A 55,145-nucleotide genomic window follows, 5' to 3' on the forward strand; every position below is an offset into this window, starting at 1 on the left:
ACAGTGTAGATGGAGTTGGTCCCGTTCGACAGATTGCCGCCTTGCCGTACCGCGCCACGGGCGAAGGCCGTAACGGGCCGGTCGAAGTCCTGCTGGTCACCTCGCGCCGTACCGGGCGCTGGGTGATTCCGAAGGGTAATCGCCGCAAGACCGAGCAGCCGCACGTCGCGGCCGCGCGCGAAGCGGCAGAGGAGGCCGGCGTCACCGGCGCGATCTGTCCTGCCTCGCTGGGGTCATACGAGTACTGCAAGACGCTGCGCACCGGCGGCGAGGCGATGGCCCAGGTCCGGGTCTACCCGCTGGCCGTCACCGAGGAGCACAGCGATTGGCCCGAGGCGGGCCAGCGTACGCGTCGATGGTTTTCTCTTGCCGCTGCCGCCGAGGCAGTGGCCGAGCCTGATCTCCAGGCTCTGATTCGCAGTTTCCAGGCTTCGGATTTCCGCAGCCGTTCGACCACCACACCGTTTGCCCGCCACGTGGGCACCGTGAAAGAGAGATTGGGCATGTTCCACTGGTTCCAGAATCTGCTGCCGCGTCAGGGCAACTTCTTCGAACTGTTCGAAGCGCACGGCCAGACGCTCATCGCCGGCAGCACGGCCCTGTCGCGCCTTCTCGAAGGCGGTCCCACAATGGCCGAGCACATCCGCGAGGTTTCGGATCGCGAGCATGACGCGGACGACATCACCCGCGAGGTGCTGGTCACGGTGCGCCGCACGTTCCTGACGCCGTTCGATCGCGGCGCGATCACTTCGCTGATCACCGCAATGGACGATGCCATTGACCAGATGCACCAGACCGCGCGCGTCATCTCGCTCTACGAGGTGACCGAGCTCGAGCAGGAAATGCGCGACATGGCGGCGATCATCGTCGACTGCGCGCGCCTCGTCGCCGAGGCCCTGCCGCTGCTGCGCTCGATCCACGCCAATGCCGGCCGCCTGCACGAGTTGACCGAACGCCTCGTCCGGCTCGAAGGCAAGGCCGACGACGTGCACGATGCCGGCCTGGCCCGCACCTTCAAGACGCACGGCGAAAGCTCGCCGCTGCGTTTCGTGGTGGAGCGCGAGATCTACAGCCATCTCGAACGCGTCGTCGATCGGTTCGAGGACGTCGCCAACGAAATCGACGGCCTGGTCATCGACCACGCCTGAGGAGCAGGTTCCATGAACCACGTGGCCGTAGCCCTGCCGTTCATCATCGCTCTGGTGATCATGGCGCTGGCTTTCGACTTCATCAACGGTCTCCACGACGCGGCGAATTCCATCGCCACGGTGGTGACCACGCGCCTGCTCAGCCCGGTCCAGGCCGTGCTGTTCGCCGCCTTCTTCAACTTCGCGGCCTATTTCACCTTCGGCCTCAAGGTCGCCGAGACGGTGGGCAAGGGGATCGTCGACAAGGACGTCATCACCCCGCACGTGATCTTCGGTGCACTCGTCGGCGCGATGACCTGGAACGTCATCACCTGGTGGCGTGGCATCCCGTCCTCGTCGAGCCACGCGCTGATCGGCGGGCTGCTCGGCGCAGGCACGGCCCATGCCGGCACCGGCGCGATCGTGTGGAAGGGCGTGACCTCGACCACCTCGGCCATCGTGCTGTCACCGGTCATCGGTCTCGTGATCTCGATGCTGTTCATGCTGCTGAGCTCGTGGGCCTTCTCGCGCACTTCGGCCAAGAGCGCGGAAGGCGTGTTCAAGAAGCTGCACCTCGTGTCGGCCGCCGCCTATTCGATTGGCCACGGCGCCAACGACGCGCAGAAGACCATGGGGATCATCGCCGTGCTGCTCTATTCGCAGGGCATGCTCGGCGGCACGTTCCACGTCCCCGGCTGGGTCGTGCTGTCGTGCTACATCGCCATGGGCCTCGGCACGCTGTCGGGCGGGTGGAAGATCATCGAGACGATGGGCAGCCGCATCACCAAGCTGTCGCACCACCAGGGCTTCTGCGCCTCGGCGGGCGGTTCGGTCATGCTGTTCGCTGCCAGCGCTTTCGGCATCCCGGTTTCGACCACGCACACCATCACCGGTTGCGTGGTCGGCGTCGGCGCCGCACGCCGCGCCTCGGCCGTGCGCTGGAGCGTCGCGCAGCGTGTCTGCGTCGCCTGGCTGATCACGATCCCCGCCTCGGCGGCGGTGGGTGCGCTGTTCTATTGGATTGCCCGCCTGCTGTGATGTGCGCGGCGCGCAAGTGCCGTATAGGGAAAGCAGAGTGAAAAGGGGCGGTGCCGCGGCATCGCCCCTTTTTCGTTGACGGTCTTCGGACGCATAAGGCGCGCACAAAAAAAGGGCCGATCTTGCGACCGGCCCCGGAAAGTTTGGGAGAGGATGCCTGAAAGGCCCGTCCTAAATGCCGTTCGAATCGTCAATTTGCAAATGCGAACGCCGGCATTGCAATTGCGTTTCATGCAATTGACAATCAAGCCGCCAGATTGACAGAGGCTAAAAATTCGATATTTCGATAATTATCGAATCATGGAGCTGGTATTGGACGCATCGCAGGTCGTACGCGCGCTTGGCGCGCTCGCGCAGGAACATCGCTTGGCCGCGTATCGGCTCCTCATCCAGGCCGGTGCGAACGGCATGGCGGCCGGGGCAATTGCCGGCGATCTTGGTGTGGCGCCGTCTTCTATGAGCTTCCACCTCGCCACATTGGCCCATGCCGGGCTCGTCCGGCAGAACCGGCAGGGCCGGTCTATCCGCTACTTTGCCGATTATCCGGCGATGGCCGGGGTGATGGGCTATCTGACCGAGAACTGCTGTGGCGGCGTGCCGTGCATGACCCCGCCTGTTTGCGTCGAGGCGGACGATGACGATCGGCCGGGCTGCGCGGGCGGATCGGTCGCGTGACTGGCAGCACGCAAGCGCGGCATACCTTGGTGCGCGCCATCGCCGCCGAAGCGTTGGGCAGCCTGATGTTGTTCGCCACGGTCATCGGCTCGGGGATCATGGCCGAGACACTCGCGGGCGGGAACCGGGCCGTGGCGCTGCTGGGCAACACCCTGTCGACCGGCGCCATGCTCTATGTCCTCGTCACGCTATTCGCCCCGGTGTCGGGCGCACTTTTCAACCCGGCGGTCACCTTGGTGTTTCGCGCGCTGCGGGTGATCGGGACGCGGGCCGCGCTGTGGCACGTCGCAGCCCAGCTTGCCGGTGGCATCGCCGGGGTGTGGGTCGCCCACCTCATGTTCGGCCAGGACCTTCTACAGGTCTCGACCCGGGTTCGCGCTGGCGGCGGCCAATGGGCGGGCGAATTCGTCGCCACGTTCGGTCTGGTCCTGACGATCCTCGGCACCTTGCGCCATCGGCCTTCGGCCGTGCCTGCGACCGTCGCGCTTTATATAACCGGTGCATACTGGTTCACATCGTCGACCAGTTTCGCCAACCCCGCGATCACCATCGCGCGGGCCTTCTCGAACACCTTTGCGGGGATCGCCCCGCGCTACGTGCCCGGCTTCATCGCCGCCCAACTTGCCGGCGCCATGGCGGCCGTGCTTGCGGCGCGGCTGCTGTTCCCGCCTTCCGATTCCAACGAGGAGTTTGCCTCATGACCCCCGACATCATCATCTATCACAACCCTGCCTGCGGCACCTCGCGCAACACGCTGGCGATGATCCGCAATGCCGGAATCGAGCCGCATGTCATCGAATATCTCAAGACGCCGCCGTCGCGCGCCATGCTCGAAGGGCTGCTGGCCCGGGCAGGCATGCGGCCACGCGACCTGTTGCGGGCGAAAGGCACGCTGTTCGAGGAACTGGGCCTTGCGGACGAGAGCCTGGCCGATGATGCGCTGCTCGATGCGATGATGGCGCATCCGGCCCTGATTAACCGGCCGCTCGTCGTCTCACCGCTTGGCGTGAAGCTGTGTCGGCCGTCGGAGGCGGTGCTCGACCTCCTCCCGCAGCCGCAGCAGGGCGCCTTCACCAAGGAAGACGGTGAGGTGGTGATCGACGCCGCCGGGCAGCGCATCGGATGAGCGCGGTGACGCCCGACCGGCTCCGCGTCCTTGCCGACCCGGATCATTTGCCGGCGCTGCGGCCCGACGTCGCCTATCGCAGCCCGGCCCTGGGGCTGGGGCCGCTCGATCCCGCGCCGCGCATCCTGCTGCTCTATGGCAGCCTGCGCGAGCGGTCCTATTCGCGGCTCGTGGTCGAGGAAGCGGCGCGTCTGCTACGCTTTTTTGGCTGCGAGACGCGCATCTTCGACCCTGCGGACCTGCCGTTGCCCGACCAGGTCGCAGGGGACGACCACCCGGCGGTCCATGCCTTGCGCGAACATGCGCTGTGGTCCGAAGGCCAGGTCTGGTGCAGCCCCGAGCGGCATGGCCAGATAACCGGGATCATGAAGATGCAGGTCGATCACCTGCCGCTCGCGTACAAGGGCCTGCGCCCGACGCAGGGCCGGACTCTGGCGGTCATGCAGGTCAGCGCCGGGTCGCAGTCGTTCAATTCGATCAACACGCTGCGCGTGCTGGGGCGGTGGATGCGTATGTTCACCATCCCCAATCAGTCCAGCGTCGCCAAGGCCTATGCCGAATTCGACGAGGCGGGGCGGATGAAGCCCTCGGCCTACTATGACCGCATCGTCGACGTGATGGAGGAACTGGTCCGCTTCACCGTCCTGCTGCGCCCCCACGCCGCGCAACTGGTCGATCGCTATTCCGAACGGCTGGAGAAAATCGAGGGGGTCGACGGACAGGCGGTGGCCAAGGCCTGACGCGCTCTTTCCAAGGACGCGGCGATGGCGCACACTATAGCCATGCATCGCACGCTCTATCCCCCGATCGAACCCTATGAAACCGGCATGCTCGATACCGGCGAGGGCCATGTCATCTATTACGAGCGCTGCGGGACGCCCGGCGCCAAGCCGGCCGTGTTCCTGCATGGCGGGCCAGGCGGCGGCATCGGGCCAGCGCATCGGCAACTGTTCGACCCGGCGCGCTACGACGTGCTGCTGTTCGACCAGCGCGGCTGTGGTCGCTCGACCCCGCATGCCGGGCTGGAGAACAACACCCCCTGGCACCTCGTGGCGGACATCGAGCGGCTGCGCGCGCTGGCCGGTGTCGATCAATGGCTGGTGTTCGGCGGATCGTGGGGCTCGACGCTCTCGCTCGCTTATGCCCAGCGCCATCCCGAGGCGGTCAGCGAGCTGGTGTTGCGCGGGATCTACCTCTGTTCACCGGCGGAACTGGCCTGGTTCTACCAGTTCGGCGTGTCGCAGATGTTCCCCGACAAGTACGCCCGGTTCGTCGCGCCGATTCCCGAGGCGGAGCGGGGCGACATGCTGCGCGCCTATCACCGGCGGCTGACCACTGGAGCCAGGGAAGAGCAGATCGAGGCCGCGCGGGCCTGGTCGATCTGGGAGGGCGAGACGATCACCCTGCTGCCAGATCCCGCGCACACCGCGCAGCACGACGATGGCCACTTCGCCTTGGCCTTCGCGCGGCTGGAGACGCATTACTTCGTGCATGATTGCTGGCTGGAGCCCGGCCAGCTGCTCGCGGGCGTCGACCGTTTGCGCCATATCCCGGCGACGATCGTGCACGGCCGCTATGACATGCCGTGTCCGGCGCACTATGCCTGGGCGCTGCACGAGGCCTGGCCTGAGGCCGACTTCCACCTCGTCGAGGGGGCGGGCCATGCCTTTTCGGAGCCCGGCATTCTCGATCGACTGATCCGCGCGACCGACCGCTACGCCGGCAAGTAAGACCTGATCCGGCCCCTTTCACACAGGAAGGGGCCGGCGGGCCGGATCACATGGCGCGGCGCAGGTGCTTCCCGCCATAGCGCTGGCCGAGATAGGCCGACAGGCGGCGCAGGTAGCCCGAAGCCTCGGCCGCGCTGTCGTTGCGGCAGGGCAGGGGGTTGATGCTCGTGCCCGTGGCGCGGCGTTCCACCTTTTCGCAAAGAAGCTCGATGTCGCTGCGCGACAGGAGGTTCTTCTCGCGCATCAGGCACAGCAGCGATTCGAGGATGATCAGGCTTTCCTCGCCCGCATCCGCGCCGTCCAGGCCGAGCCGCGATTCGCTGTTACAGCTGTCCATGTTCGAAGACCTCTCACCAATATCGTTTGCATAGCATACTATGCCGCCAACGACGTTTGGCAAGATCAATCGATGAGGCCGCCTCCCAGCGTGCGGTAGAGCGTCACCAGGTTGCTGCTGCGGGCCAGCCGGGTGCCAATCAGCTGCTGCTCGGCGGCATAGGCGGTGCGCTGCGTATCCAGTGCGGTGAGGAAGGATTCGACGCCGGCGCGATAGCGGGCGTTCGACAGGTACGCCGCCTGCTGGGCCGCGGCGACGCGGGCGGTCTGTGCCGCCAGCTGCTCGTCGATCGTCCCGCGCTGGGCCAGCGCGTCGGACACTTCGCGAAACGCGGTCTGGATCGCCTTCTGGTATGTCGCCACCGCGGCATCGCGCGATGCCTTGGCGTAATCCAGGTTCGCCTTGTTGCGCCCGAAGTCGAACAGCGGGACGCTGGCGGATGGCCCGACGCTGTAGGTGCCGCTGCCCGATGAAAAGAGGTTGCCGAGCGTCGCGCTGATCGTGCCGATCGAGGCCGTCAGCGAGATACGCGGGAAGAACGCCGCGCGCGCCGCGCCGATATTGGCGTTCTGCGCGATCAGCTGATGTTCGGCCTGAAGCAGGTCGGGGCGGCGCAGCAGGACCTCGGACGAGAGGTCGCCGGGCATGGCATCGCGCGTCGGCGCGGTCTTGCCGAGGCTATCGGGCTGCAGCGCGGCGGGCACGGGGGCGCCGGTCAGCAGTTGCAGCGCGTTGAGATCCTGCGCGATCTGGGTCTTTGCCACGGCGATGTCGTTACGAGCCGACTGATAGCTGCTCTCGGCCTGCTGCATCTCGAGCGCGGACGTCACGCCGATGCGGAACTGCGCGCGGGTCAGCTCGAGCGACTGTTCGAAGGCTTTGAACGTCGCCTCTGCGGTGGCGAGCTGGTCGCGATCGGCGGCCAGCGTGAGCCAGGCGTTGGCGATCTCGCCGATCAGGCTGACGCGCGTTGCCCGGCGGCCTTCCTCGGTGGCGAGGTATTGCTCGAGCGCGGCCTTGGACAAGTTGCGCACCCGGCCGAACAGGTCGATCTCGAAGGCCGAGAGACCGACGCCAGCGGTGAAATACTGGATGTCGGTCGGCCCGCCGCCACCCGCGCTACCCGCGCCGCCGGCGCTCGCGGCGAACGAGGCGGTATTGGTGTAGGTGCCCGCGCCGGTGGCACTGACCGAGGGCAACTGGTCGGCGCGCTGCACGCGGTATTGCGCCCGCGCCTGGAGCACGTTGGCCGCCGCAAGGCGCAAGTCCTGGTTGTTGGCCAACCCCAGTTCGATGACCTGGCGCAGGCGCTCGTCCTGGAAGAAGTCGCGCCAGCCGATGCGGGCGAGGTCTTCGGTCGCGGCGACGGGGGCGGCGGGATAGACGCCCTCGCCCTGCGGAAGGGCGGGGGGCACTGCGGGCGCAGGGCGAACATAGCGCGGGGCCATGTTGCATCCTGCGAGCAGCAGGGCCGGGGTGAGCAGCGAAAGGCGGATGGCTGTGGTCACGGAAGTCATGCTCCCTCGCGCGCGGGCGCGCCGTTGGTGTCGTCGGGGGCAGAGGGATGCACGGCGGCAGCCTGCTTGCGCTTGCGGCGATGGAACAGGTCGTAGACGACGATGAAGAACATCGGCACCAGGAAGATCGCCAAGACCGTCGCCGAGAGCATGCCGCCGACCACGGCGCGGCCGATCGCGTTCTGGCCACCGGCACCCGCACCCGAGGCGACCGCGAGCGGCATGACCCCGAAGACGAAGGCAAAGCTGGTCATCAGGATCGGGCGCAGGCGCAGTCGTGCGGCCTCAAGCGCCGCATCGAAGGCACCCATGCCGTCGCGCATCCGCTCCTCGGCAAACTCGACGATGAGGATCGCGTTCTTGGCCGAGACGCCGATCGTGGTGATGAGGCCGACCTGCAGGTAGATGTCGTTGTTGAGGCCGGTGAGCGTGGCGGCCAGCACTGCCCCCACGACGCCGAGCGGCACGACCAGCAGCACCGACAGCGGCACCGACCAGCTTTCGTACAGTGCCGCGAGGCACAGGAACACGATCAGCAGCGACAGCCCGTAGAGCGCCGGGGCCTGCCCGCCGGAAAGGCGTTCTTCATACGACAGGCCGGTCCATTCGAGCGCGGTTCCCGGCGGCAGCTTGGCGTGGATCGCCTCCATCGCGGCCATCGCCTCACCGGTCGACACGCCGGGGGCGGGCGCGCCGAGCAGTTCCATCGCCGGCTGGCCGTTGTAGCGGGTCAGCGCCGAGGGGCCGAGCTTCCAGTCGATGGTCGAGAAGGCGGTGAAGGGCGCCATCGTGCCGGTGGACGAGCGCACGAAGAGCTTGGACAGGTCTTCGGGTGCCATGCGGAACGGGGCATCGGCCTGGAGGAACACGCGCTTGACGCGGCCACGGTCGATGAAGTCGTTGACGTAGGAGCCGCCCCAGGCGGTGGAGATCGTGCGGTTGACGGTCGCGAGATCGAGGCCGAGCGCGCCGGCGCGATCCTGGTCGATGTCGACCTTGAGCTGCGGGGCATCGTCGAGCGAGTTGGGACGCACCCCGACGAGGCGCTTGTCCTGCATCGCCATGCCCAGCATCATGTTGCGCGTCTTGACCAGCGCCTCGTGGCCAAGGCCGGCGCGGTCGACGAGTTGCAGGTCGAAGCCCGTCGCATTGCCCAGTTCCTGCACGGCCGGCGGCGTGACCGCGAAGATCAGCCCGTCGCGATAGGCCGCGAACGTGCCCATGCCGCGTCCGGCGATCGCCTGCGCCTTGTTGGCGGCGCCCGCACGATCCGCCCACGGCTTGAGTGGGATGAAGGCCAGGCCGCTGTTCTGGCCCGAGCCGGCAAAGCTGAAGCCGTTGACGGTGAACACGCCCTCGATGTTGGCGCTTTCGTTCTTGAGGAAGTGATCGCGGATCGTCGTCAGGCCGCGTTCGGTGCGCGCGCTGGTCGAGCCGGCCGGCCCCTGGACCAGCGCGATGATCGCGCCCTGGTCTTCGTCGGGGAGGAAGCCGCCGGGCAGGCGCCAGAACAGCAGGACCATGCCGCCCACGATCAGCGCATAGATCACCATCGAGCGCTTCCAGTGGCGCATCGTGCCGCGCACCGCACGGTCGTAGCGTGCCTGGCCCTGGTCGAACGTGCGGTTGAACCAGCGGAAGAAGCGCGCGAGCGGGCCGTTGCTCTCCTTGTCCTGCGGCTTGTGGGGCTTGAGGATGGTGGCGCAGAGTGCAGGCGTCAGCACCAGCGCGACCAGCACCGAGAGCACCATGGCCGAGACGATCGTGATCGAGAACTGGCGGTAGATGACGCCGGTGGAACCGCCGAAGAAGGCCATCGGCAGGAACACCGCGGCCAGCACCATGGCGATGCCGATCAGCGCGCCCGAGATCTCGTTCATCGACTTGCGCGCGGCGTCGATCGGGCTGAGATGCTCGGTCACGATCAGGCGCTCGACGTTCTCGACCACGACGATCGCGTCGTCGACGAGCAGGCCGATGGCCAGGACCATGCCGAACAGCGTCAGCGTGTTGATCGAGAAGTCGGCGATGGCCATGACCGCGAACGTGCCGAGCAGGACCACCGGCACGGCGATCGTCGGGATCAGCGTGGCGCGCCAGTTCTGCAGGAACAGGAACATCACGAGGAAGACGAGTACGACCGCCTCGATCAGGGTGTGGACCACCTGCTCGACCGACAGCTTGACGAACGGTGTCGAGTCGTAGGGGTAGATGACCTTGATGTCCGACGGGAACTGCTTGGACAGTTCGGCCACGCGCGCCTTGACGAGGTCGACCGTCGCGAGCGCGTTGGCGCCCGGCGCCAGCTTGATCGCCAGGCCCGCCGCGGGCTTGCCGTTCCACTTGGAATCGAAGCCGTAGCTTTCCGAGCCGATCGCGACGCGCGCCACGTCGCGCAGGCGCACGACCGCGCCGTCGCCGGCCGACTTGAGGCGGATGGCGCCGAATTCCTCGGGCGTGGTCAGCCGCGAGCGGACCGAAACGGTGGCGTTGAGCATCTGCTCGGCGGTCGAGGGCAGGCCGCCGATCTGGCCGGCTGAGACCTGCGCATTCTGGGCGGTGATGGCCGCCGTGATGTCGTCGATCGTCAGGGCATATTGGTTGAGCTTGAGCGGGTCGATCCAGATCCGCATGGCGTATTGCGCGCCGAACAGCTCGGTATCGCCGACGCCGTTCACGCGCGACAGCGGGTCCTGCAGCTTGGACACGATGTAGTCCGACAGGTCCGCACCCGAATGCGAGGCGTTGTCGGAATAGAGCCCGATCACGACGAGGAAGTTCTGTGTCGCCTTGGCGACCTGGACGCCCTGCTGCTGGACCTCCTGCGGCAGGAGCGGCGTCGCCGCCTGCAGCTTGTTCTGCACCTGCACCTGCGCGATGTCAGGGTTCGTGCCCTGCTCGAAGGTGAGGGTGATCGAGACCGTGCCTGCTGCGGAGGACGAGGAGGAGAAGTAGCGGAGGTGATCCAGCCCCTTCATCTGCTGCTCGATCACCTGGGTGACGGTCTTCTCCAGCGTCTCGGCATCGGCGCCCGGATACGTCGCGATGATTGAGACGGCAGGCGGCGCGATCGCCGGGAACTGCGAGATCGGCAGGCTGCGGATGGCGAGCGCACCGGCCAGCATGAGAACGATGGCGATGACCCATGCAAAGATGGGTCTGTCGATGAAAAAGCGGGCCATGGCGAGTTACTTCGCTTTCGCGCCGGGCGCCGCGGCAGGTGCGGCTGCGGCAGGCGCGTTCGGGTTCCACGGCTGCGCGGTGACCGGCATGCCGGGCTGGAGCATCATGCCGCCCTCGACGATGACGCGGTCGCCATTGCGCAGTCCGCTGGTGACGATCCAGTTGGCACCGGACGTGCCGCTGGTCTTGACCGGGCGCGGCGCCACCTTCTTGTCGGCGCCGATGACCATGACCACGGGATCGCCACGCTCGTCGCGGCTGACGGCCTGCTGGGGCACGAGGATCGCGTTCTGGACGGTGCCCTGGACCAGCTTGGCGCGCACGAACATGCCCGGGAGGAGAAGGCCGTCCGGGTTGGGAAACACGGCGCGAAGGACCTGCGATCCGGTGGTCTGGTCGACGGTCACGTCGGTGAACAGCAGCGTGCCCTCGAGCTTGTAGGTGCTGCCGTCTTCGAGGATCAGCTGGACGCGGGCCTTGCCATCGCGGGTCAGCTGGCCGGCGGCGATCTGCTGGCGCAGCTTGAGCACGTCGGCGCTGGACTGCGGAATGTCGACATAGACCGGGTCGATCCGCTGGATCGTCGTAAGCGCGGTCGTCTGGCCGGCGGCAACGAGCCCGCCGGTGGTCGTCAGCGAGCGGCCGATGCGGCCCGAGATCGGCGCGCGGATCACGGTGCGCGCAAGGTCGATCTGCGCGGCTTGCAGCGCGGCACGCTGCGCGGCGATGTCGGCGCGCGCCTGCCCGGCGCTGCTGATCGCGTTGTCGTAGTCCTGGCGGGCGATCGCGTTGATCTTGACCAGCTCGCCATAGCGGCGGGCCAGCGCCTCGCTGGCACCGATCGTCGCCTGCGCCTTGGACAGTGCGGCCCGCGCGCTGGCAACCGCCGCACGATAGGGGGCGGCGTCGATGCGATAGAGCGGCTGGCCGGCGCGGACGGTATCACCTTCGGCGAACAGGCGTTCCTCGATCAGGCCGTTGACCTGCGGGCGGACGTCCGAGGTCTCGTACGCGACGGTGCGGCCCGGCAGTTCGGTGCTGATCGACAGCGGCTGCTCGCGCACAGCAAGGACCGAGACCGTCGGCGGCGGCGGTGCTTTGGTTTCCTGGCCGCCGCCGCAGGCCGAGAGGGCAAGGGCGAGGGCCAGCGGCGCCGCGAGCGCGGACACTGGCAGGACAGGTTGCGAGGACCGCGCGGGGCCGAAAGTCCGAGCCGGGGCTAGCTGCCGCAAAAATGTCATGCAATATCCTGCCGATTGGTCTATGAGAGTGAACGATCACTCACATCGCCGCTAACGTACCGGAGGGGCCACGGTCAAGCGCGAACTTGGAGAGGAAGCGGTAAAGTCATGGGTCTGGTTGACGCAGAAGGGCCGTACGGCCTCGGCGGTAAGGCTATCGAACGGCGCGAACGAATCGTCGCAGCCGCCCGCGCGCTGTTCATCGAACATGGGTTCCATGCAACGGGCGTGGCACAGATCGCCAAAGCCTCGGGCGTCGCCGTGGGCCAGCTCTATCGCGACTTTGCCTCGAAGGAGGCGATCATCGCCGCCATCGCCGAGGCCGATGCCAGCGATTACCTCGCGTGCGATGGCTATGCCTGCGCCGCCTTCGGCATCGATCCGGTGGCCGACGAGGCCGCAGCCTGGACCTGGCTGCGCGGTTTTCTCGATCCCGATCCCGACTGCTCGAGCATCCTGATGACCGACATCCTCGCCGAATCGGCGCGCAATCCCAAGGTCGCGGCGATCTTCGAGACCATCCATCACCGCGTGCGCGACGCGATCCTGCGCGTCGTGTCGATGCTGGTTCCCGCCACCCCGGCGCTCGAGCCTGATTGCGCCGGCGAACGCGCCCTGATCGCCGACCTGGTGATGACCCTGTCGCTGGGGCTGATGCAGCAAGACATGCTTCACGGCGAAGCGCAGTCGCGCCGGCTGGCCGATGCCGGGTTCGAGATGGTGCGCATGCGCATCATGGCGCTGCGCGATACCTGCGCCGGCCGGGCGCGGGCCGAGGCGTCGTTTCCGGCATGGGCCATGGCGGACCACGCCTGAATCGGCGAAGGGGCCCCGCCTGCGTCAGGACACCGGGTCGGCGAGGTCCCGGCCCGAGCGCATCGCGGCGTTCCTGAACTGCTGCCGCAGCCAGCCCAGCCCCGGATCGTTGGCGCGGGCGGAGTGATACTGCATCATCTCGTTCATCGGCGGCAACACAATCGGGCATTCGGCGATACGCAGCGCAAAGGGCCCGACCAGCAGGTTGGCCAGCCGCTCGTGCATCAGCGCCAGGCGATCGGTATCGCGCAGCAGCCACGGCACCTGCAGGAACGACGGTGCCACTACCTCGATCCGCCGCTGATAGCCCCTTTGCCGCAGGACTTCCTCGATGAAGGTCTGGCGGTTCTGGATCTCGACCGCGACATGCCCGCACGCGGCAAAGGCTTCCGGCGTCAACGCTTGCTCGAACACAGCGTTGCGGGCGCAGCCGATGACAACGTGGCGCTCGGTGAACAGCAGCTCGCGCGGATGGTGCGGCGAGACATACTGCTCCGGCGTCATCATCAGGTCGAGGCCGCCGTCCTCCATCGCCTTGGCGCTGGCGCTTTCGGGCAGGCGGATCTCGAACTCGATCCCCGGCGCTTCCCGGTTGAGGCGGGCGATCAGCGGCGCGATCAGGACCGTGCCGATGTAGTCCGAGGCGGCGATGCGGAAGCGGCGGCGCGACGTGGCCGGATCGAAATCCGACGAGGAGGCCAGCAGGTTGCGCATGTCCTCGATGGCCGATGCGATCGCCGGTGCCAGTTCCATTGCCCGCGCCGTCGGGATCATCTTCTTGCCGTGCTGCACGAGGATCTCGTCACCCAGCGATTCGCGCAGCCGCTTGAGGGCCGCGCTCATCGCCGGCTGCGTCATGTTGAGGCGCTGCGCCGCCCGCGTGACGCTGCGCTCGCGCATCAGCATGTCGAAGGCGACGAAAAGATTGAGATCGAACTGGTCCAGCCGCATCGCGCATCCTTGCCGGGCCATCGTCGTCTGGCCGCCCCGGCGCGGCCTTGGCGTCATGTATCCATCATCACCGTCGATGATAAGCACTTCCGTGTAGATACGTTTTTGATGGCGGGCCCGCTTCATGACCGCGGCTTGACGCCCCCGGCACCGGAACCTTACCCATCAACCCTGAGGTAAATACGGGGGAGGGGAACCCATGCTGGATATTGCGGCGACGATCGCGCTGCATTTTGCCGTCGTCCTGGCCATTGCTGCCATCGCGCAGGTCTGGCGTGGCCATGGCATCGCGCCGGCTGGGGCCAGGACAAATCCGGCAATGCAGCGAGTGCGCTTCCGGCCCATCATGATCGGGCTGGGCTGCACCGCGGTCTACTGGCTGGCCCTGGTGCTGAGCGGCGACCTGCAGAACCAGATCCCGTTCACCGCAGGCCTCAACTGGAACTGGGCCGGGAAGGTCGTGGCCATCGCCACGTCCCTGGCGCTCGTCGCCGCGCTGCCGATGCTTTCTGCGCGTGGGGTCGGGCTGACGTGGCGCCAGCGTCCTGGATCGCTGCGCCCGGCCTTGCTGGTCGTTGCTGCGATCTGCGCGCTTTCTTGGGGTGCCGAGGCCCTGGTTCATGACGGGACCGATACCTCGCTCGAGCGGCTGCTCTATCAGGCGACGATGCCCGGGATCGACGAGGAGCTCTTCATGCGCGGCATCCTGCTCGCGCTCATGGTGCAGGGCTTCGGGCCGAGCCGCGCGCGCGCCGATGCGCCGTTCGGCTGGGCCGAGTGGGCCGTGACGTTCCTGTTCGCGGCAGGCCACGGCCTTCGCGTTGCCGATGGCGCGCTGGCGTTCGATCCGCTCGTCTTCGCGCTCACCGGCACGATCGGGGCAGGGCTTGCCTGGTTGCGCCAGCGGACCGGGTCGCTGGTGGTGCCGATCCTGGCCCATAACCTGGTGAACCTGGGCAACTCGTTCTTCTGAACCCGGCCGCGGCGTTCAGCGCCAGCGCGGCGCGGCCTTGGCGAGGTCGTTGCGGATCGTCGTTGCCGCGACGCCACCTTCGCCCATGGCGTGGCTGATCTGGTCGAGCCCGAGCACCACGTCGCCGGCGGCGTAGAGGCCGGGCACGTCGCACCGCTGGTGATCGTCGACGAGAAGGCAGCCCTCGTCGGTGCGTTGCGCGCCGACGCCGCCGGCCAGCTCGGATCGGATGTCGGAGCCCAAGGCGGGATAGAGCGTGTCGAACCGATGTGGCCCGTCTTCGAGGAATACGGTGATCGCACCATCGCCCGGCATCACGCCGCGGCAGGGTCCAGTCAGCGCTACCCCGGCTTCGGCCAGGGTGGCGCGCTGGTCCGGGTCGAACTGGTGGGGCCCTTCCGGGGCGATCAGCGTGATGTCGGCCGAATAGCTGCGCAGGAACATCGCCTCGTTGAAACCGCGGGTGCCTGTTCCCAGCACTGCGATGCGCTGGTCGGTTACTTCGAATCCGTCGCAGACCGGGCAATATCGCAACTGCCCCGCCGCCAGCGCTCGCGCGTGGTCGCGATCGTCCATGCCCGCCGGCCGGTGATTGACGACGCCCGTCGCCAGAAGGACCGTGCGCGCCGCGACTACGCTGCCATCGGCGCAGGTCGCCTCGAACAGGCTTCCGGTCATGTCCTCTTCGCGTCGGCGCAAGCCGTCGACCCGGCCAAGCCGCAGCCCGGCATCATAGCGCATGGCTTGCGCGCGCATGCGGTCGAGCAGATCCGGCCCGGTGATCCCGTCGGGAAATCCCGCGTGGTTGCGTGTGCGCGGGATGAGCCCGGCGCGGCTGTGCCCGGCATCGATCACCGTCACTTGGCAATGGAAACGGGCAAGATAGATGGCGGCGGTCAATCCTGCCGGGCCCGCGCCGATGATCAGGCAATCGAGCGGGGCGTCGTGGTCGTCGACGTGCATCGTGGTTCCGGTCTGCAAGAGGAGGCGCCCCGCCAGAACCATGGGGGAACCCGGCGGTTCCGCGCTTCCGTCCCGGTCCGTCCGTTCAGCCGGCCGATCCGCGCGGGCCGTCCATGCCGGCGCAGGCGGGGCGCAGCAGGCCGGCGAAGCCCACCCACAGGCCGACGCTGACGATCGCGAAGCCGCCCAGCACGAAGAACGCCACGTGATAGCCGAGCAATTGCGCCAGCCACCCGCCGAGGGCTGGCGACAGGCTGGCGCCCAGGCCCTGCACCGTCATCACCGCGCCTTGTCCGACGTTGACCCGGCCCGTGCCGCGCAGCAGGCAGGCGACCAGACCCGGCACCGCCACGCTTTGCAGGCCGGCCCCGATCCCGTCGAGCGCCTGGACAGGCCAGACGCCCCAGTGCTCGATCACGGTGCCCGCGATCAATCCGCGCAGCGGCAGCGCGACGAACGAGATGAGCAGTACCAGCCAGTAGCCGCGCGCCGAGACCAGCTTCATCGCCGCGATGCTGGCGAGGATCATGACGGCCTGCGCCACCATCACGGTGGTGGCGGTAAACATGGCCGCGTCGCCCTTGCCGGCTCCCACGACAGCCAGCCCGTAAAGCGGCAGCATGGCGCCGTTACCGAGGTGAAAGAACGCCAGCGCCAGGGCGAGCACGCCCATCGGACGATTGCGCAACAACTCGCGCAGGCCTTCGGCCTGGCCGCCCTCACCATGGTCGGGCGCGTCGTCTGCCTCCAGCCCGCGTGCCGCGCGGTGATCGATCGCACGTTCGGGAATGGACAGCACCGAGGCGATCGCCAGGACACCGAACGCGGCGGCGAGGAAGAAGATCGCCGGCATGCCGAAGCGCCAGCCCAGCCATCCTGACAGCCCCGCACCCACCAGATTGCCTGCATGGTTCCAGGCCTGGTTGCGCCCGTTCTGCGCATTGAAGCCGCGCTGGCGTACCACGCCAAGCGTCATGCCCGCCACCGCCGGGCCGATCGCGGCGCCGGCGATCGCGGTGGCGATCTGGCTGGCGGTGACCACGAGGCCCGATTGCGACCACAGGATGAGGAACGAGGCCAGCACGGTGCAAATGCCGGTGATCACCACCACCCAGCGCTTTTTCTGCGTGTGATCGATGAAGGCCCCGGCGGGGGCGGTCATGACCATCCCGGCAACCCCGCCGACCGTCATGACCGTGCCGATCGGTCCGGTCTGCCAGCCCCGCTGTTGCAGGAACACGCCGAGAAACGGGCCGATACCGGCCTGCATATCGGCCATGAAGAAGTTCAGCGCCTCGAGAGAGCGCGTGGCACGGCGGCGATCGCCATCGGATGCGCCGATGGCGTCGTGCGCATGGCCTGGAGTGGCGGGCGAGGCGGCGGACATGGATGCGGGTCTCCGTCGGGTCGTTCTTGCTCAACCCTCGGATTTGCCCAAATATCCGGGTGCAGCATCGAACATCCCGATGGTGCACCCATTCCTTCGCTCCGCAGGATGATCAGGCGTCACTCGTGGCAAGGGTTTGCAAAGGCACCGGGACATCGCGTGTTTGGCGCCGCGCCAGCACGCCCGGGATCGGGCGGAGGCTGGCAAGTCTGGCCAAGGCGAACGCCTTTTGCGGTACCGTCACGGGCATAGGCGTCGCAGCGCCATCCGGCTCGGGCAAGACCCGCTTGCTTAACCAGATGCCGGAAAGGGCCACGATCGTGCCCATGGCGAGGTCGGCGATGTAATGCCCCCCAAAGTAGGGAGTCGACGCGATCATGACCGCGTTGAGCGGAAGCACGACGAGGCGCAGGCGGCGCAGCGACAGGGCCGCCCACGACAGGAGAATTGCACCGGAACAGTGGTAGCTGGGAAATCCGATGATCGCCATGCTGGCCGTCGCATCGAGCTGCAGGAAGCTTCCCGAGCGAAGGTCATGAAGCGTTGTGACCCAAGACATTCCGGGTAGGCCCATTGCTTGCGCCGATCCAATCGCAATCTTTTCGTGGATCGACGGCGACGTCTCGGGGGCGATCGAAAATATTGCCACAGTCAGGGTAAGCACGAACACGTTCGCAATGATGAACCGGTTCATCTTCGCGCCATGTGTCAGACCAAGGATGAAGATGATGATCGTCAGCTGGGGGAGGAACGAGAAATAGGCCCGCCCGAGCAATTCGCGAAAGACGGGATGGGCCGCGACGAACGTCGCATAAGCCTGCCAATCGTAGCCGATGGCGCGGTCGAACGCCATTGCGCTACCATCGATGTATGCTGATCCGGTACGGGCTGCCGCGCACTCGAACCAGACGGTTGCGCAGCCGCACAAGGCCTGCTGCAACACGCCCCCGCAGGCACGGCTGAGGGGATGGTCCGGCCTGCGGATCGCAAGGACCACCGATGCCAGGCAGCCGAAACATAAAGACGCAAGGCCCGGATACATGAGGCGAGGGTGGATTGTGAAGCCGGCATAGATGAAGGTGGTCAGGGACAAGGCGGCGTAGGCGAATACGATGCACCAGGTTCGCATCGTGCTGGATTGATCCATTCGGCAGGGTCCGGTGATATTGTCCTCGGGAGGACTTGGGGGGACGGCCTGTCTGGCAGCCAGAGTGCTAAACGCGCCTTAATTCTTCCACCAAAATGGCAGCAAAAACCGCCTATAAAGAATGGGTTGGCTCAGGTCCTAACGCCTGGGTGCCAAGCGTGGCGGCCGCTAGAGCAGGGCACGCCATGGCGAGCCGCAAACATGGGCTGGATTTGGGGAGCGGAGTGAGGAACCCGCTTTTTTACCGTTACATGAAAGGTGACGGTGACATGGCCCAGAACACGTTCGAGGATATCGGGACGCCGGAACTGCTGGCCGCACAGGATGTGCTGCGTGGGGGCCAGGGTACGTATCTGGCGAAGGCGCAGGTGGGGCGGATCGACCTCACGCTGCGGTTCACGGCCGAAGCGGTCTGGGTGATCCTGCGGCGCGGTGTGGGTCGAGGCATGGCGCTGCGCTTTCCGGTCTTCGGGAGCAACGCCATCGCGCGTGTCCTGCCGGCCGACGATGGCATCGCGGCGATGGAATGGCAGTCCAACGCAGGGAAGGCGGTGCTGACGATCGGGGGCGAGCCGTTCGGGCTGGAGCAGCTTCACGCCCGATATGTGTTCACGCCCCATACTGCCATGCGCATCCCGCGGCTGCACCGCGATGTCGTGGTGTTCGATGCCCAGGGCAGGGTCGACCATGCCTCGATCAGGGTCGAAGCGCAGCAGCGCAAGCTCAATACCGGTTTGCTCTATTTCGACATCGGCGAGCCGGAGTTCGGCAAGGTCCTCTACATCCAGAATTTTTCGGCGCTCAATGCGTTCTTCAATGCAACCGGCACGACGCCGCAAAACGCGGTGCGCTGGGACTGCCCTGAGCTGGGGTATTCACCGCCGATCGACGCGGAGGCCGGAGGCGTCATCTTGCCTGCGGGCACGCCGATGCCGCTCTACGATACCATCCTCTCGGTGCGAGCCTATCCCAGGCGCGATGAAGCGGATTCCGCCTGGCAGTTCCTCGACATGCTCGGCGGGATCTATCCCTCGCTTACGCCGCCCGAGCCCGCCTACCGTGCCTGGCCCGCGCGCGCCGAGGCCACGGTGCGCGATCTGATGCATGCCCCCGAGGCGCGGATCGAGCACGACGGCCACGTCTATTTCCATCCCTATACCGCCAGTGAGTATCCCGACGTCATGGTGCAACTGGCGATCGCCTCGGCGCTGGATGTCCATGGCCGGTGGAAAGGGGTGCGGCATCCGCTCGTGCGCGAGATCATGGCCGGCATCGGGCATTTCCACGACAAGGAACTGAAAACGCTGCGGCGCTACCTGCCCAATGTGGGGAAGGACAAGGACGCCAATGCGGTCGACAGCTGGTATCTCTACCACCCGATGCTCAACCTCGCGAACCTTGCGCTTGCGGGTGACGAGCAGGCGCGCAACCTGTTCCTCGACACGATCGACTTCGGCATCCGTGCCGCCCGCCATTTCGACTATCGCTGGCCGATCCTTTACGACATCCGCGATTTCTCGGTGATCCAGGCGGTGACCGAGGCGGACGAGCGTGGGCAGACCGACGTGGGCGGAATCTATGCATGGGTCATGCTGCAGGCCTATGCGCTGACATCGGACCAGCGCTTTGTCGACGAGGCCAAGGCGGCGATCGACGCTGCGAAGGGCATGCGTTTCGACCTCAATTACCAGGCCAATCTCACCGCGTGGGGCGCGACCGCTTGTGCCCGGCTCTGGCGCATCACCGACCGCAAGGAATACCTTGAGCAGAGCTATGTCTACCTGGCGAGCTTCTTCCACAATGCGCAGATCTGGAACAGCGACATCGGCAAGGCGCGCCACTGGAGGAACTTCCTCGGCGTGACCTGCCTTCAGGACGCGCCGTACATGGCCGCCTACGAATGCTTCGACAGCTATTGCGCATTCGAGCGCTACCTCGACTACGGCGGCCCGGACGTCATCCCTGCGGTGCGCCTGCTGCTGTCGGAATACTGCCGTCACGCGCTCGACCGGGCATGGTTCTATTATCCCGATGCCCTGCCCGAGGATTGCGTGGCCCGCGACGATATCCGCAATGGCTATATTGCCCGCGATCTCAATTTCCCGGTGGAGGACCTCTATCCCGATGGCCAGCTCGCCGGACAGGTCGGCCAGGAAATCTACGGCTGCGGCGGCGCACTGCTCTATACCGCACTCAGCTTCCGCAGGATCGAGGGCATTCCCTTCCTGATCTGGAGCGACGCCTTCATCCGTGCGATCCACCAGCTGGATGCAACCACGGTGAGCCTGCGGATCGATGGCCCGTCGGGCACACTGGCGCGGCTTGCTCTGGTGGCCAAAGGCGATGCGCTTCCCCCGGGGCTTACGGCTGAACTCAAGACGTCGTCGGGTCAGGTCATCGCGTTCCGCGACGAGGCGACAAGGCTGGAGGCGTGGGTAGCGGCGGACGCAGCGCTCGTATTGTCCTGGAAATGTCAGGCGCCATGCGATGCGCGTTGTTTGCGCGAGGACGGACGGCCCGCGCGATGCACGAGTGCCGCCTGAAGGCCCTCTTCGCGAACTTGCCTGTCGCATTCGATCGCTGGCTTATGATCGCTCGCCAGCGGGGCGTTGCGCTCACCGGGTTAGCCCAGCATAGAATAAGGCCGACAGATACGCGGCGATCACGCTGGCACGCGAAAGGGCTGCGATGAATTTTGTCCAATGGTTGAGTTCTTTGGATGAAATACTCTACGAACTTATGGCGTGGGTGCTGTTCTATCCGATCACGCTGTGGAAGATCGTTCGCTCGCCGATCAGGACGATGAAGTACGCCGAAGATCAGCTAACCCTGCCCAAGTCCGAGCAATTTCGCGCCACGGTCAGTCCGCCGATCATGCTGGTGCTGACGATCGTGGTTATCCAGGGTGTCGGTATTGCCGTGGGGGATGGGGTCAGCCCGATCGTAGCCAGTCACCACGGCCTGGCTGCGCTGGTTAACGACAATACCAGCCTGCTCTTGCTGCGGCTGGCGTTGTTCGGTCTCTTTGCCCTGGTTCTCGCGGCGCGAAAGGTCCGCCGCAGCGGAACGGTGATCAATCGCGATACGCTCAAGCCCCCCTTCTATGCGCAGTGCTATGCGATCGCCCCATTCGCGCTTCTGGCCAGCGGCGGGGTGACGATCGCAATCTCGCCCGACGTGCGTCTGGCGCCATGGGGGCTGGCGGCAACCCTTGGTGGCTTCATCTACTACGCGGTGGTCCAGGTTCGGTGGTTCAGCGTCGAACTGGGGCAGACACGCCTGAGATCGAGCGTCGACGTCTTGTTCGGGATGGCGCTGAGCATCGCCATCACCCTTGGTCTCGGAGTGCTGTTCCGCTGATCCGCAAGTCGCCGGAACATTTGGAAATGCTGTTCGCTCTACACGACAAGTCCGGGCGCTGGTTTCCGGATTTTGCTCTCGATCGCGAGGTTCGTCATGCTCCGCCGTCTTCAACTGGCTTCCTGCCTCATCGCTGTGACCTGCGCTGCTGCCCCACTTGTGGCCACTGCCCAGAACACGGGTCTTTCGGATCTGGTCGGAGCCCGGGCGGGGCAGGCCGAAGGCGAACTGCAGCGCCGCGGGTACGTCAACACGGGCGGTACGAAGGCTGACGATCGCTCCTATACGAACTGGTGGAACGCCAGCCGCCAACAATGCGTGACGATTGCCGTGATGGATGGCCGTTACGCGTCGATCACGGCGACACCGGCGCCGGATTGTCGCCAGCGCGCGACCGCCACTCCGCCCCGGCCGTCGTATGACTACGGCGCGCAGGCCGCGCGGCCCCGGCCCAGGTATGAACCCGATCGGGGCTATTCCCGCCCCCAGCCGTCCTATGACGGCGGCCCCGGCTATGCGCCGCCGGTGGTCGATGGCCGTCCGGTCGAACTGGGTCTGGTGTGCTTCGGCGATGGGTCTCGCGACGGCATCGCCAGTGGCACGACCTGGACGTGGAATGCGCAGCGTGATCGCTATGAATATGGTCGCTACAACGAGACGCGCCAGGAAGTGTTCGACGCGTCGCTGATGATCCAGACGTGGCCGGGTGGCGGGCGCATCAAGCTGCCCCGTGCCCTGATCCCGCCGATCCATTCGCGCGGAGCCGACGGTTGGTGGGATCTCTACGATGTGGCCGTGACGCCCGACACGATCCGGGCGAGCTACCGGCTGAACGGGCTGAACAAGCCGCGTATCTTCATCGACAGACGATCCGGTCGTGTCACCGTCGAGGGATTGTCCAACTATGGCTTCCGCGGGACTTGCGACCAGATGGGCAACACGCCGCGACGGTTCTGATCGGTCGCAGCGCGATGCGGGTGCCGGGCAGACTGGCCTGGCACCTCGGGGCCCCCTCTTGATGGCATCGTCGCAAGCGGCCATGCGGCGGACACGCGAGCATTTTGCTAATGATAGAGGGGTGTCAAAACCGATGAACGATCCACAAGAACACTTCGCCCACTGCATCCAGGTGTTCGGCGGCGTCACTGCGGCGTCGCGCCGGCTGGGCATCGACGAGCGCGCACTGCGTCGTTTTGTCAGCGGCGAGCGGCCGGTGACGCCAACACTGCTGCAAGACACGGCCAAGGCGCTGGATGCCCTGATTGCCGAGGCCAGTGCCGCTCGTCGGGCGATCGAATCGGCCTGAAGCGGGGGCGACAAGCGTCGCCGCTTTCGGTGCGATCGTGCGTCATTGGTCGAGACAGGGGCGCCGCCGATGGGAAACATCGGTCGGCGCCGCTTGCGGTCCGCATCCCCAGCGCCTAGACCCGTGGCATGCCTGGTGACATTTTTGACAATCGTGGACGCGGCTCTGCCGGCTGGTCCTGGCCTTCCATCCATCCCGAAGGCCGCAAGTTCGGGGCGATAGCCGCGGCCATCGCCGTCTTCGTGATGATCGTCGGCGGCAGCCTGCTGGCTTGGCCGTTCGTGTTCCTCACGCTTGGGGTGCTGGCCTTCTTCCGCGATCCCGTCCGCGTCACGCCGCGCGATGACCGCTTCATCGTCGCGCCCGCCGATGGCCTCATCACGCTGATCCAGAAGGTGGCGCCGCCGCGCGAACTGTCGGCAGACGACGGCAGCGGCGTTGCCGCGATGGACCCGACGCCGGTGACCCGCGTGTCGATCTTCATGTCGGTGTTCGACGTGCACGTGAACCGTACCCCGATCGGCGGGACGATTCGCCGCGTGGTCTATATCCCCGGCAAGTTCCTCAATGCCGATCTCGACAAAGCGAGCGAAGAGAACGAGCGCCAGCACTTCCTGGTCGAGCGCAGCGACGGGGTGAAGGTCGGCTTCACCCAGATCGCCGGCCTCGTGGCGCGCCGCATCGTGCCTTTCGTCAAGACCGGTGACATCGTCGCCGTGGGGCAGCGGGTCGGCCTGATCCGGTTCGGCAGCCGTGTCGATGTCTATCTTCCGGTCGGCACCGAGCCGAAGGTCCTGATCGGGCAGCGGGTCGTGGCGGGCGAGACGATTCTTGCCGAGATCGGCGATGCACCGCTGATCGAGGGCGTCAGCCAGTGAGCCTTGCCGACGACGGCGAGGATCTGCGCGAATCCTACTCCGGAGAAGATTTCGGGCGGCATCGTCTGCCGCGCGGGCTGACCCTGCGGGCGCTCGTGCCCAATGCGATCACCTCGGCGGCGCTATGCTGCGGCCTGACCGGAATCCGCTTCGCCATAGGTGGGGATTTCCGCGCGGCGGTGCTGGCGATCATCCTCGCCGGGATGCTCGACGGGATCGACGGCCGCGTGGCGCGCCTGATGAAGGCGCAGTCCCGCTTTGGCGCCGAACTGGACAGCCTGTCCGACGCGATCTCGTTTGGTGTCGCACCTGCACTGGTGCTTTACCTGTGGTCGTTGCAGTCGGTGCCCCGCTTCGGCTGGTTCGCGGCCCTGGCCCTGGCCGTATGCTGCGCGCTGCGTCTTGCCCGCTTCAATGCGCGTATCGACATGGCGGAACAGCCGCACAAGTCGGCCGGCTTTTTGACCGGCGTGCCGGCCCCGGCCGGCGCGGGCCTTGCGTTCCTGCCGATTTATCTGTGGATCGCCAGCGGCCGCGAGGAATTCCGCAACCCGGCGCTCGTCGCCGTCTGGGCGGCGATCATCGCGTTCATGATGATTTCAAATCTCGCGACGCCCGGCTGGTCTTCGTTCCGGCCACGCAAGACCATCCGCCTCGAGGTGATCGCCCTAACCGGCCTGGTCTTCGCGGCCCTTTTGACCGAACCATGGCTGACGCTGGTCGGAATCTGCGCCGTCTATCTTGCGCTGATTCCCGTCGGTGTATTCCGCTACGCGCGGCTCAAGCGGCAGCGCGGCGTCCCGGCGTGATGGTCCGAACGGGCTGACGCGCAGCGCGGGCGCCCGCGCGGCGCGGGCCGGCGATCGGGGGCTGGCCAAAGGCGGAGGCCGGGGCCAGCGTCGCCTGGACTTCCACGTCCCGGCCGCCGAGATCGGACAGACGCGTCAGCTGCGACAGGAACTGGCGATCCTGCATGATGCAGTCGGCCTGCTGCAGCGTACGCGCATCGGCAAGCACCTGCCGGATCGAGCCCATCTGGCTTCGCAACGTGAACGCCATGGCGGCGATGCCGGCAAATCCGGCTCCGAAGATGGCGGTGGATGCGAGGATGGCGATCATGGCGGGAGCCTTTCCGGTGGCAATGCAGCAAGCCGCTGTCATCGTCCGACCTGTGACGATTATGACAGCGAATGCGATTGTTGTGGATAACCAGACTATTCCTGAACGGTTCCTGTTGACGCCGTTCCTGAGCCTTTTGTTCCATCTTTGTTCGCTTGCGTCAACCTGATTCATCAGGATGATCGTGTTTTGTTCTAAGCGTCTGTACCTACTGATTAAACATCCGAATCCCACGCGTTTCCGGCCTTCATGGTCTGTCACCCTGTACTTAAGGGAGGGTTTGCTCGCAGGTGGACGCAATTGTGGGGCGGGTTGCCGTAGTTTCATCAGGGGGCTGGATTTGTCCGGGGGCAGCGGCTAAGCGCGGCCCAGCTCATCGGCGATTCGCGGCAAGTCCGCCCGGATCGTGACCTTGGGCCAGTCCACATGGGATGCGCACATACCGGTGCCAGCAGCGGGTTCTCCGCGCGGTTCCAGCGTCCCAGAGGTGAAACCGGAAAGGAAATATCTATGGCGGCTCCCGTCGTCACCATGCAGCAGCTGATCGAGGCCGGTGCCCACTTCGGCCACCAGACCCACCGCTGGAACCCGCGCATGAAGCCGTACATCTTCGGCGCGCGCAACGGCATCCACATCCTCGACCTGTCGCAGACCGTTCCCCTGATGTCGCGCGCGCTCGAGTTCATCTCGGCCACCGTCCAGGCCGGCGGCAAGGTTCTCTTCGTCGGCACCAAGCGCCAGGCGCAGGAGCCGATCGCCGAGGCCGCCCGCGCTTCGGGCCAGCACTACGTCAACCACCGCTGGCTGGGCGGCATGCTCACCAACTGGAAGACCATCTCGGGCTCGATCAAGCGCTTCAAGGCGCTGGAAGAGCAGCTGTCGGGTGACACCGCCGGCCTCACCAAGAAGGAAGTCCTCCAGCTGACCCGCGAGCGCGACAAGTTCGAGCTCTCGCTCGGCGGTATCCGCGACATGGGCGGCATCCCCGACGTGATGTTCGTGATCGACGCCAACAAGGAAGAGCTGGCGATCAAGGAAGCCAACGTGCTGGGTATCCCGGTCGTGGCGATCCTCGACTCGAACGTCTCGCCCGAAGGCATCGCGTTCCCGATCCCGGCGAACGACGACGCCAGCCGCGCGATTCGTCTCTACTGCGAAGCGGTTGCCGCTGCCGCGACCAAGGGTGGCCGTGACGCCGCCTACGCCTCGGGCGTGGACCTCGGCGCGATGGCCGAGCCGGTTGCCGAAGAGGCGATCGAAGCCTGATTTCGGAATGATGGCGGGGCGGGGGTGTATGCATCCCCGTCACCGAATTGTCCCGTTTGACGACTAGGGCCGCGGCGCGTGCAGCCGCGGCCGCACCGTTTACCCAAAAAGGACCAACGCAATGGCTTATACCGCCGCTGACGTGAAGAACCTGCGCGAGCGCACCGGCGCCGGCATGATGGACTGCAAGAAGGCGCTCGACGAAGCCGCCGGCGATTTCGAAGCCGCGGTTGACGCGCTGCGCGCCAAGGGCCTCGCCGCCGCCGCCAAGAAGTCGAGCCGCACCGCGGCCGAGGGCCTCGTCGGCGTGGCCGTCTCGGGCACCAAGGGCGTTGCCCTCGAAGTGAACTCGGAAACCGACTTCGTCGCCAAGAACGACCAGTTCCAGGACTTCGTGCGCAAGGCGACCGAAGTGGCGCTGGAAACCGGCGCCGACGACGTCGAGCAGCTCAAGGGCGCAGCCTACCCCGACGGTGGCACGGTTGCCGACAAGCTGACCAACAACGTCGCCACGATCGGTGAAAACCAGCAGCTGCGTCGCATCAAGCACGTCGCCGTGACCAACGGCATCGTCGTGCCCTACATGCACAACGCCGCCGCCACCAACCTCGGCAAGATCGGCGTGCTCGTCGCGCTCGAGTCCGAAGCACCGGCCGACGTGCTCGAAGCGCTGGGCAAGCAGATCGCGATGCACATCGCCGCTGCCTTCCCGCTCGCGCTCAACGCCGAGGACCTCGACGCCGAACTGATCGCCCGCGAGCGCAAGATCGCGGCTGAGAAGGCGGCCGAGAGCGGCAAGCCCGCCGAAGTCCAGGCCAAGATGGTCGACGGCGCCGTGGCGAAGTACGCCAAGGAAAACGCCCTGCTCTCGCAGCTCTTCGTGATGGACAACAAGACCCCCATCGCGCAGGTCGTCGAAGCCGCTGGCAAGGCTGCCGGCACCAAGATCGTTCTCGCCGACTACGTCCGCTTCCAGCTGGGCGAAGGCATCGAGAAGGAAGAGTCCGACTTCGCCGCCGAAGTGGCTGCCGCCGCCGGCCTGAAGTAAGCCTCTGAACCATTGCGTCCCCGCGCGGCGGGACCATCGCCCGGCATCGGCCGGTTTATGGTCCACGTCGTCGCGGGGATCCTTGCGTCTGCGAAATGCGCCCGGCGCCCTTGGCACGCGGCGCGTGCTGCGTATAAGGGCGCAACATTCGCCGCGCGCGCCGGGCCTTGCCCCGGCTGTCCCGGCCGCCGAATGCCACCGCCGAACAACGCCGTGCCAGTGCGAGAGACAGGATTCCCATGACCAGCCCCGCGACGTTCAAGCGCATCCTGCTCAAGCTCTCGGGCGAGGTGCTGATGGGCAACCAGCAGTTCGGTATCGACACCGACTTCGTTGCCGCGCTCGCCGCCGAAGTGAAGGCGGCGAAGGAAACCGGCCTCGAGATCTGCCTTGTCATCGGTGGCGGCAATATCTTCCGCGGCATGGCGGGCGCCGCCAAGGGCATGGACCGTGCCCAGGCCGACTACATGGGCATGCTCGCCACGGTGATGAATGCGCTGGCGATGCAGTCCGCGCTGGAAAAGCTCGGCGTCGACACCCGCGTACAATCTGCTGTGCAGATGGACCAGGTGTGCGAGCCGGTGATCCGCCGCCGTGCCGAGCGCCACCTGGCCAAGGACCGGGTGGTGATCTTCGCCGCCGGTGTCGGCGCCCCCTATTTCACCACCGATTCTGGCGCCGCGCTGCGTGCCGCCGAGATGCAGTGCGATGCCCTGTTCAAGGGCACCAGCGTCGATGGCGTGTACAACGCCGATCCCAAGAAGGATCCCGCCGCCAAGCGCTTCGACACGATCGACTACGACACCGTGCTCGCCCAGAACCTTCAGGTGATGGACGCCTCGGCCGTGGCGCTGTGCCGCGACAACAACATTCCCATCGTCGTGTTCTCGATCCGCGAGCAGGGCAATCTTGCCCGCGTCCTGGCGGGTGAGGGGACGCAGACCACCGTTCGGAAGGAAGCCTGATCCATGGCAAAGTATGACAAGGGCGATCTCGAGCGCCGCATGAAGGGCGCCGTCGAATCGCTCAAGGGCGATCTCGCGGGTCTTCGCACCGGCCGCGCCAACACCGCGCTGCTCGATCCCGTGATGGTCGAGGTCTATGGCAGCCACATGCCGCTCAACCAGCTCGCCACCGTCTCGGCGCCCGAGCCGCGCCTGCTCTCGGTGCAGGTGTGGGACCGCTCGAACGTCGGCCCGGTCGAGAAGGCGATCCGTTCGGCGGGTCTCGGCCTTAACCCGATCAACGACGGCAACAACCTGCGCCTGCCGATCCCCGACCTAACTGAAGAGCGCCGCAAGGAGCTGGCCAAGCTCGCCAGCAAGTATGCGGAAGGGGCCCGCATCGCCGTGCGCAACGTGCGCCGCGACGGCATGGAAGCGCTCAAGGCCGACGAGGCCAAGAAGGAAATCTCGGAAGACGAGCGCAAGCGTCTCGAAACCGAAGTCCAGAAGCTGACCGACGAGACGATCAAGGCACTCGACGAAGCCGCGACCCAGAAGGAAAAGGAAATCCTGGGCAAGTGAGCGCCGCGCCCGTTCCCGTGCCGGTATCCCGCGATGGGGGAGGCGATGCCCCCCTCGCGCGCCATGTCGCCATCATCATGGATGGCAACGGGCGCTGGGCGAAGAAGCGCTTCATGCCGCGTGCCTTCGGGCACAAGCGCGGGGTCGATGCGGTGCGGGCGACCGTGCGCGCCGCCGGCGATCTGGGTCTCGAGGCGCTGACGCTCTACGCGTTCAGCTCGGAGAACTGGAAGCGTCCGGCCGACGAGATCTCGGACCTGATGAACCTGCTGCGAGTGTTCATCCGCAGCGACCTCGACGAGATCGACCGCAATGGCGTGCGCCTGCGCATCATCGGCGACTATAAGGCGCTGGCTCCCGACCTGGTCGAGCTGATCGACGATGCCATCGCGCGCACCGCGGGCAACACCCGCCTGACCCTGGCGATCGCGCTCAACTACGGTTCGCAGCAGGAAATCGCGCGTGCCGCAGCCAAGGCGGCGGCCAAGGGAGAGATCACGCCCGAGACGATCGCGGCCGAGCTGGACACCGCAGACCTGCCGCCGCTCGACCTGCTGATCCGCACCTCGGGCGAAGTGCGCCTGTCGAACTTCCTGCTGTGGCAGGCCGCCTATGCCGAGATGGTCTTTACCCCCGTGCTCTGGCCCGACTTCACTCCCGATCACCTGCGCGCGGCACTCGACCAGTTCGCCGAGCGGGAGCGCCGCTTTGGCGGACGCTGAGATCCCGGCGCCGGCCCCGTCCGCGGGCCCTGCGGCGTCCAAGCGTTCGGACCTGCCGGTGCGGCTCGCCTCCGCGGTGGTCATGCTGGCGGTGGCGGGGCTCGCCGTGTGGCGCGGCGGTGTTGCACTCGACGGATTCATCGCGCTGGTCGGCCTGGTGGTCTACGGCGAGTACGTCAGGCTTGCCGCACGCATCGCACCCGATCCGGCGCGGATGACCGCGGCGGTCATTACCGGGGCGATCTACATCGGCTGGGCCGCGCTCGCGCTGATTGTCATGCCCGTGCCGCTGTTGATCGGGGTGATGGGCCTCGTGATCGCCACCGACACCGGCGCCTATTTCACCGGCCGCGCGCTGGGTGGCCCCAAGATCGCGCCGCGCATCAGTCCGTCCAAGACCTGGTCGGGGCTGGCCGGCGGCATGGCGGCGGCAGGCGTATGGACCGCCCTGTTCACGCTAGGCGGCGCCTGGCTCATCAGCGCGATCGGGCCGGTCGGGCCGAGCCTTGCCGAAGCCCTGCACATCGCCAACCTCGGTATCGCGGCGCTGGCCGGCGCGGTGCTGGCCATCGCGGCACAGGCCGGGGATTTCTACGAATCGTGGCTCAAGCGGCGCGCCGGCGTCAAGGATTCCTCGCGGCTGATCCCGGGACATGGCGGTTTCTTCGACCGCGTCGACGGGCTCCTGCCGGTGGCGATCATCGTCGGCACGGCTTGGGCCCTGGGAGCATCTGCATGAACTTGCGCAGCATTTCGGTGCTCGGCGCCACCGGCTCGATCGGGGACTCGACGCTCGACCTCGTGCGCCGCAACCGCGACGCCTTTCGCGTCGTCGCGCTCACCGCACATGGCCGTATCGAGGAACTGGCGGCTTTGGCGCGCGAGTTCGGCGCCGAGGTCGCGGTGGTGGCCGATCCCGAACGCCTGTCAGACCTGCGTGCCGCGCTCGCCGGAACCTCGATTGAAGCCGCCGCAGGGCCCGAGGCGTTGGTCGAGGCCGCGGCGCGCGGCGCGGACATTACCGTGGCCGCGATCGTCGGCTGCGCGGGACTTGCCCCGACGATGGCGGCGATCGAGTGCGGCCGCACGGTCGCGCTCGCCAACAAGGAAGCGCTGGTGTCTGCCGGCGAGGTGATGACCGCCGCCGTCGCGCGCAGCGGCGCCACGCTGCTGCCGGTCGATTCCGAGCATAATGCGATCTTCCAGTGCCTGTGCGGCAACGATCCGGCGCATGTGCGGATGATCACGCTGACCGCCAGTGGCGGGCCGTTCCGCGACTGGGCGGGCGACAGGCTGGTCCATGCGACACCGGCCGAGGCGGTCAAGCACCCCAATTGGTCGATGGGCGCCAAGATCAGCGTCGATTCGGCGACGATGATGAACAAGGGTCTCGAGTTCATCGAGGCCTATCATCTGTTCCCCGTCGGGGTCGAACGGCTGCGCATCCTGGTGCATCCGCAATCGGTGGTGCATTCGATGGTCGAGTATCGCGACGGCTCGACGCTGGCGCAGCTCGGGCCCTCGGACATGCGCGTGCCGATCGCCTCCGCGCTCGCCTGGCCGGCGCGCATGGACACGCCCTGCGCGCCGCTCGACCTGGCCGAGATCGGTGAACTGACGTTCCGCCGTCCCGACGAGTCGCGCTTTCCCGCGACGCGCCTGGCGCGCGAGGCGGTGATCGCGGGCGGGGCGGCACCGGCCGTGCTCAATGCCGCCAACGAAGTGGCCGTAGCCGCCTTTCTTGCCGGTAAGATTGGGTTCACCCGGATCGTGGCATGTGTCGAGGATGTGCTCGCGCGCGGCCTGCCGCCCGCACCCGCCGCGCTGGCGGACGTGATGGCGGTGGATCATGAAGCCCGCGTGCGCGCCGCCGCGTGCATGGAGCCCGTTCGTTGATGCAGCATCCCGGCTTTCTGACAAGCCTCCTCGGTTTCCTGCTCGTGCTGGGACCACTGGTCTTCCTGCACGAGCTGGGCCACTACCTCGTCGGCCGCTGGTGCGGGGTGAAGGCCGACGTCTTCTCGATCGGGTTCGGCAAGGAACTGGTCGGCTGGACCGACAAGCGCGGTACGCGCTGGAAGCTGTCGCTGCTGCCGCTGGGTGGATACGTCCAGTTCGCGGGCGACATGAGTCCGACGAGCAAGCCCAGTGCCGAATGGCTGGCGCTGCCCGCCGAGGAGCGCAACCGCACGTTCCAGGCCAAGCGCCTGTGGCAGCGCGCGCTGATCGTGCTGGCAGGACCCGTCACCAACCTGCTGGTCGCACTCGTCATCCTGTCGGGCTTTACGCTGGCCTATGGCAAGCTGGTGGTCCCGCCGGTCGTCGGCGTGATCCAGCCCGGCTCGGTCGCGCAGGCTGCCGGGATGAAGGTCGGCGATCGCATCGTCAGCCTGCGCGGCGCCGGCGTCGACACCTTCATGGACGTCAAGCTGGCGGTCGCCCAGCACCCTGGCGAGCCGCTCGACGTGGTGGTCGAGCGCGGCGGTCAGCGCCTGCCGCTGCGCGCGGTGGCCGGGGTCAAGACCGAGAGCGATCGTTTCGGCAATGTCCAGAAGATCGGCTTCATGGGAATCGGCCCGGCCAGCGTGCAGGTCGTGCGTGTCGGCCCGCTCGAGGCCGTGGCGGATGGCGCGCGGCAGGTGCGCAGCATCGTCGACATGATGGTCACCGGGATCGTCCAGATCGTCTCCGGCCAGCGCGAGGTCAAGGAGCTGGGCGGGCCGATCAAGATCGCCAAGTTCTCGGGCGAGCAGCTCGTCTCGGGCTGGCAGCCGTTCGTGTTCTTCGTCGCCCTGATCTCGATTAATCTGGGATTCATCAATCTCTTGCCAATTCCGGTGCTCGATGGCGGGCACCTTGCGTTCTACCTGGCCGAGGCGGTGCGCCGCCGGCCGGTGAGTGCGCGGGGCCAGGAATGGGCCTTCCGCGCAGGTCTTGCGCTGGTGGTGGTGCTGATGGTCGTCGTGACGGTCAATGATGTCGCCTCGCTCGACCTGGTTCGTTCGGCGGGGCGGCTGTTGGGAGCGAAGGGTTTCGGCGGTTGAACCGTTAGACGACGAGGACGCTGCCGCTGGGTCCGGCAGCGAGCCGAGGGGCCGTATCATCGCCACAGGGGTCGTGGCCGGCAAACTTTCGACATTTTCCACAATAAGCAGGGCGAATGCGATGCCCCGCGATGTGCTTGCTTGATTGGCGCATCGGCATCGGGCACAGGGCTGCGATGCCGGATTGCGGCAGAAGCTGACGAAGGCCGCCGGTCACGGCGGCGCAATGCGAATTTCAGACGGGATGGCGCTTGGTGATGAATGAACGGTACGCGAGCCTGACCGCCCCCGCCGCTGCGCGGGCATCGACCTGCATGGTGGCGCTGCTCGCTTCGACGATGCTGGCCAACGCCGCGCTGGCTCAAGATGCCGTGCCTGCGCCTGCTACCCGGTCGGCAAAGTCGGCCAAGCCGGCCAAGGGTGCGCAAAGGGTGCCTGTGGCGGCCCCGTCTGCCGCCGCCCCGTCGGCCGCTGCCGCTCCTGTCGCCGCTGCCCCGGCCGAGCCGGCGCAGACCGTCAGCTCGATCACGATCGAGGGCGCCCAGCGCCTCGAGTCCGACACCATCCGCTCGTACATCCGCCTGCGCGAAGGCGATCGCTACACCCAGGCCGTCGCCGACCAGGTGCTGAAGGACCTCTTCGCCACCGAGCTTTTCGCCGACGTGCAGGTGCGCAACAACGCCGGGGCCGTGACCATCCAGGTCAAGGAGAACCCGGTCGTCAACCGCATCATCCTCGAGGGCAACAAGCGCCTCAAGGAAGACAAGATCCTGCCCGAGATCAAGCTCGCGGCACGCCAGATCTTCACGCGTTCCAAGGTGCGCGCCGACGTCTCGCGCATCATCGAGCTGTACAAGCGGCAGGGCCGCTTTGCCGCTTCGGTCGAACCGAAGATGGTCATGCTGGACCAGAACCGCGTCGACATTGTCTTCGAGATCAACGAAGGGCCTAAGTCCAAGGTCCGCCAGATCAACATCATCGGCAACGAGCAGTTCAGCGCCACCGAACTGCGCAGCGAGATGGTGACCAAGCAGTCGCGCGCGTTCCGCGTGTTCTCGTCGGGCACCAGCTACGACCCCGATCGCCTGGCCTTCGACCAGCAGAAGCTGCGCCAGTTCTACCTGACCAAGGGCTATGCCGATTTCCGCGTGGTCTCGGCCGTTGCCGAACTCACGCCCGACAAGCGCGACTTCATCATCACCTACGTGGTCGAGGAAGGGAAGCGCTACAAGTTCGGCGACATCAAGGTCGACAGCCAGCTGCGCGAGATCGACGGCGAGCAGCTGGTCAAGAAGCTGCCGATGAAGGCCGGCGACTGGTACAACGCCAAGCTGGTCGAAGACACCGTCGACAGCATCAGCGAGACCGCGGGCAGCTTGGGCTATGCCTTCGCCAACGTGCAGCCCGATTTTGCGCGCAACAAGGATGACCTGACCATGGGCATCAACTTCCGCATCGCGGAAGCGCCCCGGGTCTATGTCGAGCGCGTGGACGTCAACGGCAACACGCTGACGCAGGACAAGGTCATCCGCCGTGAATTCCGTCTCGCCGAAGGCGATGCGTTCAATTCGTACCAGATCAAGCGTTCGTCGAACCGCATCAAGTCGCTCGGCTACTTCCAGGAGAAGTTCGAGGTCGAGCAGAAGCCCGGCTCGTCGCCCGACCGCATCGCGCTCGAGGCGAACGTCGAGGAAAAGCCCACCGGCGAGCTTCAGCTGTCGGCCGGTTTCTCGAGCCTCGAGAGCTTCATCTTCCAGGCCTCGATCCGCCAGAACAACTTCCGCGGCCGCGGCCAGACGATCGGCACCAGCGTCGACTATTCGCGCTACTCGCGCAGCGTCCAGGTCAGCTTTACCGAGCCCTATCTGTTCGATCGCAACATCTCGATGGGCGTCGACGTCTATCGCCGCGACTACAACAGCTTCAACTACCTGAACGCCAACCGCAACACGACCTACAAGCAGACCACAACCGGCTTCCAGGTCCGCGCCGGCGTGCCGCTGACCGAGTACATGTCGCTGATCGGGCGCTACACGTTCAACATCGACAACGTGACGCTGGACCAGGATACCTACTACCTCAACGGCCAGTGCAGCCCGCTGCTCGCCGGTCGCTACCTGTGCGACGCGCTGGGTCGCCGCGTCAGCTCGATGGTCGGCACCTCGCTGGTCTACGACACGCTCGACAACCGCCTGCGCCCGACCAAGGGCACCACCTGGCAGGTGAGCGGCGACGTCGCGGGCCTGGGTGGTTCGGTGAAGTACGCGCGCATCACAGCCAACGGGGCGCACTACTGGCCGGTGCTCAAGGGCTTCGTGTTCAGCCTGCGCGGCGAGGGCGGGGCGATCACTCCGCTGGCCAGCCGCACCAACGACCCGACCATCGACGATATCCGCCTGACCGACCGCTTCTTCCTCGGCCAGCCGCAGATGCGCGGCTTCGACATCCGTGGCGTCGGTCCGCGCGTGCTGCGCAAGTACTACAACCGCAACGCCGACGGCACGTTTGGTGCGATCACCACCAATCGCGACCAGTGGGCCGACGACGCGCTGGGTGGCCGCTACTACTACATCGGCCATGCCGAGCTGGAGATCCCGCTGGGCGCCGGTGCGCGCGAAATGGGCCTGCGTCCCTCGATCTTCATGGATGCCGGCGCGGTCTGGGGCGTAAAGCGCCCGGCTACCAGCACCGGCGTCGTGCTCTACACCGACGCGCTGACCGGTCGCATCACGACCTCGGCGAGCGCTTCGGACGGTACCGCCAACTCCGCCTACCAGAAGTACGACGAGGTCTTCGTCGGCAATTCGCCCCAGCCGCGCATCTCGATCGGCGTGGGCGTCAACTGGAACTCGCCCTTCGGCCCGTTCCGTATCGACTTCGCCAAGGTCCTGAAAAAGGTCGATGGCGACGACACCCAGCCCATCACATTCAACGTGGGAACCCAGTTCTGATGAAACTCCGCATTGCCTCGGCCCTTATCGCGGGCCTGATGATCTCGGCTGCTCCTGCGGCCATGGCGCAGCAGAAGGCCGCCGCCGCTCCGGCCTCGACCGGTCCGGTCGCCAACGGCGTCGCTTTCGCCAACCCCTCGGCGATCGTCGGCTCGTCGGCCGCCTACCAGACGGCGCAGCAGCAGCGCCCGACGACCTACAAGTCGCAGATCGACCAGGCCAACACCCGCAGCCAGCAGATCAATGCCCAGCTCAAGCCGCTGGCCGACAAGTTCCAGGCTGACCAGAAGAACCCCAAGGCCGATCGCGCCGCGCTCCAGGCGCAGCTCGAGCAGATCCAGCAGATTCAGGAAGACGGCAAGCGCGAGATCCAGCAGATCCTCGCCCCGCTGAGCCTCTCGGAGCAGTACGTGATCGAGCAGATCAGCGACAAGCTGGCCGACGCCACCCAGCGCGCCATGACCAAGCGCCGCGCCACCATCGTGCTCGACGTGCAGAGCGTGGTGAAGGCCGATCCGTCGTCGAACATCAGCCAGGACATCCTGACCGAGCTCAACGCGCTGATCCCTTCGGCCCAGCTCGTGCCGCCCGCCGGCTGGATGCCGCGCGCCGAGCGTGAAGCGCAGGCCCAGCAGCAGGCTGCCCAGGGCCAGCAGGCTCCGGCCGCCGCCAACAACACCAAGGCGCCGCAGGGCCGCTGAGCGAGCAGGGACGGATCAGGGGAATGACCGAGGAAGTCCAGGGCGCCGCGACGGCGGCACCGCGTTCGTTCGACATCCGTGGGGTGATGGCGGCGCTGCCGCATCGCTACCCACTGCTGCTGGTCGACCGTGTCGAGGCGCTCGTGATCGACGAGCGCATCCACGCGGTGAAGGCCGTGAGCATGAACGAGCAGTTCTTCCAGGGTCATTTCCCCGGCCGTCCGATCATGCCCGGCGTGCTCCAGATCGAGGCGCTGGCGCAGGCCGCCGGCGTGCTCGCGGTGGAATCGCTGGGCCTCGCCGGCTCGGGCAAGCTGGTCTATTTCATGGCGATCGAGGATGCCAAGTTCCGCACGCCCGTGGAACCCGGCTGCCTGCTCGACCTCCACGTCGAGTTTACCCAGAAGCGCAGCCGCGTCTGCAAGTTCGCCGGCAAGGCGATGCTGGGTGACAAGATCGCCACCGAGTGCAGCTTCACCGCAATGATCGCCGACAGCTGACGCTGCGGGCGCTCTGCGCCACCAGACTCGACAAGCCGCGCCCTTTGCATTAGGGGCGCCGCTTTCGAGATTCACTTACCCGTTTCCCAGCTGCCGGTCGGAACCGGCGGCGCATCGGAGCAGTCCCATGAAGGCCAACATCCACCCCGACTACCACTTCATCAAGGTGCAGATGACCGACGGCACCGTGTTCGAAACTCGCTCCACCTGGGGCAAGGAAGGCGACACGCTGGCTCTCGACATCGATCCCACCTCGCACCCGGCGTGGACCGGTGGCAACCAGCGCCTGATGGACCAGGGCGGCCGTGTCGCTCAGTTCAACAAGCGTTTCGGTGGCCTCACCCTCAAGAAGGGCTGATTCGGCCATCGCCCGCGCCGGTCGAGGCCGGCGGCGGGCGAACGCACGAAACGGACGAGGGCGGCTTCGGCCGCCCTTTTTCGTGCCTGCGGATTTGTGGAATGGCGCATCGTCGAGCGCCCGCGATATTCCTGCACGCGATGAAACGCGGCGGCGCGCATGCTTGCCTTGCCGGCGTCCTGACATAAAGTGTCATCCCATGGCCACCACTTCGTCTTCCTCCGCCGGCTCGCTGGCCAATTCGCTGGATCGCCTGCTCGGCTACCAGCTGCGCCGTGCATCGAGCGTGATGATGGCGGATCTCGCGCGCGAGCTCGGCGCCTTCGACCTGCGCCCGGCAGAAGTGACGACGCTGCTGGTGATCGGCGACAATCCCGGCTGTTCGCAGACCGAGGTCGGGCAGGTGCTGGGGATCAAGCGCGCCAACATGGTCCCGATCGTCTCGCGGCTCATGGATCGCGGCCTTGTCGATCGCGAGAAGGCGGACGGCCGCAGCCACGCCCTTCGGCTGACCGAGGCCGGGCAGGCGACCGCGGCCGATGCCATCGATCGGATCGAGCGCCACGAAGCGCGTTTCTCGGCCCTGTTCGACCAGCCCACGCTCGATGCCCTGTTTTGCGCGCTCCCGCTGATCCGCGCCCAGCGCGACGACGGCGAGGGCTGAGGGGGTAGGGCGCTGGTAAGGCCGAGGCCGTCGCGCTCCCGCCGAAAAAGTTATCCCGGCGGCAACTTTCCCCTTTTCAACCCGGCCAGATTGTTGCAATGGCGCTCACCCGCGTCGAGCACTTCTCGAAGATGCCGGTACGGGATACGGAAAACGGCCCTCGGGCCTGCCGTTGTGGCGATCGTAGCTCAGTTGGTTAGAGCGCCGGTTTGTGGTACCGGAGGTCGGGGGTTCGAACCCCCTCGATCGCCCCATTTTCTCCACCGATATGATGGGGCCTAGGCCTAAAGGCGAACGCCCCCATCCTCTGTTTTGCTTGCCCTTGATCTGGCGCAATGGCAGAGCGGACGCGCCGGGCCATGCCCGGTGGAGAAGGATCCCAAGTTCGCCCCAATGCACGGTTTTGCCAATCCCGCCCGGTTTTTGCGGCTCGCCCGCTGGTTGATGCCGCTGCTGCTGGTCACGGGCCTGGTGCTGGCCTTCGGCGCCCTGGCCTGGGGCCTGTTCGTCGTCCCGCCCGACCGGTTGATGGGGCAGACGGTACGCATCCTGTTCATCCACGTACCCTGTGCCTGGCTGGGCATGGCGGGGTGGAGCACGATCGCGGTCTCGAGCATCATGGAGCTGGTCTGGCGTCACCCGCTTGCCGCCATCGCGGCGCGCGCGGCGGCGGTGCCCGGCGCGGTGTTCACCGCCATGTGCCTCGCCACCGGCTCGATCTGGGCGCGCCCGACCTGGGGCACCTGGTGGGTGTGGGACGGGCGGCTGACGAGCTTCCTCATCCTGCTGTTCCTTTATTTCGGCTACATCGCGCTGGCCGGTGCCGCACAGAAGGACGCGACCGCCGGTGGCGGCGCCAGCCGCGTGACCGCGATCTTCGGTCTCGTCGGCGCGATCAACATCCCGATCATCAACCGCTCAGTGGTGTGGTGGAACAGCCTGCACCAGCCCGCCTCGATCACGATGGGCAAGTCGTCGATCGATGCGGCGTTCCTCTGGCCCCTGCTGATCGCAGCGCTGGGTTTCTCGTGCATCTTCGGCGGGGTCGTCCTTGCGCGGATGCGCACGCTGCTGGCCGAGATCCAGGCCGAGGCGCGCCTGCGCCGCAAGGCAATGGCCTGACAGTTTCGACGGATAGGCATCTCATGCACGAACGCCTCGATCAATGGCACTACGTGGCCGCCGCGCTGACCATCGGCGTGGTCGGCACGATCCTGCTGGTGGCCTGGACCCTCTGGGCCATGCGCCGGGCAGAGGCGCGCCGCGACGCCGTACGCGGCAAGGACAGGAAGAACACCCGCCCATGAGCGGCATCAAGGCCAAGCACCAGCGTCTCGTACTGGTCGTCATCGCGCTCGTCGCGCTCATCGGCGCGGGGCTGCTCGCGGCCTGGGCGCTGTCGCGCCAGGCCAGCTATTTCTATGTGCCGAGCGACCTCGTCGCGCACCCGCCCGAGCAGGGCCGGGCGGTGCGGCTCGGCGGCATGGTCGAACGCGGCTCGATCAAGACGATGCCCGATGGCGTGACGATCAATTTCGTGGTCGGCGACGGCAAGGCGCGCGTGCCCGTGCGTTTCGCCGGGATCACCCCCGATCTTTTTGTCGAAGGCTCGGGCGTGGTCGCCGAAGGGCGCATGGAAGGGCAGACCTTCGTGGCCGACAACCTGCTCGCCAAGCATGACGAGAAATACGTGCCGCGCGAGATGAAGGACATGACCAGGGCGCAGGCCAAAGCCGTGGTGGCGGAGACGAAATGATCGCGGAACTCGGTCTCGCCATTCTGTGGATGGCAGCGGCGCTGGCGGTGCTGCAACTCGTCGCCGGCGCGCTCGCGCTGCGGCCGCAGGGCGCGGCGATGGTGGGCGTGGTGCGTCCAGTCGCGGTGGCGCAAGGGCTGATGGTGGCGCTGGCTTTCGCCGCGCTCGTCACTTTGTTCGTCACCACCGATCTGTCGGTCAAGCTCGTTGCCGAAAACAGCCACTCGGCCAAGCCGCTGATCTTCAAGATCGCGGGCACCTGGGGCAACCACGAAGGCTCGATGCTGCTGTGGGTGACGATCATGAGCCTCGCCGGCGCCTTCGTCGCGCTGGTGGAGCGGCGCCTGGCCGAGAACACGCTGCTCGCGACGCTGGCGGCACAGGCCTTCGTCAGCCTCGGCTTCTATGCCTTCCTGCTGCTCGCCTCCAATCCCTTCGCTCGGCTGGCCCAGCCCGCACCCGAGGGTGCCGGCCTCAATCCGCTGCTGCAGGACATCGGCCTCGCCTTCCACCCGCCCACGCTCTACGTCGGGTATGTCGGCCTCTCGATCGCGTTCAGCTTTGCCGTGGGTGCGCTGATCACGCGCGATGTCGGCCCGGCCTTCGCCCGCGCGATGCGTCCGTGGGTGCTGGGCGCCTGGATCTTCCTGACCGTCGGCATCACTGCGGGCTCGTACTGGGCCTATTATACACTCGGCTGGGGCGGCTGGTGGTTCTGGGACCCGGTCGAGAACGCCTCGCTCATGCCCTGGCTGGCCGCGACCGCGCTGCTTCACTCGGTTTCGGTGCTGGCCGCGCGCAACGCCCTGCGTGCCTGGACGGTCATGCTCGGCGTCGTCGCGTTCTCGATGTCGATGGTCGGTACGTTTCTCGTGCGCTCGGGCATCCTCACCTCGGTTCACGCCTTTGCGGTCGATCCGGCGCGCGGCAGCTTCATCCTCGTGCTGCTGGCCATCTATATCGGCGGCGCGCTGCTGCTGTTCGGCCTGCGCGCCGGCACGGTGACCGAAGGCGCACGCTTTGCCCCCGTCAGCCGCGAGGCGGCGCTGGTGTTCAACAACGTCATGCTGTGCGGCATCCTCGGCATCGTGCTCATGGGCACGCTCTATCCGCTGGTGACCGAAGCCTTCGGGGTCAAGGTCTCGGTCGGCCCGCCGTACTTCAACCCGGTTTCGGCGGTGTTCGCGCTGCCGATGGTGGTGGTCATGGCAGTCGGCCCGATCCTGCGCTGGAAGGACGACGGCGCCCGCCGCGTGGCCCCGGTCATGGCCGTGCCCGCGCTGATCGCGCTGGCCGGCACCGTGGCCGCGCTGCTCGCTGGCGTCGGGGTGCTGCCCGCACTCGGTCTCGGCCTTGGCGGTGCGCTGGCCTTGGCCAGCCTGCTGCCGCTGCGCGGGCGCAACTTGCGGCGTACGCCGCTGCCCACCTGGGGCATGGTCGTCGCGCACTTCGGGCTGGCGGTGGCGATGCTCGGCATGGCGAGCGAGAGCGCGTTTTCGATCGAGCGTCTTGCCGCGCTTAATCCCGGCGAGACGCGCAGTGTCGGTCCCTACAAGCTGACGCTCGACCGCATCGACCCCGTCGCCGGCCCCAACTGGACCGCGCTGCAGGCCAGCGTGTCCGCCCGCTACGACGGCGGCAGCGCCGTGGTCCTGCAGCCGCAAGCCCGCGTCTTTGCCAATCCGCCGGGCACGCGCACTGAATCCGCGCTGCTGACGCGCTGGAACGGCCAACTCTATGTCGTCCTGGGTGAAGAGGGCGAAGACGGCCGCTGGCAGATGCGTTTCTGGTGGAAGCCGTTCGTGCCGCTGATCTGGCTGGGCGGCCTGCTCGTTGGCCTTGGTGGCCTGCTGGCGCTGGTCGGCCGTGTGGCGCGCGATGTGAAGCGTCTGGTCGCGGCCGACAAAATCGCCTTCCGCCGCGAGAGGCAGGGCCGATGACCGCGTCTTCACCCAATTCTGCGCCGCGCCGGCCCGGCCTGGCGCTGTGGTTGCCGCTGATCATGTTCGCCGGTTTTCTCGGGCTGGTCGTCTATGGCCTTGCCCGCCCCGACAACCGCGAGGTGGCGAGCACGTTCATCGGCAAGCCGATCCCCGCCTTCGTGCTGCCACCCGCCAGCGACGAGCGTCCGGGCCTGGACAACGCGCACTTCACCGGCGGCAAGCCGCGCCTGCTCAACATCTTCGCCTCGTGGTGCGTACCCTGCGCGGTAGAAGCGCCGCAACTGGCGCAACTGACCGCAGCGGGCGCCGAGATCGACGGCGTTGCCATCCGCGACCGCAAGGACGATCTGGCGCGGTTCCTTGCCGCGAACGGCAATCCCTTCGCGCGGATCGGCAAGGACGATCTCAGCAAGGTCCAGATCGGCATCGGCTCGTCGGGCGTGCCCGAGACCTTCGTCGTCGATGCGCGCGGCGTGATCCGTTACCAGCACATCGGCGCGATCGTGCCCGACGACGTGCCGATGATCCTGCGCAAGCTGAAGGAAGCGGGCCAATGAGAACGCTTGGCGCCTTTGTTGCGGCGTTTTTGGTGCTGGCCCCGCTGGCGCCCGTTGCCGCGCAGGATAGCATGCCGCCCGCACCCTATGCCTATCGCCAGTTGCCCGATGCAGCGCAGGAGGCGAAGGCCCAGGCGCTGATGGAAACGCTGCGCTGTCTCAAGTGCCAGAGCCAGTCGATCGCAGATTCGGATGCCTCGATGGCCGGCGACATGCGCAACGAAGTGCGGCTGCGCATCGCCGCGGGTGAGCAGCCCGAGGCGATCCGCGCCTGGCTGATCGAGCGCTATGGCGACTATGTCAGCTATACGCCGCAGCTCAATACACTCACCTGGCCGCTGTTCGCGGCGCCCGCGGTGATCCTCGTGGTGGCAGCGCTGTTGCTGCGCGGGCGTTTTCGGCGAGGCAGGAAAGCATGACCTGGGTTCTGGTGATCGGCGTTGCCGCCGTCGTGTTCGGCCTCATGGTATGGATCGGCCGCTTGCCCCGCACCGGTTGGGAAGTGACCGGCGCCGCCCTGCTGTTCGGTCTGGCGGGCTATGCCCTGCAGGGCCACCCGGGCCTGCCCGGTGCGCCGACGGCCGCGGTCGAAAGCCCGGCCGTGGCGGATGCCACGCTGGTCAGGGAACGCCAGCAGATGGGCGACGCCTTCGGCAAGGGCCGCAGCTGGCTGATCCTCGCCGACGGGCTGACGCGGCAGGGGCAGTATCGTGCCGCGGCCGATCTGCTCGCCAAGGCTGCGCGCGACAACCCGGACGACCCCGATATCGAGGTCGCGCTGGGCAATGCGCTGGTCGGGCACAGCGAGGGCCTGATCACGCCCGCCGCGCAGTTCGCCTTCCGCCGTGCCGCCGCGATCGCGCCCGATCATCCGGGGCCGCCGTTCTTCATGGGGCTGGCGCTGGCGCAGTCCGGCCGGCTCGCCGACGCTCGCGCGATGTGGGCCGGGCTGCTCGCGCGCTCGCCCGCCGATGCGCCCTATCGCCCCGATCTCGAGATGCGGCTCAAGCGTCTCGACCAGCTGATCGCGGCCAGCAGCGCGCCCGCACGCTGATCGCATCGCCCGCATGGCCCCCACATGGGGGCTGCGCGGGAACAGGCACGGCCTTCAAGGCTTTGCTCACCATTGCTTCAGGTTACACGCCGGTGCTAATCGCCGCGCCGATTCGGCGTCTATCGTGGCGCCGGAACACTTTTTGAGCCGGGCCGGACGCAGTCCGTGAAGGCTGGGGACCGAATGCCATGACCGATTCCGTGGGTAATGCGGATACTGCCGTTGCGTCGCCTTCCGCGAGCGGCGGTGCAGGCCATCATGGCGCACATGGGCACGATTCCAGCCTGCTCAAGATGGCCGTCGGCGCCGTCGGCGTCGTGTTCGGCGACATCGGCACCAGCCCGCTCTACGCCTTGCGCGATACCTTTGCCGGGCATCACCGCCTCCCGCTCGACCAGACCCACGTCTATGGCATCATCAGCCTGATGTTCTGGTCGATGATGATCATCGTGACGCTCAAGTACGTCTCGGTCATCATGCGCGCGGACAACAAGGGCGAGGGGGGCAGCCTCGCGCTGCTGGCCCTCATCAACCAGCACACCGAGGGCAAGCGCTGGGGCCGGGGCATCATCCTGCTCGGCGTTTTCGCGACGGCGCTGTTCTACGGCGACTCGATGATCACCCCGGCGGTGTCGGTCATGGGCGCGATCGAGGGCCTGTCGGTCTATCAGCCGAGCATGCAGGGCTGGGTCGTGCCGATGGTGGTCGCGATCCTCATCGGGCTGTTCCTGATCCAGAGCCGCGGCACCGCAAAGGTTGCGACGTTCTTCGGCCCGATCATGCTGGTCTATTTCGCGACGATCGCGGTGCTCGGCGTGGTCAGCATCGCCGCCCATCCGCAGGTGATCGGCGCGCTGAGCCCGCATTATGCGGTGGCGATGTTCGCGCTCGACCCGTTCCGCGGGTTCCTGGCCATGGGCGCCGCCGTCCTCGCGGTGACCGGCGCGGAGGCCCTCTACGCCGACATGGGCCACTTCGGCCGCAACCCGATCCGCGTCTCGTGGCTGGCGCTGGTCCTGCCCGCACTGGTGCTCAACTACCTGGGCCAGGGTTCGCTGCTGATGCGTGAAGGCGCCTCGGCGCTGGTCAGCCCGTTCTATTATCTGGCGCCCGACTGGTTCCAGTGGCCGCTGCTCATCATCGCCAGCCTCGCCGCCGTCATCGCCTCGCAGGCGGTGATCTCGGGCGCCTTCTCGGTGACGCAGCAGGCGATCCAGCTCGGCTTCATCCCGCGCATGACGATCCGCCACACCAGCACCGCTGCGGGCCAGATCTTCATCCCGGTGATCAATTCGGCGCTGATGGTCGCGGTCATCCTGCTGGTGCTGGTGTTCCGCCATTCGTCGAACCTGACCGCCGCCTACGGCATCGCGGTGACCGGCGCGATGATGATCGACAACGTGCTGCTCGGCGTCGTGCTGATCAAGCTGTGGCACTGGCGCCCGGTGCTTGCCGGCGGACTGCTCGCGCTGTTCGTGGCGATCGACCTCGGGTACCTCGGCGCGAACCTCACCAAGATCCCCGACGGCGGCTGGGTGCCGCTGGTCATGGGCGTGACCATCTTCACCCTGCTGACCACCTGGTCGCGCGGTCGTGCGCTGATGCGCCAAGGCATGGCCGAAGGCTCGATCCCGCTTGAGGTCTTCACCAAGTCCGCCCATTCGAGCGCCGCTCGCGTGGCCGGTACCGCGATCTTCATGGCCTCGGCCTCCAACGGCGTTCCCTCGGCGCTGCTGCACAACATCAAGCACAACAAGGTGCTGCACGACCGCGTCATCATCCTGACCGTGGCGATCCAGGACGTGCCCTATGTCGATCTGGCGGAGCGGTCGGACGTCAAGGATTTCGGCAACGGCTTCTACCGCGTCAAGCTGCGCTTCGGTTTCCTCGAGGAGACCGACGTGCCCGCCGCGCTCAAGACTGTGACGATGTGCGGCGCGCCGTTCGACATGATGAAGACCAGCTTCTTCCTCTCGCGCCAGACGCTGATCCCCTCGGACAAGCCCGGCATGGCGCTGTGGCGCGAGAAGCTGTTCGCCTGGATGCTGCGCAATGCCGCCAGCGCGATGGAATTCTTCCGCCTGCCCACCAACCGCGTCGTCGAGCTGGGCAGCCAGCTGCGCATCTGATCGGCAAGGAAGGCCGCGCGCCCGGGAACGTGGCGCGTTGGCATTCCCGCCCATACGAAAACGGCCGGTCGCTCCGTGGGGAGCAGACCGGCCGTTCTGTTTTGGCTTGCGGATGAAGGAAGCGGCTTACTTCTTCATCGTGTCCGCTGCTTCGTCGGCACCCTGGGCAACGCGGTTGCCGAACTTGTCGGCGGCGGTGCCGGCCTTGTCCGCAGCGTGGTCGATCTTGTCGCCGGCGCGGTCGAGCTTGGCCGACGCATTGTCGGCGGCACGGTCGGCAGCGCGGCTGGCGTCGTTCACGGCCTTCGAGGCGGCATCCGAGACATTGTCCGCAGCCTTGTCGGCAGCGCGGCCAGCGTCGGCGGCAGCATTGCGCGCGTCATCAGCGGCCGAATCGGCTGCAGCAGCCGTCTTGTCCTGGGTCTTTTCCGAGCAGGCCGAGAGGCCGGCAGCGGCGATCATCAGGGCAGGGATGGCGAGGAAGTGCGTGCGCATAGGGTGGTCTCCCGTGTTTGACTTGGTCGGATGCGAAACGCGACCTCGCCAAACCGGTTCCCCGCTTAGTCGTGCGGCGTGGTCGTCTCGGCCTCGGCCACGGCTTCCTCTTTGCCAAGTCCATGGCGCAGCAGCATCGGCACTTGCGCGAAGGTGAACAGGAACGACAGCGCGCTGACGCCCCACAGCTTGGCGGTCAGCCAGCCGTCGAAGGTGAGGGCGTGCCGCAGCACTTCGTTGAGACCGGCGAGCGCCAGGAAGAACCACGCCCAGTTGCGCGACAACTTGCGCCAGCCATCGTCGTCCAACCCGTCGAACGCGCTCTGCAGCAGCGTGCGCAGCAGCGGCTTGCCCCGCATCAGGCCGACGAACAGCGCGCCCGAGAACAGCAGGTAGATCACGGTCGGCTTGATCTGGATCCAGAACGGATCGCCCAGGAATACGGTCAGCGTACCGAAGCCGAGGATCAGCGCGGTCGACAGCCATAGCATCGGTGAGATCTTGCCGAGGCGCCATTTCGACACCGCCAGCGCCACCACGGTCGCGACCATGAAGGCGATCGTGCTCTTGGTGATGGCGACGACCGAGCCGACGCCGTTGTCGCTCGCCTGCGCCGGGCTGAAGTGGCGATAGGCGAGGAAGAACACCAGCAGCGGGCCATAGTCCACGGCGAGGTTGACCCAGGAAGTCTTGGGCTTCGCCGAAGCCTGGGGTTTGGTGGTCGTCACGTCGCTCACTGGAATACCCCGGCGATGACCCGCGCGACCAGATCGGGGTCGAACGGGCGCAGGTCGTTGATCGTCTCGCCCACGCCGATGGCGTGGATCGGCAAGCCGTATTGCCCGGCGGCGGCCACCAGCACACCGCCGCGCGCCGTACCGTCGAGCTTGGTCATGACGAGGCCGGTGACGCCGGCCACATCCTTGAAGATTTCGATCTGCTGAAGCGCGTTCTGGCCGTTGGTCGCGTCGAGCACCAGCACCACGTCGTGCGGCGCCTCGGGGTTGAGGCGGCCGAGCACGCGGCGCACCTTGGCCAGCTCGTCCATCAGCTCGCGCTTGTTGTGCAGGCGCCCGGCGGTGTCGACGATCAGGACGTCGGTGCCGGCATCAGTCGCGGCCTTGACCGCGTCGAACACGATCGAGGCAGGGTCGCCACCCTCGGGCCCGGTGACGATCGGCACGCCGAGGCGATCCGCCCAGACCTTGAGCTGGCCGATCGCGGCGGCGCGGAAGGTGTCGCCCGCGGCCAGCATCACCGAATAGTCCAGTTCCTGGAACAGGTGCGCCAGCTTGGCGATCGTGGTGGTCTTGCCCGAACCGTTGACGCCGATGACGAGGATCACCTGCGGGCGCGGGAAAGCGACGATGTCGAGCGGCTTGGCAACGGGGCGCAGAATTGCCGCGATCTCGGTCGCGACCGCCTCGCGCAGGGCCTTGTCGTCCAGCCCCTCGTCAAAGCGTGCGGAGGAAAGACGCTCGCGGATGCGCGCGGCCGCACGGGGCCCAAGGTCGGCCATGATGAGCGCGTCCTCGATCTCGTCGAGCTGCGCCTCGGTCAGGCGGGTGGCGCCGCCGAACCCGGTGAGGCTGCCGGCGAGCCGCTCGGAGGTCTTGCGAAACCCTCCCAGCAGGCGATCCGACCAGCTGTCGCTACTCATGCCAGCATTCCTTCTTCGATCCCCGTCGGGGTCATCATCACCAATGCACCCGCTGCCGTGCCGGGGGGCAGGCGATAGGGCGCGAAATCGGGGCCATGGCCCGTGCCGTCGCGTTCGGCAAGCACTTGTGCCGGCAGTCCGACCCGCGTGCCGAGCCAGCGTGCCCGTTCCGCGGCCACGGCGGCGCGCAACTGCGCGGCCCGCGCCCGGATCACGGGCAGCGCAACCTGGGGCATCCGCGCGGCGGGCGTGCCGGGGCGCGCGGAATAGGGAAAGACATGGCCATGGACGATGCCGGCCGCCGCGATGATCGACAGGTTGTCGGCGTGCATCGCCTCGTCCTCGGTCGGAAAGCCGGCGATGAGGTCGGCGCCCAGCGCGATCTCGGGGCGGCGCGCGCGCAGCGTCTCGGCCAGCGCCAGCGCCTGCGCCCGGCTGTGGCGGCGCTTCATGCGCTTGAGCACCATGTCGGCGCCCGATTGCAGCGAGAGATGGACATGCGGCATGACCCGCACCTCGCTGCACAGCAGTTCGAGCAGCAGCGGGTCGATCTCGACCCCGTCGACCGAGGACAGCCGCAGGCGGGGCAGGGCGGGGAATGCGTGCAGGATCGCGGCAACGAGGTCACCGAGGCGCGGCGCCCCATTGAGGTCGGCGCCCCAGCTGGTCAGGTCGACGCCGGTCAGCACGACTTCGGCGACGCCCAGATCGACATGGCGCGCCACGATGTGCAGCACGTCCGCCACCGGCAGCGACCGGCTGGCGCCGCGCCCCTGCGGGATGATGCAGAAGGTGCAGGCGTGATCGCAGCCATTCTGCACCGCCACGAAGGCGCGGGTGTGCCGCTCCGAAGGCACGCGCGGCATGGGCGAGGCCGAGACCTGCCAGCGCGCGGGCAGCAGCTTGTCGGCATTGGGCACCACGCCGTCGACTTCGGCCATCGCGGCGAAGGCCTCGGGTTCGATCGTGGCGGCGCATCCGGTGACCAGCAGGCGCGCGTCGGGGTTGCCGCGGCGCAGGCGGCGGACGGCCTTGCGTGACTGGCGAACGGCCTCGGTGGTGACGGCGCAAGTGTTGACCACCAGCGTCGGAGTGGCGGCGCCGCGCAGCATGGCGCGGATCGCCTCGCTTTCCGACAGGTTCATCCGGCACCCCAGCGTGACGACCTCGGCGGGCGCGCCCGCGCTGGGGCTGTCGTTGTCAGAGGGGGTAGAGGGCATCGTCGAAGGCGCCATCGAAGCTGGCGCTCGCCGGCCCGGTCATCAGGATCGTGCCGTCCTCGCGCCAGGCGATGACGAGGCTGCCGCCCGGCAAGTCCACGCGCACCTGGCGCCCGGTCAGCCGGCGGCGCATGGCCGCGACCGCGGTGGCGCAGGCGCCGGTGCCGCAGGCGCGCGTCAGCCCCGCGCCGCGCTCCCACACGCGCAGGACGATATGATCCGGCCCGGCGACATGCGCGACGTTGACGTTGACCCGTTCGGGAAAGACGGGATCGGTCTCGATGATCGGACCGAGCCGCGCGAGATCGACGGCCTGCGCGTCCTCGACGAAGAACACCGCGTGCGGATTGCCGACATTGACCGCGACCGGGTCGGCCAGATCGTCCCAGCCAACCGGCATGGCCAGCGTGTCCATTGCATAGGCCAGGGGAATGGCGTCCCAGTCGAAGCGCGGCACGCCCATGTCGACGCTGATCCCGCTGTCACCGGCCTCGGCCTCGATCAGGCCGCCCGCGGTCTCGATCCGGGTGCGGCCGCCGAGCAGCAGGCCCACCGCGCGGCTGGCATTGCCACAGGCGCCGACTTCGCTGCCGTCGGGATTGAAGATCCGCATCGTCACGTCGGCCCGGCTCGAGGGTTCGAGCACGATCAACTGGTCGCAGCCGATGCCGGTGTGCCGGTCGGCCAGCGCGGCGGCGCGCTGCGCCGACATCGCCAGCGGCGCGGTACGGGCGTCGATCACCACGAAGTCGTTGCCGAGGCCGTGCATCTTGTGAAAGGGAATGCGCATGGCCCGCGATCTAGGCGTTCCGCCCCTCGCGCGCAATGGAGGGCATGGCCAAAGACCGGCGTTTGTGCGGCGTCAGGCGCTGGCGCTGGCGCTGCGCGGGGCGCCCGGGAGCGGCATGGGCACGGCCTCGCCCGTGTCGGGCGTGGTGACCTGGGTCACCAGCAGCCCTTCGCCGGCAAGGCCCGCGGCTACGTGGCGCGCGTCCTCGGGCTGGCCATAGAGATAGCCCTGGCCCCGGAACGAGCCGAGCTTGCGCAATTCGTCGAGAACCGCCGCCGTCTCGATCCCTTCGGCAATCAGCGGCAGCGCCAGCCCCTGGCCCAGCGACGTGATCGCAGAGATGATCGTGGCGCTGTCCTTGCAGCTGTCGAGCGAGGTCACGAAGCTGCGGTCGATCTTGATCGCGTCGAACGGCAACGTGCGCAGTTGCGCGATCGAACTGTATCCGGTGCCGAAATCGTCGAGGCTGACGCGGATGCCCTGGTTCTTAAGGCTCGCCACCATCGAGCGCACCATTGGCAGGTTCTCGTGCAGCGCGGTCTCGGTGATCTCCACTTCCAGCCGGTGCGGCGGGAAGTTCGCCTCGACCAGCATCTTGAGCAGGCGCTGGGCAAACCACGGGTCGCGCAGCTGCAACGGCGAGATATTGACCGAGAGCGAGAGCTCGGGCGCCCAGGTGCGCGCATCGGCCAATGCCTGCCGGATCAGGCTTTCCGACATCTCGGCGATCACGCCGATTTCCTCGGCCACCGGAATGAATACTTCCGGCGATACCAGGCCATGGCGCGGGGAATGCCAGCGGGCGAGCATTTCGAACCCTGTCAGGCGGCCGCTGTCGAGATCGATCTGCTTTTCATAAAACGGCACGAATTCGCCGCGGGCGAGGCCTTCGCGGATGCCGCTTTCGAGTTCGGCGCGGAATCGCAAGGCGCTTTCCATCGCCGGATCGAACCAGCAATGGCGGTCGCGACCATGGCTCTTGGCATGGTACATCGCCAGGTCCGCGTGATGCAGCAACTGTGCGGCGACCGCGCTGGCGTCCGCGCCGTGGGGGATCGCCGGTCCGTCGCTGCGCGCAACGCCGATCGAGGTGGAGATATCCACCGTGCAGCCGGCCAGGGCGATGGGTTCGGCGACCGCCTTGTTGATCCGGCGTGCCAGGGTCGCGATCGCACCGGGTTCGGCCGGGTCGAAGCGCAGCGCGCAGGTGAATTCGTCGCCGCCGATGCGGGCGATGACCGCATCGTGCGGCAGGACGGCGCGCAGCCGCATCGCCGTGGCGACGAGGACCGCGTCGCCGGTCTGGTGTCCGTGCAGGTCGTTGGCGCGCTTGAACTTGTCGAGGTCGAGCATCAGCAGCGCGACCGCCTCGTCGTGGCACCAGGCATCGGCGATGAGCGCCTCGATCGCGGGTTCCAGGCTGCGGCGATTGAGGCAACCGGTGAGCGGATCGGTATAAGCGAGCCGGCGCGCGGTCGCTTCGGCGCGGCGGCGGACTTCTACTTCGCCCGTCAGCTCGACGTAGCGGCGCCAGCCGAAGATGATCAGCGCGATGTTGAGCAGCAGCGCATTGGCAAGGACGACGTCGACGTTGCCCGTGCCGAACAGGAGGTAATCGACCGTGCGGGTGAGCACCGCCGACCCGGAACCGACGAACAGGATAATGGCTGCGGCAATGATGCCCAGCGCGACGACATCGCGATCGGCGCGCGGAAGGGCGGTATCCATCGCCTCATGGAATGCTGTGGCATTCGTCATTGCCGCCGTTTCGCTGGTCATCGCCTCATAGCCCGTTGTTTTTTGCGTTGCAGGCCTAGTCCATTGCAGGACATGCGAAAAACTACCTGTCGGGGTTGAAGGATCGGTTAACGCCCCGGCAAACAAACCAGAGCCGGGCCGCCCACCTCGGTATGGTTGCAATCGGCAGCGGGTGCGGGTAAGGGCTCGGTCCTGTCCAGGCTTTCAGCGGATTCGCGTCTGCAGGCAAGGACACAGGTTTTGTACGCCCCCGGAACAGGAAGGCGCACGCTGGTCGGCGAGGTTTCGCCCACCGGCGTTTTTCGCGTTCGGGGCCGGTGGTGTACGGTTTGGCAATGGAGCAGCGCGTGTTCGACAGTCTTTCCGATCGGCTTGGCGGCGTCTTCGACCGCCTGCGCGGTCGCGGCGCGCTTCAGGAAGAAGACGTCCGCGCCGCCATGCGCGAAGTGCGCATCGCCCTGCTCGAGGCCGACGTGGCCCTGCCGGTTGTGCGCCGCTTCGTCGACAAGGTGACCGAGGAAGCGGTCGGCCAGTCGGTGCTGAAGTCGGTCACGCCGGGCCAGCAGGTCGTCAAGATCGTCAACGATGCGCTGGTCGAGATGCTCGGCAGCGAGGCGGCGGACCTCGATCTCGCCGCGACCCCGCCGGTGGTCATCATGATGGTCGGCCTGCAGGGTTCGGGCAAGACCACCAGCACCGCCAAGATCGGCAAACTGATCAAGGAAAAGCGCGGCAAGAAGGTGCTGATGGCGTCGCTCGACGTCAATCGCCCGGCCGCGCAGGAACAGCTCAAGGTGCTGGGCGAACAGGCCGGCGTCGCCACGCTGCCGATCGTGCCGGGTCAGTCGCCGGTCGAGATCGCGACGCGTGCGGTCAATGCCGCCAAGCTCCAGGCCGTCGACGTCCTGCTGCTCGACACCGCCGGTCGCCTCCACGTCGACCAGGCGCTGATGGACGAGATGAAGGCGGTCGCCGCCGTCTCGACCCCGCGCGAGACGCTGCTGGTGGTCGACTCGCTGACCGGCCAGGACGCGGTCAACGTCGCGCAGTCGTTCGCCGGCGAAGTGGACCTGACCGGCGTGGTGCTGACCCGCATGGACGGCGATGCACGCGGCGGTGCGGCGCTGTCGATGCGCGCGGTCACCGGCAAGCCGATCAAGTTCGCCGCCACCGGTGAAAAGCTCGACGCGATCGAGACCTTCCAGCCCGAGCGCGTCGCCGGCCGCATCCTCGGCATGGGCGACATCGTCTCGATCGTCGAGAAGGCGGCCGCGACGATCAAGCAGGATGAGGCGGAAAAGCTCGCCTCGCGCATGGCCAAGGGCCAGTTCGACATGAACGACCTGCGCATGCAGCTGCAGCAGATGCAGCGCATGGGTGGTCTCGGTGCGCTGGCCGGGCTGATGCCGGGCATGAAGAAGGCCAAGCAGGCCATGGCCAGCTCGGGCATGGACGACAAGGTGCTGCTCCACATGGACGCGATCATCGGCTCGATGACCGCCAAGGAGCGCGCGAAGCCCGAACTGCTCAACGCCAAGCGCAAGATCCGCGTCGCCAAGGGTTCGGGCATGCAGGTGCAGGACGTCAACAAGCTTCTGAAGATGCATCAGGAAATGGCCAAGGCCATGAAGCAGATCAAGAAGATGGGCGGACTCAAGGGCCTGGGCGCGCTGTTCGGCAAGGGTGGCATGGGTGCCGCCATGCCGGGGCTGGACCAGCAGGCCGGGCCGGGTGGCCTTGGCGGCATGGGCGGTCTCGGTGGTCTGGGCGGGGGCGGATTGGGCGGTCTCCCGGGCCTTGGCAACGGCAAGCTGCCCGGCAACCTCGCCGACCTGCTCAAGAACAAGTAATCACATCGTATTTTGTTGAAAGGTAAGTAAATGTCTGTTTCCATGCGTCTGTCGCGCGGCGGTTCCAAGAAGCGCCCCTATTACAAGATCGTCGTCTCCAACAGCCGCGCTCCGCGTGACGGCAAGTACCTGGAGCAGGTCGGCACCTACAACCCGCTGCTCGCCAAGGACGCCGAAGACCGCGTGCGCCTGATCGAAGACCGCGTGCGCTACTGGATCGGCGTTGGCGCCCAGCCGACCGACCGCGTTGCCCGCCTGCTCGACAAGGCCGGCATCAAGGAGCGCGCTGCGACCAACAACCCGCAGAAGGCCGAGCCGGGCAAGAAGGCCAAGGAACGCGCCGAGGACAAGGCCGAGAAGGCTGCTGCCGCCGCTGCGGCTGCTGCCGAGGCTGCTGCGGCTCCCGCTGCCGAAGAAACCGCTGAAGCCTGAGGCTGACGCACCAGCATGACGCACGATCGCCCGGTTACCCTGGCCGCCATCGCCGGCGCACACGGCGTGACGGGCGAAGTGCGCCTCAAGCTGTTCGGTGAGGGTGTCGCCTCGTTGAAGCCCCACAAGGCGTTCAACGGCGGCACCCTGACCCTCGACAAGCTGCGTGACGACGGCAAGGGCGGCGCCATCGCCCGCTTTGCCGAAGTAACCACGCGCAACGCCGCCGAGGCCTTGCGCGGAACGGTCCTGACCGTCCCCCGCACGGCGCTGCCGCCGCTGGCGGATGGCGAATACTACTATGCCGACCTGATCGGCCTGCCCGCCCATTCCACCGACGGCACCATGCTGGGCACGTGCGTGGGCGTGGAGAACTTCGGCGCGGGTGACCTGCTCGACATCGAACGCCCCGACGGCAAGCGCTTCATGGTCCCGATGCGGGCCGAGGCTGTACCCGAGTGGGACGAGGTGCGCCTGCTGATTGACGCGTTGTACGCCGAGTAATATATACAGCTTGGATATACGGAGGTAGCCGTGACCGAGCAATTCACCGCCAAGAGCTTCATGTCAGGCAATTCGGTCGCTGTGCGGCTGCCAAAAGGGCTGGGCGTTGAGCCGGGTCTGGAATGGGCAGTCGAGCGCAAGGGTGATGACTTGATCCTCCAGGCGAAGGTCAAGGGTAAGCGCAAGTTCAACATCGACAAGGTGTGGGGCATTGCCTCGGGCATGGGGCTTCAGCTGCGCACAAGCGACGATCGCGTGTTTGAGCCCAGCCGGCGCGTATGGAATGATGGTCCAGAAGGTCCGGCGTGAAGTTCCTGCTCGACACCAATGTTATTATTGTTGCTTTGGAAGGACGCAGTGAGGTTTTGCGGGCAAGGATGGCTGAGTGCGAGGAAGGCGATCTGGCGACGTCAGCCATCGTTCATGCCGAAATCCTGCTGGGTTTTGAAGCCGGCAAGCCGCCACTGCGCGACATTCTGGCGGTTTTCTCGCAGGAAGTGCCGGTGCTGCCCTTCGATATGGCCGCTTCGGAAGCCTATGCCCGCATTCCGTTCCGGCGCGGCAGCTTCGACCGGCTCATCGCTGCGCATGCTTTGGCGCTCGATCTGATACTCGTGACCGACAATACTTCCGACTACGACGACGTGCCGGGCCTCAGGGTCGAGAACTGGGTGCGCTGACCCGGCCATTGCCAAGGCAGAGCCAACGCGGCAAGGCCCCTCCACCGGCCTGCGGCTGGTTGCCCTCCCCGTGCCGGGGAGGATCGAGCAGGACTTGATTGCATGACGTTCCACGCTGCCGTTCTCACCCTTTATCCCGAGATGTTTCCGGGGCCGTTGGGCGTCAGCCTGGCCGGACGGGCGCTGCGTGAGGGGAAGTGGACGCTCGATGCGGTGCAGATCCGCGACTTTGCCGCCGACAAGCATCGCACCGTCGACGATACGCCTGCGGGCGGCGGGGCGGGGATGGTGCTGCGCGTGGACGTGCTGGCGAACGCTATCGATCATGCCCGGGCGGTGATGGCGGAGAAGGTCGATGCCTCGGCCCCTCCGTCAGGCGCTGGCGCGCCTGCCACCTCCCCATGGCATGGGGAGGATCTGGATCCTCCCTGCCGTGAGGCGGGGAGGGGGACCGCCGGCGCAGCCGGTGGTGGAGGGGCTGCCGCCATCCCCGTCATCGCGATGACGCCGCGCGGCAAACCCCTGACCCAGGCCCGTGTGCGCGAGCTGGCGCAAGGCCCGGGCGTGATCGTCGTCTGCGGGCGATTCGAGGGGTTCGACGAGCGGATCTTCGCCGGCCGCGCGGTCGAGGAAGTTTCGGTCGGCGACATCGTCCTGTCGGGC

General features: G+C 66.9%; 58 protein-coding genes and 1 tRNA gene (1 of these 59 running past the window's edge). 44 read left to right on the forward strand and 15 right to left on the reverse strand.

Features of this window, described 5'->3' with window-relative positions:
* Nucleotides 1-41 precede the first annotated feature (41 nt).
* The 7 genes from V7Q48_RS00005 (at nt 42) to pip (ending at nt 5,696) form a co-directional block, all read left to right on the forward strand.
* On the forward strand, nt 42-1,148 hold the full coding sequence (locus V7Q48_RS00005; protein ID WP_333835741.1) for a DUF47 family protein: 1,107 nt from the start codon (nt 42-44) through the stop codon (nt 1,146-1,148).
* A gap of 12 nt (nt 1,149-1,160) precedes the next feature.
* Nucleotides 1,161-2,165 carry an inorganic phosphate transporter gene (locus V7Q48_RS00010; protein ID WP_333835534.1) on the forward strand — a complete coding sequence of 335 codons (1,005 nt, stop codon included), beginning with the start codon at nt 1,161-1,163 and terminating at the stop codon, nt 2,163-2,165.
* A 300-nt stretch (nt 2,166-2,465) separates the two neighbouring features.
* On the forward strand, nt 2,466-2,840 hold the full coding sequence (locus V7Q48_RS00015) for an ArsR/SmtB family transcription factor (protein ID WP_333835535.1): 375 nt from the start codon (nt 2,466-2,468) through the stop codon (nt 2,838-2,840).
* Nucleotides 2,837-3,541: an aquaporin gene (locus V7Q48_RS00020; protein WP_333835536.1), complete on the forward strand. Its 705-nt coding sequence runs from the start codon at nt 2,837-2,839 to the stop codon at nt 3,539-3,541. The genes V7Q48_RS00015 and V7Q48_RS00020 overlap by 4 nt, the downstream gene beginning before the upstream one ends.
* Nucleotides 3,538-3,966, forward strand: coding sequence for an arsenate reductase (glutaredoxin) (arsC, locus tag V7Q48_RS00025; protein WP_333835537.1), 429 nt, complete (start codon nt 3,538-3,540; stop codon nt 3,964-3,966). Before V7Q48_RS00020 ends, arsC begins: the two co-directional genes overlap by 4 nt.
* Nucleotides 3,963-4,706 (forward strand): arsenical resistance protein ArsH, encoded by a 744-nt coding sequence (gene arsH / locus V7Q48_RS00030; protein WP_333835538.1) that lies wholly within the window; start codon nt 3,963-3,965, stop codon nt 4,704-4,706. Before arsC ends, arsH begins: the two co-directional genes overlap by 4 nt.
* A gap of 24 nt (nt 4,707-4,730) precedes the next feature.
* Entirely contained in the window at nt 4,731-5,696 is a 966-nt protein-coding gene (gene pip, locus V7Q48_RS00035) for a prolyl aminopeptidase (RefSeq protein ID WP_333835539.1), read from the forward strand.
* Between the two features lie 46 nt (nt 5,697-5,742).
* Here the strand turns inward: pip and V7Q48_RS00040 are convergent, their stop codons facing one another.
* From V7Q48_RS00040 to V7Q48_RS00055, 4 genes are all read right to left on the reverse strand, one after another.
* A complete protein-coding gene (locus tag V7Q48_RS00040) occupies nt 5,743-6,033 on the reverse strand; it encodes a hypothetical protein (RefSeq protein WP_333835540.1) in 291 nt (96 codons plus the stop codon).
* A gap of 65 nt (nt 6,034-6,098) precedes the next feature.
* Nucleotides 6,099-7,550, reverse strand: a complete 1,452-nt coding sequence (locus V7Q48_RS00045) for an efflux transporter outer membrane subunit (RefSeq protein WP_333835541.1) — start codon at nt 7,548-7,550, stop codon at nt 6,099-6,101.
* Entirely contained in the window at nt 7,547-10,732 is a 3,186-nt protein-coding gene (locus V7Q48_RS00050; RefSeq protein WP_333835542.1) for an efflux RND transporter permease subunit, read from the reverse strand. Before V7Q48_RS00050 ends, V7Q48_RS00045 begins: the two co-directional genes overlap by 4 nt.
* Nucleotides 10,733-10,738: 6 nt before the next feature.
* On the reverse strand, nt 10,739-11,902 hold the full coding sequence (locus V7Q48_RS00055; protein WP_333835543.1) for an efflux RND transporter periplasmic adaptor subunit: 1,164 nt from the start codon (nt 11,900-11,902) through the stop codon (nt 10,739-10,741).
* A gap of 180 nt (nt 11,903-12,082) precedes the next feature.
* Here V7Q48_RS00055 and V7Q48_RS00060 point away from each other — a divergent pair, with 180 nt between their 5' ends.
* Nucleotides 12,083-12,790: a TetR/AcrR family transcriptional regulator gene (locus V7Q48_RS00060; RefSeq protein WP_333835544.1), complete on the forward strand. Its 708-nt coding sequence runs from the start codon at nt 12,083-12,085 to the stop codon at nt 12,788-12,790.
* A gap of 24 nt (nt 12,791-12,814) precedes the next feature.
* Here V7Q48_RS00060 and V7Q48_RS00065 read toward each other — a convergent pair whose 3' ends face one another.
* A complete protein-coding gene (locus V7Q48_RS00065; RefSeq protein WP_333835545.1) occupies nt 12,815-13,741 on the reverse strand; it encodes a LysR family transcriptional regulator in 927 nt (308 codons plus the stop codon).
* A gap of 199 nt (nt 13,742-13,940) precedes the next feature.
* On the opposite strand from V7Q48_RS00065, the gene V7Q48_RS00070 reads away from it, so the two are divergent.
* Nucleotides 13,941-14,714, forward strand: coding sequence for a CPBP family intramembrane glutamic endopeptidase (locus V7Q48_RS00070; protein WP_333835546.1), 774 nt, complete (start codon nt 13,941-13,943; stop codon nt 14,712-14,714).
* A gap of 15 nt (nt 14,715-14,729) precedes the next feature.
* Here the strand turns inward: V7Q48_RS00070 and V7Q48_RS00075 are convergent, their stop codons facing one another.
* From V7Q48_RS00075 to V7Q48_RS00085, 3 genes are all read right to left on the reverse strand, one after another.
* The gene (locus V7Q48_RS00075; RefSeq protein WP_333835547.1) at nt 14,730-15,677 is read right to left on the reverse strand and encodes an NAD(P)/FAD-dependent oxidoreductase; all 948 of its coding nucleotides are present in this window, start codon (nt 15,675-15,677) and stop codon (nt 14,730-14,732) included.
* 85 nt (nt 15,678-15,762) lie between these two features.
* On the reverse strand, nt 15,763-17,064 hold the full coding sequence (locus V7Q48_RS00080; protein WP_333835548.1) for an MFS transporter: 1,302 nt from the start codon (nt 17,062-17,064) through the stop codon (nt 15,763-15,765).
* 112 nt (nt 17,065-17,176) lie between these two features.
* Nucleotides 17,177-18,211 carry a phosphatase PAP2 family protein gene (locus V7Q48_RS00085; protein ID WP_333835549.1) on the reverse strand — a complete coding sequence of 345 codons (1,035 nt, stop codon included), beginning with the start codon at nt 18,209-18,211 and terminating at the stop codon, nt 17,177-17,179.
* Nucleotides 18,212-18,480: 269 nt separating this feature from the next.
* On the opposite strand from V7Q48_RS00085, the gene V7Q48_RS00090 reads away from it, so the two are divergent.
* The 6 genes from V7Q48_RS00090 to V7Q48_RS00115 all read left to right on the forward strand — a co-directional run bounded on the left by V7Q48_RS00090 (nt 18,481) and on the right by V7Q48_RS00115 (nt 24,564).
* Nucleotides 18,481-20,754, forward strand: a complete 2,274-nt coding sequence (locus V7Q48_RS00090) for a hypothetical protein (protein ID WP_333835550.1) — start codon at nt 18,481-18,483, stop codon at nt 20,752-20,754.
* 145 nt (nt 20,755-20,899) lie between these two features.
* Complete coding sequence (locus tag V7Q48_RS00095; protein WP_333835551.1) at nt 20,900-21,571, forward strand: hypothetical protein; 672 nt, start codon at nt 20,900-20,902, stop codon at nt 21,569-21,571.
* 159 nt (nt 21,572-21,730) lie between these two features.
* Nucleotides 21,731-22,528 carry a hypothetical protein gene (locus tag V7Q48_RS00100; protein ID WP_333835552.1) on the forward strand — a complete coding sequence of 266 codons (798 nt, stop codon included), beginning with the start codon at nt 21,731-21,733 and terminating at the stop codon, nt 22,526-22,528.
* A gap of 133 nt (nt 22,529-22,661) precedes the next feature.
* Nucleotides 22,662-22,877, forward strand: a complete 216-nt coding sequence (locus V7Q48_RS00105; protein WP_333835553.1) for a hypothetical protein — start codon at nt 22,662-22,664, stop codon at nt 22,875-22,877.
* Nucleotides 22,878-23,005: 128 nt separating this feature from the next.
* Nucleotides 23,006-23,755: a phosphatidylserine decarboxylase gene (locus V7Q48_RS00110; protein ID WP_333835554.1), complete on the forward strand. Its 750-nt coding sequence runs from the start codon at nt 23,006-23,008 to the stop codon at nt 23,753-23,755.
* Nucleotides 23,752-24,564: a CDP-alcohol phosphatidyltransferase family protein gene (locus V7Q48_RS00115; protein WP_442947072.1), complete on the forward strand. Its 813-nt coding sequence runs from the start codon at nt 23,752-23,754 to the stop codon at nt 24,562-24,564. The genes V7Q48_RS00110 and V7Q48_RS00115 overlap by 4 nt, the downstream gene beginning before the upstream one ends.
* On the opposite strand, the gene V7Q48_RS00120 is transcribed toward V7Q48_RS00115, so the two are convergent.
* Entirely contained in the window at nt 24,536-24,874 is a 339-nt protein-coding gene (locus V7Q48_RS00120; RefSeq protein WP_333835555.1) for a hypothetical protein, read from the reverse strand. The two genes, V7Q48_RS00115 and V7Q48_RS00120, sit on opposite strands and share 29 nt — an antisense overlap.
* On the opposite strand from V7Q48_RS00120, the gene V7Q48_RS00125 reads away from it, so the two are divergent.
* From V7Q48_RS00125 to V7Q48_RS00235, 23 genes are all read left to right on the forward strand, one after another.
* Nucleotides 24,864-25,043 (forward strand): hypothetical protein, encoded by a 180-nt coding sequence (locus V7Q48_RS00125; RefSeq protein WP_333835556.1) that lies wholly within the window; start codon nt 24,864-24,866, stop codon nt 25,041-25,043. The genes V7Q48_RS00120 and V7Q48_RS00125 overlap by 11 nt on opposite strands.
* Nucleotides 25,044-25,384: 341 nt before the next feature.
* Nucleotides 25,385-26,140, forward strand: coding sequence for a 30S ribosomal protein S2 (gene rpsB / locus V7Q48_RS00130; RefSeq protein ID WP_333835557.1), 756 nt, complete (start codon nt 25,385-25,387; stop codon nt 26,138-26,140).
* Nucleotides 26,141-26,261: 121 nt separating this feature from the next.
* Entirely contained in the window at nt 26,262-27,188 is a 927-nt protein-coding gene (gene tsf / locus V7Q48_RS00135) for a translation elongation factor Ts (RefSeq protein ID WP_333835558.1), read from the forward strand.
* 239 nt (nt 27,189-27,427) lie between these two features.
* Nucleotides 27,428-28,153, forward strand: a complete 726-nt coding sequence (gene pyrH / locus V7Q48_RS00140; RefSeq protein ID WP_333835559.1) for a UMP kinase — start codon at nt 27,428-27,430, stop codon at nt 28,151-28,153.
* A 3-nt stretch (nt 28,154-28,156) separates the two neighbouring features.
* Nucleotides 28,157-28,714 (forward strand): ribosome recycling factor, encoded by a 558-nt coding sequence (gene frr, locus V7Q48_RS00145; protein ID WP_333835560.1) that lies wholly within the window; start codon nt 28,157-28,159, stop codon nt 28,712-28,714.
* Between the two features lie 77 nt (nt 28,715-28,791).
* A complete protein-coding gene (gene uppS, locus V7Q48_RS00150) occupies nt 28,792-29,436 on the forward strand; it encodes a polyprenyl diphosphate synthase (RefSeq protein ID WP_333835743.1) in 645 nt (214 codons plus the stop codon).
* Nucleotides 29,423-30,175: a phosphatidate cytidylyltransferase gene (locus tag V7Q48_RS00155; protein WP_333835561.1), complete on the forward strand. Its 753-nt coding sequence runs from the start codon at nt 29,423-29,425 to the stop codon at nt 30,173-30,175. The genes uppS and V7Q48_RS00155 overlap by 14 nt, the downstream gene beginning before the upstream one ends.
* On the forward strand, nt 30,172-31,332 hold the full coding sequence (locus tag V7Q48_RS00160; RefSeq protein ID WP_333835562.1) for a 1-deoxy-D-xylulose-5-phosphate reductoisomerase: 1,161 nt from the start codon (nt 30,172-30,174) through the stop codon (nt 31,330-31,332). The genes V7Q48_RS00155 and V7Q48_RS00160 overlap by 4 nt, the downstream gene beginning before the upstream one ends.
* Nucleotides 31,329-32,480 (forward strand): RIP metalloprotease RseP, encoded by a 1,152-nt coding sequence (gene rseP / locus V7Q48_RS00165; protein WP_333835563.1) that lies wholly within the window; start codon nt 31,329-31,331, stop codon nt 32,478-32,480. The genes V7Q48_RS00160 and rseP overlap by 4 nt, the downstream gene beginning before the upstream one ends.
* Before the next feature lie 257 nt (nt 32,481-32,737).
* Nucleotides 32,738-35,431: an outer membrane protein assembly factor BamA gene (gene bamA, locus V7Q48_RS00170; protein ID WP_333835564.1), complete on the forward strand. Its 2,694-nt coding sequence runs from the start codon at nt 32,738-32,740 to the stop codon at nt 35,429-35,431.
* Nucleotides 35,431-36,132 (forward strand): OmpH family outer membrane protein, encoded by a 702-nt coding sequence (locus V7Q48_RS00175; RefSeq protein WP_333835565.1) that lies wholly within the window; start codon nt 35,431-35,433, stop codon nt 36,130-36,132. Before bamA ends, V7Q48_RS00175 begins: the two co-directional genes overlap by 1 nt.
* A 23-nt stretch (nt 36,133-36,155) precedes the next feature.
* Nucleotides 36,156-36,632 carry a 3-hydroxyacyl-ACP dehydratase FabZ gene (gene fabZ, locus V7Q48_RS00180; protein ID WP_333835566.1) on the forward strand — a complete coding sequence of 159 codons (477 nt, stop codon included), beginning with the start codon at nt 36,156-36,158 and terminating at the stop codon, nt 36,630-36,632.
* Nucleotides 36,633-36,759: 127 nt separating this feature from the next.
* Complete coding sequence (gene rpmE, locus V7Q48_RS00185) at nt 36,760-36,990, forward strand: 50S ribosomal protein L31 (protein ID WP_333835567.1); 231 nt, start codon at nt 36,760-36,762, stop codon at nt 36,988-36,990.
* A gap of 199 nt (nt 36,991-37,189) precedes the next feature.
* Entirely contained in the window at nt 37,190-37,654 is a 465-nt protein-coding gene (locus V7Q48_RS00190; protein ID WP_333835568.1) for a MarR family winged helix-turn-helix transcriptional regulator, read from the forward strand.
* A 177-nt stretch (nt 37,655-37,831) separates the two neighbouring features.
* Nucleotides 37,832-37,908: transfer RNA gene (locus V7Q48_RS00195), tRNA-His, on the forward strand.
* A 139-nt stretch (nt 37,909-38,047) separates the two neighbouring features.
* Complete coding sequence (gene ccmC, locus V7Q48_RS00200; protein WP_333835569.1) at nt 38,048-38,776, forward strand: heme ABC transporter permease CcmC; 729 nt, start codon at nt 38,048-38,050, stop codon at nt 38,774-38,776.
* Nucleotides 38,777-38,799: 23 nt separating this feature from the next.
* Nucleotides 38,800-38,961, forward strand: coding sequence for a hypothetical protein (locus tag V7Q48_RS00205; RefSeq protein ID WP_333835570.1), 162 nt, complete (start codon nt 38,800-38,802; stop codon nt 38,959-38,961).
* Nucleotides 38,958-39,410, forward strand: coding sequence for a cytochrome c maturation protein CcmE (gene ccmE, locus V7Q48_RS00210; RefSeq protein WP_333835571.1), 453 nt, complete (start codon nt 38,958-38,960; stop codon nt 39,408-39,410). The genes V7Q48_RS00205 and ccmE overlap by 4 nt, the downstream gene beginning before the upstream one ends.
* Nucleotides 39,407-41,350, forward strand: coding sequence for a heme lyase CcmF/NrfE family subunit (locus V7Q48_RS00215; protein ID WP_333835572.1), 1,944 nt, complete (start codon nt 39,407-39,409; stop codon nt 41,348-41,350). The genes ccmE and V7Q48_RS00215 overlap by 4 nt, the downstream gene beginning before the upstream one ends.
* Complete coding sequence (locus V7Q48_RS00220; protein ID WP_333835573.1) at nt 41,347-41,910, forward strand: redoxin family protein; 564 nt, start codon at nt 41,347-41,349, stop codon at nt 41,908-41,910. Before V7Q48_RS00215 ends, V7Q48_RS00220 begins: the two co-directional genes overlap by 4 nt.
* A complete protein-coding gene (locus tag V7Q48_RS00225; protein ID WP_333835574.1) occupies nt 41,907-42,329 on the forward strand; it encodes a cytochrome c-type biogenesis protein in 423 nt (140 codons plus the stop codon). Before V7Q48_RS00220 ends, V7Q48_RS00225 begins: the two co-directional genes overlap by 4 nt.
* The gene (locus V7Q48_RS00230; protein ID WP_333835575.1) at nt 42,326-42,964 is read left to right on the forward strand and encodes a tetratricopeptide repeat protein; all 639 of its coding nucleotides are present in this window, start codon (nt 42,326-42,328) and stop codon (nt 42,962-42,964) included. Before V7Q48_RS00225 ends, V7Q48_RS00230 begins: the two co-directional genes overlap by 4 nt.
* Before the next feature lie 188 nt (nt 42,965-43,152).
* Entirely contained in the window at nt 43,153-45,093 is a 1,941-nt protein-coding gene (locus V7Q48_RS00235; protein WP_333835576.1) for a potassium transporter Kup, read from the forward strand.
* 126 nt (nt 45,094-45,219) lie between these two features.
* Here the strand turns inward: V7Q48_RS00235 and V7Q48_RS00240 are convergent, their stop codons facing one another.
* From V7Q48_RS00240 to V7Q48_RS00265, 6 genes are all read right to left on the reverse strand, one after another.
* Nucleotides 45,220-45,588, reverse strand: a complete 369-nt coding sequence (locus tag V7Q48_RS00240) for a hypothetical protein (protein WP_333835577.1) — start codon at nt 45,586-45,588, stop codon at nt 45,220-45,222.
* A 65-nt stretch (nt 45,589-45,653) separates the two neighbouring features.
* On the reverse strand, nt 45,654-46,316 hold the full coding sequence (locus V7Q48_RS00245; protein WP_333835578.1) for an inner membrane-spanning protein YciB: 663 nt from the start codon (nt 46,314-46,316) through the stop codon (nt 45,654-45,656).
* A 5-nt stretch (nt 46,317-46,321) separates the two neighbouring features.
* The gene (ftsY, locus tag V7Q48_RS00250; RefSeq protein WP_333835579.1) at nt 46,322-47,248 is read right to left on the reverse strand and encodes a signal recognition particle-docking protein FtsY; all 927 of its coding nucleotides are present in this window, start codon (nt 47,246-47,248) and stop codon (nt 46,322-46,324) included.
* Nucleotides 47,245-48,468, reverse strand: a complete 1,224-nt coding sequence (locus V7Q48_RS00255; RefSeq protein ID WP_333835580.1) for a MiaB/RimO family radical SAM methylthiotransferase — start codon at nt 48,466-48,468, stop codon at nt 47,245-47,247. Before V7Q48_RS00255 ends, ftsY begins: the two co-directional genes overlap by 4 nt.
* Nucleotides 48,449-49,258, reverse strand: coding sequence for a diaminopimelate epimerase (gene dapF, locus V7Q48_RS00260; RefSeq protein ID WP_333835581.1), 810 nt, complete (start codon nt 49,256-49,258; stop codon nt 48,449-48,451). The genes V7Q48_RS00255 and dapF overlap by 20 nt, the downstream gene beginning before the upstream one ends.
* A 72-nt stretch (nt 49,259-49,330) precedes the next feature.
* The gene (locus tag V7Q48_RS00265; protein WP_333835582.1) at nt 49,331-50,986 is read right to left on the reverse strand and encodes a putative bifunctional diguanylate cyclase/phosphodiesterase; all 1,656 of its coding nucleotides are present in this window, start codon (nt 50,984-50,986) and stop codon (nt 49,331-49,333) included.
* 377 nt (nt 50,987-51,363) lie between these two features.
* On the opposite strand from V7Q48_RS00265, the gene ffh reads away from it, so the two are divergent.
* The 6 genes from ffh to trmD form a co-directional block, all read left to right on the forward strand.
* The gene (ffh, locus tag V7Q48_RS00270; RefSeq protein ID WP_333835744.1) at nt 51,364-52,866 is read left to right on the forward strand and encodes a signal recognition particle protein; all 1,503 of its coding nucleotides are present in this window, start codon (nt 51,364-51,366) and stop codon (nt 52,864-52,866) included.
* Between the two features lie 30 nt (nt 52,867-52,896).
* Nucleotides 52,897-53,298, forward strand: a complete 402-nt coding sequence (rpsP, locus tag V7Q48_RS00275) for a 30S ribosomal protein S16 (RefSeq protein ID WP_333835583.1) — start codon at nt 52,897-52,899, stop codon at nt 53,296-53,298.
* 15 nt (nt 53,299-53,313) lie between these two features.
* Nucleotides 53,314-53,802 carry a ribosome maturation factor RimM gene (rimM, locus tag V7Q48_RS00280; protein ID WP_333835584.1) on the forward strand — a complete coding sequence of 163 codons (489 nt, stop codon included), beginning with the start codon at nt 53,314-53,316 and terminating at the stop codon, nt 53,800-53,802.
* 30 nt (nt 53,803-53,832) lie between these two features.
* Complete coding sequence (locus tag V7Q48_RS00285) at nt 53,833-54,111, forward strand: hypothetical protein (RefSeq protein WP_333835585.1); 279 nt, start codon at nt 53,833-53,835, stop codon at nt 54,109-54,111.
* The gene (locus V7Q48_RS00290; RefSeq protein ID WP_333835586.1) at nt 54,108-54,482 is read left to right on the forward strand and encodes a type II toxin-antitoxin system VapC family toxin; all 375 of its coding nucleotides are present in this window, start codon (nt 54,108-54,110) and stop codon (nt 54,480-54,482) included. The genes V7Q48_RS00285 and V7Q48_RS00290 overlap by 4 nt, the downstream gene beginning before the upstream one ends.
* A gap of 102 nt (nt 54,483-54,584) precedes the next feature.
* Nucleotides 54,585-55,145, forward strand: partial view of a tRNA (guanosine(37)-N1)-methyltransferase TrmD gene (trmD, locus tag V7Q48_RS00295; protein ID WP_333835587.1) — the 5' portion only. 318 nt of this gene lie beyond the right edge of the window; 561 of the gene's 879 nt are visible here — the first part of the coding sequence; it begins with the start codon at nt 54,585-54,587; its stop codon lies beyond the right edge, outside the window.

It is taken from the genome of Novosphingobium sp., assembly GCF_036803765.1.
GTDB lineage: Bacteria > Pseudomonadota > Alphaproteobacteria > Sphingomonadales > Sphingomonadaceae > Novosphingobium.

What these genes read in the sequence shown, in the direction of transcription:
- frr (WP_333835560.1), top strand. Translation starts at nt 28,157, where the DNA reads ATGGCAAAGTATGACAAGGGCGATCTCGAGCGCCGCATGAAGGGCGCC.
- bamA (WP_333835564.1), top strand. Translation starts at nt 32,738, where the DNA reads ATGAATGAACGGTACGCGAGCCTGACCGCCCCCGCCGCTGCGCGGGCA.
- V7Q48_RS00125 (WP_333835556.1), top strand. Translation starts at nt 24,864, where the DNA reads ATGGCGATCATGGCGGGAGCCTTTCCGGTGGCAATGCAGCAAGCCGCT.
- fabZ (WP_333835566.1), top strand. Translation starts at nt 36,156, where the DNA reads ATGACCGAGGAAGTCCAGGGCGCCGCGACGGCGGCACCGCGTTCGTTC.
- V7Q48_RS00085 (WP_333835549.1), bottom strand. Translation starts at nt 18,211, where the DNA reads ATGGATCAATCCAGCACGATGCGAACCTGGTGCATCGTATTCGCCTAC.
- V7Q48_RS00010 (WP_333835534.1), top strand. Translation starts at nt 1,161, where the DNA reads ATGAACCACGTGGCCGTAGCCCTGCCGTTCATCATCGCTCTGGTGATC.
- V7Q48_RS00225 (WP_333835574.1), top strand. Translation starts at nt 41,907, where the DNA reads ATGAGAACGCTTGGCGCCTTTGTTGCGGCGTTTTTGGTGCTGGCCCCG.
- V7Q48_RS00050 (WP_333835542.1), bottom strand. Translation starts at nt 10,732, where the DNA reads ATGGCCCGCTTTTTCATCGACAGACCCATCTTTGCATGGGTCATCGCC.
- V7Q48_RS00215 (WP_333835572.1), top strand. Translation starts at nt 39,407, where the DNA reads ATGATCGCGGAACTCGGTCTCGCCATTCTGTGGATGGCAGCGGCGCTG.
- tsf (WP_333835558.1), top strand. Translation starts at nt 26,262, where the DNA reads ATGGCTTATACCGCCGCTGACGTGAAGAACCTGCGCGAGCGCACCGGC.
- V7Q48_RS00060 (WP_333835544.1), top strand. Translation starts at nt 12,083, where the DNA reads ATGGGTCTGGTTGACGCAGAAGGGCCGTACGGCCTCGGCGGTAAGGCT.
- V7Q48_RS00065 (WP_333835545.1), bottom strand. Translation starts at nt 13,741, where the DNA reads ATGCGGCTGGACCAGTTCGATCTCAATCTTTTCGTCGCCTTCGACATG.
- V7Q48_RS00220 (WP_333835573.1), top strand. Translation starts at nt 41,347, where the DNA reads ATGACCGCGTCTTCACCCAATTCTGCGCCGCGCCGGCCCGGCCTGGCG.
- V7Q48_RS00075 (WP_333835547.1), bottom strand. Translation starts at nt 15,677, where the DNA reads ATGCACGTCGACGACCACGACGCCCCGCTCGATTGCCTGATCATCGGC.
- pyrH (WP_333835559.1), top strand. Translation starts at nt 27,428, where the DNA reads ATGACCAGCCCCGCGACGTTCAAGCGCATCCTGCTCAAGCTCTCGGGC.
- ftsY (WP_333835579.1), bottom strand. Translation starts at nt 47,248, where the DNA reads ATGAGTAGCGACAGCTGGTCGGATCGCCTGCTGGGAGGGTTTCGCAAG.
- arsH (WP_333835538.1), top strand. Translation starts at nt 3,963, where the DNA reads ATGAGCGCGGTGACGCCCGACCGGCTCCGCGTCCTTGCCGACCCGGAT.
- V7Q48_RS00160 (WP_333835562.1), top strand. Translation starts at nt 30,172, where the DNA reads ATGAACTTGCGCAGCATTTCGGTGCTCGGCGCCACCGGCTCGATCGGG.
- V7Q48_RS00080 (WP_333835548.1), bottom strand. Translation starts at nt 17,064, where the DNA reads ATGTCCGCCGCCTCGCCCGCCACTCCAGGCCATGCGCACGACGCCATC.
- rpsP (WP_333835583.1), top strand. Translation starts at nt 52,897, where the DNA reads ATGTCTGTTTCCATGCGTCTGTCGCGCGGCGGTTCCAAGAAGCGCCCC.
- V7Q48_RS00110 (WP_333835554.1), top strand. Translation starts at nt 23,006, where the DNA reads ATGCCTGGTGACATTTTTGACAATCGTGGACGCGGCTCTGCCGGCTGG.
- V7Q48_RS00255 (WP_333835580.1), bottom strand. Translation starts at nt 48,468, where the DNA reads ATGCCCTCTACCCCCTCTGACAACGACAGCCCCAGCGCGGGCGCGCCC.
- uppS (WP_333835743.1), top strand. Translation starts at nt 28,792, where the DNA reads ATGGATGGCAACGGGCGCTGGGCGAAGAAGCGCTTCATGCCGCGTGCC.
- V7Q48_RS00120 (WP_333835555.1), bottom strand. Translation starts at nt 24,874, where the DNA reads ATGATCGCCATCCTCGCATCCACCGCCATCTTCGGAGCCGGATTTGCC.
- V7Q48_RS00040 (WP_333835540.1), bottom strand. Translation starts at nt 6,033, where the DNA reads ATGGACAGCTGTAACAGCGAATCGCGGCTCGGCCTGGACGGCGCGGAT.
- pip (WP_333835539.1), top strand. Translation starts at nt 4,731, where the DNA reads ATGGCGCACACTATAGCCATGCATCGCACGCTCTATCCCCCGATCGAA.
- V7Q48_RS00235 (WP_333835576.1), top strand. Translation starts at nt 43,153, where the DNA reads ATGACCGATTCCGTGGGTAATGCGGATACTGCCGTTGCGTCGCCTTCC.
- rimM (WP_333835584.1), top strand. Translation starts at nt 53,314, where the DNA reads ATGACGCACGATCGCCCGGTTACCCTGGCCGCCATCGCCGGCGCACAC.
- V7Q48_RS00095 (WP_333835551.1), top strand. Translation starts at nt 20,900, where the DNA reads ATGAATTTTGTCCAATGGTTGAGTTCTTTGGATGAAATACTCTACGAA.
- V7Q48_RS00090 (WP_333835550.1), top strand. Translation starts at nt 18,481, where the DNA reads ATGGCCCAGAACACGTTCGAGGATATCGGGACGCCGGAACTGCTGGCC.
- V7Q48_RS00190 (WP_333835568.1), top strand. Translation starts at nt 37,190, where the DNA reads ATGGCCACCACTTCGTCTTCCTCCGCCGGCTCGCTGGCCAATTCGCTG.
- V7Q48_RS00240 (WP_333835577.1), bottom strand. Translation starts at nt 45,588, where the DNA reads ATGCGCACGCACTTCCTCGCCATCCCTGCCCTGATGATCGCCGCTGCC.
- V7Q48_RS00205 (WP_333835570.1), top strand. Translation starts at nt 38,800, where the DNA reads ATGCACGAACGCCTCGATCAATGGCACTACGTGGCCGCCGCGCTGACC.
- V7Q48_RS00230 (WP_333835575.1), top strand. Translation starts at nt 42,326, where the DNA reads ATGACCTGGGTTCTGGTGATCGGCGTTGCCGCCGTCGTGTTCGGCCTC.
- V7Q48_RS00070 (WP_333835546.1), top strand. Translation starts at nt 13,941, where the DNA reads ATGCTGGATATTGCGGCGACGATCGCGCTGCATTTTGCCGTCGTCCTG.
- V7Q48_RS00015 (WP_333835535.1), top strand. Translation starts at nt 2,466, where the DNA reads ATGGAGCTGGTATTGGACGCATCGCAGGTCGTACGCGCGCTTGGCGCG.
- rpsB (WP_333835557.1), top strand. Translation starts at nt 25,385, where the DNA reads ATGGCGGCTCCCGTCGTCACCATGCAGCAGCTGATCGAGGCCGGTGCC.
- V7Q48_RS00175 (WP_333835565.1), top strand. Translation starts at nt 35,431, where the DNA reads ATGAAACTCCGCATTGCCTCGGCCCTTATCGCGGGCCTGATGATCTCG.
- V7Q48_RS00045 (WP_333835541.1), bottom strand. Translation starts at nt 7,550, where the DNA reads ATGACTTCCGTGACCACAGCCATCCGCCTTTCGCTGCTCACCCCGGCC.
- V7Q48_RS00265 (WP_333835582.1), bottom strand. Translation starts at nt 50,986, where the DNA reads ATGGATACCGCCCTTCCGCGCGCCGATCGCGATGTCGTCGCGCTGGGC.
- ccmC (WP_333835569.1), top strand. Translation starts at nt 38,048, where the DNA reads ATGCACGGTTTTGCCAATCCCGCCCGGTTTTTGCGGCTCGCCCGCTGG.
- V7Q48_RS00105 (WP_333835553.1), top strand. Translation starts at nt 22,662, where the DNA reads ATGAACGATCCACAAGAACACTTCGCCCACTGCATCCAGGTGTTCGGC.
- arsC (WP_333835537.1), top strand. Translation starts at nt 3,538, where the DNA reads ATGACCCCCGACATCATCATCTATCACAACCCTGCCTGCGGCACCTCG.
- rpmE (WP_333835567.1), top strand. Translation starts at nt 36,760, where the DNA reads ATGAAGGCCAACATCCACCCCGACTACCACTTCATCAAGGTGCAGATG.
- dapF (WP_333835581.1), bottom strand. Translation starts at nt 49,258, where the DNA reads ATGCGCATTCCCTTTCACAAGATGCACGGCCTCGGCAACGACTTCGTG.
- ccmE (WP_333835571.1), top strand. Translation starts at nt 38,958, where the DNA reads ATGAGCGGCATCAAGGCCAAGCACCAGCGTCTCGTACTGGTCGTCATC.